The organism is Escherichia sp. E3659 (assembly GCF_005781135.1).
Lineage (GTDB): Bacteria > Pseudomonadota > Gammaproteobacteria > Enterobacterales > Enterobacteriaceae > Escherichia.
This window is the reverse complement of the sequence record NZ_VATQ01000025.1, coordinates 1-56,665: the sequence shown is the minus strand read 5'-3', so window position 1 is coordinate 56,665 and position 56,665 is coordinate 1. Positions and strand designations below refer to the sequence as shown.

The window sequence follows — 56,665 nt, the reverse complement described above, 5'->3', positions numbered from 1 at the left end:
TGATTGAAAACGTGTTCGAGCTTGAATCCCGTACTGTCCCGTCATCTATGACTCCGCGTGAGAACGTCATCTGGTTCGATCTCCACGAAGACGAGCAAAGTCTGAAGAATAAAGTGGCGGAACATCCGCACTCAAAATTCCTCGTCTGTACTGAAGATATCGACCACATCATCGGCTATGTGGATTCGAAAGATCTGCTTAACCGCGTGCTGGCCAATCAAAGCCTGGCGCTGAACAGTGGCGTCCAAATTCGCAACACACTGATCGTGCCAGACACGCTGACCCTTTCTGAGGCGCTGGAAAGTTTTAAAACTGCGGGCGAAGACTTTGCAGTAATCATGAATGAATACGCGCTGGTGGTGGGGATAATCACCCTCAACGACGTGATGACCACACTGATGGGCGATCTGGTTGGTCAGGGTCTGGAAGAGCAGATTGTGGCGCGTGATGAGAACTCATGGCTAATCGATGGCGGAACACCGATTGATGACGTGATGCGTGTACTGGATATTGACGAGTTCCCGCAGTCAGGCAATTACGAAACCATTGGCGGCTTTATGATGTTTATGCTGCGTAAGATCCCCAAACGCACTGATTCGGTGAAATTCGCCGGCTACAAATTTGAAGTGGTGGATATCGATAACTACCGCATCGACCAGCTGCTGGTAACGCGGATCGACAGCAAAGCCACCGTCCTTTCGCCAAAACTGACTGACGCTAAAGATAAAGACAAAGATAAAGAAGAAAACGTCGCATAACCTCAGAAACATCAACGGCTCCTGAATCAGGAGCCGTCTTATTACTGCATAGCACTTTGGTTAAGCCATCTCTGTTTGCAGACGCATAACCTGACGGTTTACTTCGGACATCACTGATAAATGCAGTTTATCCTTCACTTTTGGGATAAGAATTTTACCCTTATCAAATTCAAAAGCGCCAACATCCTTGATGTATAACCGTCCACGAAACAGGATCTTCACGTACTTCGCCACTTGCAGTGGGTTGTACCGTTGGAAAATTTTCATTGTTGTCTCCTGCTGAGTATTACGCCTTTGCGGTACCACAATCGGTCCAACTATTATGAGGCGCAAATTTTAATGCCTAATGACTATAGACTACTGCGGTAATGTTTCCAGCCTGTATGAGTTTTTTTACCGTAACGTTACAATTATTCAGAATTATCTTTTCGCCTAATCAGAATCTTTAGTATAAGCATTCATTTTTCATATGATTTGTGCGCTTGTCCGCAAACTGGCATCACACTTGCGGGATTTTCGATAAATAGCACATATGATTAAAAGTCAGACCCAAGTGGTCGGATCACCTGCATATCATAAGAAGGAAACACCATGACTCTACGCAAGATTCTGGCCCTCACCTGCCTGCTGCTGCCGATGATGGCCTCCGCACATCAGTTCGAAACCGGCCAGCGAGTACCGCCGATTGGCATTACCGATCGTGGCGAGTTGGTGCTTGATAAAGATCAGTTTAGCTACAAAACCTGGAACAGCGCGCAGTTAGCGGGAAAAGTGCGAGTGCTACAACATATTGCTGGTCGTACGTCAGCCAAAGAGAAAAACGCGACGCTGATAGAAGCGATTAAATCGGCGAAGTTGCCGCACGATCGCTACCAGACCACCACCATTGTCAACACAGATGACGCAATTCCGGGTTCCGGCATGTTTGTGCGCAGCAGTCTGGAAAGTAATAAAAAGCTTTATCCATGGTCGCAGTTTATTGTCGATAGCAACGGCGTCGCGCGCGGCGCCTGGCAGTTGGATGAAGAGAGTTCTGCCATTGCCGTGCTCGATAAAGACGGCCGTGTGCAATGGGCAAAGGACGGGGCGCTCAACCAGGAAGAGGTGCAGCAAGTGATGGACTTGCTGCATAAGTTGCTCAATAAATAGAAACTCTGAATCCTGGATTCAGGAACGATTCACGCGGGGTATAATCCAGCGGTTTACCCTGCCAATCGTGTACGTGCGCTCCGGCTGCGGCTGCAACAGCGTGGCCGGCGGCAGTGTCCCAAATATTGGTTGGTCCGAAACGTGGGTAGAGCTGCGCCTGCCCTTCCGCCACCAGACAGAATTTCAGCGAAGAGCCAATGGACGTCGTTTGATGTTCGCCAAGCTGTTGCAGATACTCTTTCAGCTCTGCATCCGCATGGGATCGGCTGATGACCACCAGCGGCGGCCGCGCATCGCGTACCTGAATCTGCTTGCGCACGCCGCACTCTTCTTTCCAGGCTTTGCCTTCTGCCGCACTGTACATTACGTTCATTACTGGCGCATACACCACACCTAAAATCGGTTTTCCGTGGTCGATGAGCGCAATATTAACGGTGAATTCGCCGTTACGTTTAATAAACTCTTTAGTGCCATCCAGCGGGTCCACCAGCCAGTAACGTTGCCAGTGCTGACGAACTTCCCAGCCGGGAGGATCTTCTTCAGACAGAACCGGAATATCCGGCGTCAGCGTACGTAAACCGTCCATGATTACGGTATGCGCGGCAATGTCCGCCGCTGTCACCGGTGAGTTATCCGCTTTGCTGACGACGTCCATCGGTTTCGTCCCATCGTAGACCTGCATAATGGCATCGCCCGCAATCCGTGCGAGTTGACATACTTGTTCTAACATTCTCCACCTCTTTTGTTTCAGTGGTGTTAACTCGTTGTTTTACTTATACCCTATCGTTAAAGAATCCGCCAACTGTGATGGCGTCATCGTTTCCTGATTTATTATTTATGGCATCCTTCAACGCTCTGTATGAAAGACGTTTCATCTACTCATTCATAAAAGGATGCCCAGATGGTTAAGTTTAGTGCAACGCTTCTTGCTACGCTGATTGCCGCCAGTGTGAATGCGGCAACAGTCGATCTCCGCATAATGGAAACCTCTGATTTGCATAGCAATATGATGGATTTCGATTATTACAAAGACTCCGCCACAGAAAAATTCGGACTGGTTCGTACTGCGAGTCTGATTAATGACGCGCGTAATGAAGTGAAAAACAGCGTGCTGGTCGATAACGGCGATTTGATTCAGGGGAGTCCGCTGGCAGATTACATGTCGGCGAAAGGATTAAAAGCAGGTGATGTTCATCCGGTTTATAAGGCGCTGAATACGCTGGATTATACGGTCGGCACACTCGGCAATCATGAATTTAACTACGGTCTGGATTACCTGAAAAATGCGCTGGCAGGGGCGAAATTCCCTTATATAAACGCCAACGTCATTGACGCTAAGACCAAACAGCCCATGTTTACGCCGTATTTAATTAAAGACACCGAAGTGGTCGATAAAGACGGGAAAAAACAGACGCTGAAGATTGGCTACATCGGCGTCGTGCCACCGCAGATTATGAGCTGGGATAAAGCCAATTTATCCGGCAAAGTCACCGTTAACGATATTACTGAAACAGTGCGCAAGTACGTACCAGAAATGCGCGAGAAAGGGGCCGATATTGTTGTCGTTCTGGCTCATTCTGGTTTGTCTGCCGATCCGTATAAAGTGATGGCGGAAAACTCGGTTTATTATCTCAGTGAAATTCCGGGCGTTGACGCCATTATGTTTGGCCATGCTCACGCCGTCTTCCCGAGTAAAGATTTTGCCGATATTAAAGGCACGGATATTGCCAAAGGTACGCTGAACGGCGTTCCGGCGGTAATGCCTGGCATGTGGGGCGATCATCTGGGCGTGGTTGATCTGCAACTCAATAATGACAGCGGGAAATGGCAGGTGACGCAGGCCAAAGCCGAAGCACGGCCTATTTACGATATCACCAATAAAAAATCTCTCGCCGCAGAAGACAGCCAACTGGTAGAAACGCTAAAGGCCGATCACGACGCCACACGCCAGTTTGTCAGCAAACCGATCGGTAAATCTGCCGACAATATGTATAGCTATCTGGCGCTGGTGCAGGATGATCCGACCGTGCAGGTGGTGAACAACGCGCAAAAAGCGTATGTCGAACATTACATCCAGGGCGATCCGGACCTGGCAAAACTGCCCGTGCTCTCTGCTGCCGCGCCGTTTAAAGTTGGTGGGCGTAAGAACGACCCTGCCAGCTATGTCGAAGTGGAAAAAGGCCAGTTGACCTTCCGTAATGCCGCCGATCTCTATCTCTATCCCAATACGCTTATCGTGGTGAAAGCCAGTGGTAAAGAGGTGAAAGAGTGGCTGGAGTGCTCCGCCGGGCAGTTTAACCAGATTGATCCTAACAGCACTCAACCACAGTCGTTGATCAACTGGGATGGTTTCCGCACCTATAACTTTGATGTGATTGATGGTGTGAATTATCAGATTGATGTTACCCAGCCCGCCCGCTATGACGGTGAATGTCAGGTGGTTAATGCCAATGCAGAGCGGATTAATAACCTGACTTTTAACGGTAAACCCATTGATCCGAATGCCATGTTCCTCGTTGCCACCAATAATTATCGCGCTTACGGCGGCAAATTTGCCGGAACAGGTGATAGCCATATTGCCTTTGCTTCACCGGATGAGAACCGCTCGGTACTGGCAGCGTGGATTGCTGAAGAGTCTAAACGTGCGGGAGAAATCCACCCGGCGGCAGATAACAACTGGCGTCTAGCGCCGATTGCTGGCGATAAGAAACTGGATATCCGTTTCGAAACTTCCCCGTCAGATAAAGCCGCAGCATTTATTAAAGAGAAAGGGCAGTATCCGATGAATAAAGTCGCGACCGATGATGTCGGCTTTGCGATTTATCAGGTGGATTTGAGTAAGTAAAACACTTCTTTTTCGGCCGACAAATCATCAATCGCATCCGGCATTTATTGGCGGATGCGATGCTGACGCATCTTATCCGCCCTACAAGCCATGAACCGTAGACCGGATAAGCGCATCCGGCTGTTATGCCGCACGTTCATCCCGCACCGCCAACACCTCGGGCAAATTCAACTCAATCCAGTCCGCCAGTGCAGCAACCTTTTCGCTCACCTGCTCGCCCAGCGGCGTGAGGCTATATTCCACATGCGGCGGCACCACCGGATACGCGATACGGTTAAGAAAACCATCCTGTTCTAACGCCTGTAACGACTGCGCAAGCATCTTTTCACTCACCCCGCCGATTTTGCGCCGCAGGTCGCTAAAGCGATGAGTACCTTCGCGTAGCGCCACCAGAATCAACACCCCCCAACGGCTGGTGACGTGTTTCAACACCTCGCGCGACGGGCACTGTTCAGCGAAGAGATTTCCCTCTTTCAGTTGTTGCGACAGGCTAACCTGACTCATTTCATACTTACCTTTTTGTATGTACTTACTAAAAGTAAGTTTAGGTGTTAGCGTATTTAAACACTAGACAAAACGATGGAGACTTCACATGATCGCTATTACTGGTGCCACTGGCCAACTTGGTCACTATGTTATTGAATCCTTGAAGAAAACGGTTCCTGCCAGCCAAATAGTGGCTATCGCTCGTAATCCGGCAAAAGCACAGGCACTGACAGCACAAGGCATTACCGTGCGTCAGGCTGACTACGGCGATGAAGCCGCACTGACATCTGCGCTACAGGGCGTGGAAAAACTACTGCTGATCTCTTCCAGCGAAGTGGGTCAACGTGCCCCGCAGCATCGGAATGTTATTAATGCCGCAAAGGCGGCTGGCGTGAAATTTATCGCTTATACCAGCCTGCTACACGCAGATACCTCCCCGCTCGGCCTCGCCGATGAGCATATCGAGACGGAGAAAATGCTGGCTGATTCTGGCATCGTTTACACCCTGCTGCGCAACGGCTGGTACACCGAAAACTATCTCGCCAGCGCCCCGGCAGCACTGGAGCACGGCGTATTTATCGGTGCCGCGGGCGATGGCAAAATTGCCTCAGCAACGCGGGCAGATTATGCAGCAGCTGCGGCACGCGTGATTAGCGAAGCCGGTCACGAAGGCAAGGTTTACGAACTGGCAGGCGATAGTGCCTGGACGCTCACTCAGTTAGCGACAGAACTCACCAAACAGAGCGGCAAACAGGTTACCTATCAAAACCTAAGCAAAGCCGATTTCGCCGCGGCACTGAAAAGCGTCGGACTGCCTGGCGGACTGGCGGATATGCTGGCGGATTCTGACGTTGGCGCATCGAAAGGCGGTCTGTTTGATGACAGCAAAACGCTTAGCAAATTGATTGGCCGCCCAACGACAACGTTAGCCGAGAGCGTAAGCAATCTTTTTAATGTTAATAACTAGTTAATTAAAGTGGCATCCTCCCGCATCCTCTCTGATAATGACGGGATGCCGGGAACGACCACGTCTGTTCCCTGAATATTTCTTCTGACAGACCAATGGATGCCAGTAATGATTAGCGGCGTGCTGTACGCCCTGTTAGCAGGGTTGATGTGGGGGCTTATTTTTGTCGGGCCGTTGATCGTACCGGAATACCCGGCGATGTTGCAGTCGATGGGGCGTTATCTGGCGTTAGGTTTAATTGCGCTACCCATTGCCTGGCTGGGACGCGTGCGTCTGCGTCAGTTGGCGCGTCGCGACTGGCTTACCGCCTTGATGCTCACCATGATGGGCAACCTTATCTATTACTTCTGTCTCGCCAGCGCCATTCAGCGTACCGGCGCACCTGTTTCCACGATGATTATCGGCACTCTGCCGGTGGTGATTCCCGTCTTCGCCAATCTGCTGTACAGCCAGCGCGACGGCAAACTCGCATGGGGGAAACTCGCCCCGGCGCTGGTTTGTATTGGCATCGGCCTGGCGTGTGTGAATATTGCTGAGTTAAACCACGGACTCCCCGATTTTGACTGGGCGCGTTATACCTCAGGCATCGTGCTGGCGTCAGTCTCTGTAGTCTGTTGGGCGTGGTATGCCCTGCGCAACGCCCGCTGGCTGCGGGAAAACCCCGACAAACATCCGATGATGTGGGCGACGGCGCAGGCGCTGGTCACGCTGCCGGTTTCTCTCATCGGCTATCTCGTCGCTTGTTACTGGCTGAATACCCAAACGCCGCAATTCTCCCTACCCTTTGGCCCCCGTCCGCTGGTGTTTATTAGCCTGATGATTGCGATCGCCGTGCTTTGCTCATGGGTTGGCGCACTTTGCTGGAACGTCGCCAGCCAGCGATTACCGACAGTGATTCTCGGGCCGCTGATTGTTTTCGAAACGCTGGCAGGTTTGCTGTACACCTTTTTACTCCGCCAGCAAATGCCGCCGCTGATGACGTTGAGCGGTATCGCGCTGTTAGTGGTTGGCGTGGTTATTGCGGTCAGAGCAAAACCGGAAAAACCTTTAACTGAATCTGTCTCAGAAAGTTGACATGCTGGCAGTGAGTTAAATAAGCCTCTGCTACGTAAGGGTTATAGCTTTTGCCTTAAAGATGCATTTAAAATGCATCTTATCTTATTAAGAATGAGGTATCAGCTATGGCTTATCGCGACCAACCTTTAGGTGAACTGGCGCTCTCTATTCCTCGCGCTTCGGCTCTGTTTCGTAAATATGATATGGATTACTGTTGTGGCGGTAAGCAAACGCTGGCGCGTGCGGCGGCACGTAAAGAGCTGGATGTTGACGTCATTGAGGCCGAGCTGGCAAAGCTTGCTGAACAACCAATTGAGAAAGACTGGCGTAGCGCCCCACTGGCGGAAATCATCGACCATATCATCGTGCGCTACCACGATCGTCACCGCGAGCAACTGCCGGAGCTGATCCTGCAAGCTACCAAAGTAGAGCGCGTTCACGCCGACAAACCGAGCGTGCCAAAAGGGCTGACAAAATACCTGACTATGCTGCATGAAGAGCTTTCCAGCCACATGATGAAAGAAGAGCAGATCCTCTTCCCGATGATCAAACAAGGCATGGGCAGCCAGGCAATGGGGCCAATCAGCGTGATGGAAAGCGAGCACGATGAAGCGGGTGAACTGCTGGAAGTAATCAAACACACTACCAATAACGTCACACCGCCGCCGGAAGCCTGCACCACCTGGAAAGCGATGTATAACGGCATTAATGAACTGATTGATGACCTGATGGATCACATCAGTCTGGAAAACAATGTGCTGTTCCCACGCGCGCTGGCGGGTGAGTAATTTGTTCGATCAACGATCCTGACATGAGCAGGATCGTTGATTGTTAAATGATTCAGTCACTCAGTGGAAGTAATTCATTATTGTAGCTGGTGTACTTACCTTCAACGGTAAGCAGACTGCCGTTTTTATCAAGATGCGCCGCATTGAGTTGTCGAGTCTCATTACGCCGCTTCGCATCACGAACCAACCACCCTCCTACGTAATAAATATAATGGTCATCATGAGCAAAGATATCTGATAATTGACCATTGGCGTATTTAAACCACGTCCATTGGCCTTTCAGTTCAAATTGCTCAACCGTATCTTCATCAATAAAATACGTATAGCGTTCGTCATGAGCCAAATAATTTAATGTTGTACCATCGGGGCTTTTATACCACTGCCATTGCCCATTAATATCAAAAATAGTCACATCATCGCTCGCGATGAAATAAACTTTACTCCCTACAATATTAACGCCTTCCTGTAATTCTTGTTTCGGGTCGGGTAAATGAATAACCGAAAGCGTTTTTTCGACCCCAGAAACATACTTCACCAGATAGAGTGAATCCTTATATTGCGCCACATTATCCGTCAGGTGGCGAAAATATTCCGGATCAACATCAGGAATGGTCGCAACCCGGCAGTCATTGGCTCGCCTGGAAGCATCTCGGGTCATCCAGGTTACTTTATCCCGCTGTAGGTCAAACGTACTCCGGCAATCCTTTCCGAACGAATAACGTTTTTCCCCATCTTTATCGCGATAAATCAGCAGGGAGCCGGCTCTCCAGCGCACAATCTGAAAGGTCTCCGGATCGGCGTTGATGGCATCTCCGTTGACAAAGACCTGCGATTTGGTCCGCCAGATGGTATCCCACGGTCCTGGATTACTTTTGCTTTCGCAGCTATTGGGGGAATAAATAATGGGACGACGTGTCCAGGATTTAACGCCAAGAATAGAATACCCTTGCGCACTGCCCAGCCAGCGCCCCTGAAAGTAAATATTGCGACGATCTTTCAATACATCTGCGGAATCACCTGCGTAAATTATCCCTCCCACCTGTTGCAGCGAATCCATATCGACCTGCTTTTCACCGTGATTATCATCCGTGCGTTCGCCATCAAAATAGAGGCTGTCTTTATCGGCAGCAAAACGCCCCCATGCGCGGAATGTTGCGGCATCGACTTTCGGTGTTCCCGGCGGGTTCTGGACTATTTTCCCAGCCCATAAAATATGGCGGCCATCAGTCAACCAGTCGAAACGCCAGCCGCCATTTGACCGATAGCCAGAAAAGGGAGCCACCCGCACAAAATCATTATTGATATCATCTGGAGAATCATATTCACCATCAGTGCCGTCAGCTACGCGGCGTAACTGTTTGAACTTCACCTGCGGCAAATGAATATCCGGAAAATCGATACCGTAACCGTCACTATCTTCAACGATATATTTTGTGCCCTGGCCCCACGGCTGGTAGTAAAAAGCGGCATAAGGCACGCCGGAGCAGGCTATTGAAGCGGTTGAAAATAAAGCCAGTGCGAGACAAACGGGTTTAATTGGCAACATAGCATCATCCTGAAGCTGTTAGCGTGTAAGAGGTTATTTAAATAAGGGTTTCAGACCGCTCAGAGGTTGCTTCACCGTTGACCATTCTGCTGAAATGGGGTTGTAACGCAGCCATTTAGTTTGCTCGTAGTGTTTTCCGTCAATTGTGGTTAATCCACCAAGTTGGTGACTGTAGAGTTGCCCGTCTGTGGTGATATACATGTAGCCAGTTACCATGCTTCCTCTCTCCAATAGTTCAGAAACATCCTCTGGCCTGGGCATTATCAGTTCACCTTCACCTAATGTATTGGTTTTAACCTTATAGAATTGAGCTTTGTAATTGCCTACCGACCAGGTTAATAAGGTAAATTTTTCCGGATCTACTCCCGCCAGTGTTTCATAAACACAATCACTCCCCGCTGGCGTTGCTTCTTGTTTAAGCCAGGACACAGTCTTCAAACCAATTTTAAATGACGCACAGCTGTGACCGATATCCTCCAGCTCATAGTCATGCTCACCGCTTTTATCGCGATAAACTAAGCGTTCGCCAGGCATCCAACGTTTAATCTGAAAGGTTTTGCGATCGGCGGGCAGCGGCTTGCCATTAACAATCACCTGCGAATTTGTCAGCACAACAAATTGCAGAGCTGAATCATGCCGCATGATTTGAAATCCATCGGCATGACCCAGCCAGCGCCCCTTATGCCAAAGACTATTTTTATCACGCAGTAAATTCCAGATGTCCGTCTCTTCCAGCGTTGACATATCCACCTGCTTATCACCGCTATTATCATCGGTACGCTGACCGTCAAAATAGACGCTGCGTTTATCGGCAGCGAAAGCACCGAATGCCTGGAAACTGGCGGCATCGACATTAGGTTCACCGGGCGGATTTTTCAGGACTTTGCCAGACCAAAGAACAGTGCGTCCATCGGTGAGCCAGGTATGCTGGCAATTATTCCGATCATCCAGTCGAACTTATCGGGATTAAAATCGGACAGTAAGCGGGTTTCTTGGTTATTGGCTAAATTGGCAATACGCCAGAGGCGGGAAAAATTAACATCCGGCAGTTCGGAGAGGATCTCATCTTTTTCTCCCTTCTGTTCGGCAACATAAACCGTGCCTTTCTCCTGCTGGCGGTAATAAAAATCTGCGCCCCAGGAAGATGAAATGGAGAGAGGTAATGCGGCGATTAATAACCAACTGTGCTTAGCCATAGTGAACTCTGCAATGAGTGGCAAAGATCCACGGTAAGCCCGCGCCTGAGAGCTGTCGATGACGGGAAGTATTTTTAGGAATGTATAAAGACAAAGGAGATTGCTGACAAAGTGAGCTGTGTTCATGCCGGATGCGGCGTAAACGCTTTATCTGGCCTACAAAAGCACGCAAATTCAATATGTTGCAGAGGTTCTGTAGGCCTGATAAGCGTAGCGCATCAGGCAATTTTGCAGCCTGAAAGACACCCGCAGGTGCCTTAGCGGCATTACTTCGCCATGCGTTTTTTACCAATAAACAACCAGCCCAGCCCCAGCGCGATAAACCACAGTGGAGTAACCAGCAGCGCCTGGCGGGTGTCATCTTCCAGCGTCAGCAGCACGATGACGAACACAAAGAACGCCATACATACCCAGCACATCAGCTTGCCGAGCGGCATCTTGTAGATTGACTTCTCATGCAGGTGCGGACGCTGTTTGCGATACACCAGGTATGAGCAAAGGATAATCGTCCAGACAAACATAAACAGAATCGCGGAAACAGTCGTGATCATCGTGAACGCGCCAATCACGCTTGGATTCACGTACAACATCACCACGCCGCCGAGCAGACAGATACAAGAGAAGGTCAGCCCTTTCGCGGGTACTGCGCGTTTAGAGAGTTTAGCGAACGCTTTCGGCGCAACACCTTCCTGAGCCAGACCAAACAGCATGCGACTGGTAGAGAAGACGCCACTGTTAGCGGAAGAAGCCGCAGACGTCAGCACCACAAAGTTGATCACGCTGGCAGCAGCAGGCAGACCCACCAACACGAACAGTTCAACAAACGGGCTTTTATCCGGGACTACCGAACTCCACGGCGTCACGGACATAATCACAATCAGCGCGAAGACGTAGAACATAATGATGCGGATCGGAATAGAGTTAATTGCGCGCGGCAGTGATTTCTCTGGATCTTTGGTTTCCGCAGCAGTAGTACCTACCAGCTCAATCCCCACGAAAGCGAAAACCGCTATCTGGAATCCGGCAAAGAAGCCACTTAAGCCTTTCGGGAACCAGCCGCCGTCATTCCACAAATGCGCAAATGACGCTTCCACACCAGTCGGTGACTGAAAGTGCATCGCCACCATGACCAGGCCGACGACAATCAGCGACACAATGGCGACGATTTTGATCATCGCAAACCAGAACTCCATCTCACCGAACATTTTCACGGTGGCGAGGTTCAGGGTCAGCAACAGCACTATCACCGCCAACGAGGCGACCCAGTCAGATAGCCCCGGAAACCAGAACTGCGCATACGCCGTGATGGCAACCACGTCCGCCATACCGGTAACCACCCAGCAGAACCAATAAGTCCAGCCAGTGAAATATCCTGCCCACGGCCCTAATAAATCGGAAGCGAAGTCACTAAAAGATTTGTATTCCAGATTCGAAAGCAGCAATTCCCCCATTGCCCGCATCACGAAAAAGAGCATAAAACCGATGATCATATAAACGAAAATGATCGACGGCCCGGCAAGACTGATTGTTTTACCGGATCCCATAAACAACCCCGTACCAATGGCGCCGCCAATGGCAATAAGCTGAATATGCCGGTTTGTGAGATTGCGCCGTAGCGACTGTTCAGCCGGAGCCTGATCATCGGCAACGACTTTTACCTGATCTACCATGTTTTTTTCTTCCTGTCTGTGTTGTTCAGGCTCTGCGGCCTTTAGTCAGTCTATGATACGACGAATCTGTATCGGGACTCATCGATATTAGGAAACAATACGTGGGATGAATACTAAGATTTAGATCTAATGTTAATTTTATGTTTAAAGTGAGTGTCATATCACGGTGATAACGCGAAACAGCTCACAAAAATACACGCTTACGGAGCGTTTGCAACACAAAATATCGCCGATTGGCAAACTGAAGGGGTTATTGCTAAATGCCTGCTCCCCTCTGGCTCGAGGGGAACAGAATACGCTGCTTAGAGGATTTCCAGCAGCTCGACTTCAAACACCAGGGTGCTGAACGGAGGGATGGATGCGCCAGCGCCGCGCTCGCCATAGGCCAGTTCCTGCGGGATAGTCAGTTCCCACTTAGAACCTACTGGCATCAGAGTCAGTGCTTCAATCCAGCCTGGGATCACGCCGTTCACCGGGAATTCAGCCGGTTCGCCACGAGCAACAGAGCTGTCAAATACAGTGCCGTCGATCAATTTACCAGTGTAATGAACGCGAACGCGGTCGGTACGGGCAGGAATTGCGCCTTCGCCCTGGTTGATCACGCGGAATTGCAGGCCGGATTCGGTGCTGTTCACGCCTTCTTTTTTAGCGTTTTCTTCAAGATATTTCACACCTTCAGCAGCCATCGACTGGAAACGCTGACGACGAACAGCATCGGCACGTTCATGGATTTCACGCAGCGCGCGGTGCACCACATCAACCGGAACAGCCGGATGTTTGCCTTCCAGCGCGTCGGCAATACCTGCAACCAGCGCTTCTGGCAGCAGCCCTTCCAGACCAGATTCACTCAGTTGTTGCCCTACCTGCAAACCAATGCCGTAGCTTGCTTGCGCTTCGATGGTGTCAAAAGTTGGGGTGGTCATCGTATTTCCTTCCTCAGGGTATAAAGTAACGGGCAGCATATCAGCCACACTTCCTTGGGTAAAACTTTGTCGCGAGAGTGATGACAAATCCCGGGGAAAAAGAAACAATAGCAATATCCCGTATGAATATAATAAAGGCGGGTTTACCACGGACATCATAGCGTTAGCTTATTCATAGGCTATGATTGAGGAACAAGACGCGGAGCAGGAGGAAACCATGCCCGGGCGCTTTGAACTAAAACCAACCCTGGAGAAGGTCTGGCACGCGCCGGACAACTTTCGCTTCATGGATCCGCTACCTCCGATGCATCGTCGGGGGATTATTATTGCCGCCATTATTTTGGTGGTCGGTTTTCTGCTTCCGTCTGAGGATGCGCCCGACGCCCCCGTCGTGACGCGTGAAGCGCAGCTGGATATTCAGTCGCAATCTCAGCCGCCGACAGAAGAACAACTTCGGGCGCAGCTAGTTACGCCGCAAAACGATCCGGATCAAGTTGCCCCGGTCGCTCCAGAACCAATACAGGAAGGTCAACCGGAAGAGCAGCCGCAAGCTACGCAAACGCAACCTTTCCAGCCAGATAGCGGCATTGACAATCAATGGCGCTCTTATCGTGTCGAAGCCGGCAAAACGATGGCACAACTGTTCCGCGACCACGGTCTGCCTCCTACCGATGTATACGCAATGGCACAGGTAGAAGGCGCAGGTAAACCATTAAGTAATTTGCAAAATGGGCAGATGGTGAAAATCCGCCAGAACGCCAGCGGCGTGGTGACGGGCTTAACCATTGATACGGGGAATAATCAACAAGTCTTGTTTACCCGCCAGCCGGATGGCAGTTTTATTCGCGCGCGGTAGATGACCGTTCAACCAGAAGCCAGCTAAGGATCGTATCTTTGATGACCTTACGTCTGGCTTCCAGTGCCTGCGGTGAAACCATACTGATGTGATAAACCAGACCAAGCGTATGCTGGTTGATCAAATAATATCCCCCAAGCGCAGCAATATTAATATTCACCTGCAACGGGTCGATATCTGGCTTAAATATATTGAGTTTCTTCCCTTCATCCAATAAAGATTCCATTAACTGCAAATGCGCATGGTTAATTTCTAAGAGACGTTGTGATTTTGCATAATGCACGCCTTTACTTTGGTTTTCACTATGTACAATTTTTAAAAACCAAGGGTTAGAAACATAATAGTCCCAAGTAAAATCAATGATTTTTTCAATCGCTTTTTGTGGTGGAAGACCTGAGAAATCAAGGGCCTTTTCTTTTTGTCGAATATCGTTCCAGGTATATTCCAGCACTTCGATAAATAAATTTTCTTTATTTCCAAAGTGGTGATAAACCGTCTGCTTACTACACCCCGCAGCCTTAACAATATTATCGACCCTGGCGCCTTCATAACCATATTCGGCAAATTCATTAACCGCGCATAACAGCAGCTTTTCCTTCAGGCTTTGTACGTTGCTGGTATCAAGATACATAACGCTTCCCCACGTCTTCTTCGTGATGGCTATCATAACCGTATTTGATCTCAGCGACAGCAAAAAGGCAAAACATTGTCTTTCATCGAGTTATCAAATGTCCTGTGATCATTATCGCAGATCAACCAACCAGATGGTTGATCTTTTTACTGACTAGTCGCAAGCTAACCATCACTTAAGGAAACAATATTCAAAAAAGAGGATTAACCTATGAAATCCACTCGTCCTGTTGCCGTGATTACCGGAGCCGCTCGTGGTATTGGAAAGGGCTGTGCGCTGGAGCTTGCTCGTGGCGGATTTAACCTGCTGATTAACGATCGCCCTGATGCCGACAGCGTAGAAAAACTGCATATCACACAACAAGAATGTTTGGCAGAAGGCGTGGAAGTCATTTGCTTCCCTGCCGATGTTGGCGATCTCTCCTTGCATGAAGAAATGCTCGACGCGGCGCAAAACCAGTGGGGGCGTCTGGACTGCCTGCTCAATAACGCGGGAATTTCAGTGAAAAAGCGCGGTGACCTCCTCGATCTCGAACCAGACAGCTTCGACCAAAACATTGCCATCAATACCCGCGCGCCGTTCTTCCTCGCTCAGGCATTCAGTAAACGTCTGCTCGCACAGCCGAAGCCGGAAGCGGAGCTGCCGCACCGCTCGATTATTTTTGTCAGTTCAATCAACGCCATCATGCTGGCGATGAATCGCGGCGAATACACCATTGCCAAAACCGCCGTTTCTGCCGCTGCTCGTCTGTTTGCTGCTCGCCTTTGCAATGAACAAATTGGCGTTTATGAAGTGCGCCCTGGCCTAATCAAAACCGATATGACCATTCCGGCAACCGCCTATTACGACGAATTGATTGCCAAAGGTCTGGTGCCGTGGGGACGTTGGGGTTATCCGGCTGATATCGCCTCCACTGTCCGCGCGATGGCGGAAGGCAAACTGATTTACACCTGTGGTCAGGCGGTCGCCATCGACGGCGGCTTAAGTATGCCGCGCTTCTGAGGCTGAATCATGAGAGATCTGTTACAACGCCCTGATTTATTCAGCATTAATACCGCGACGCTGGGTTATAAAACGCCGCTGCCCGCCATTATTGACGCTTGCGCCGCGCGCGGTATTGGCGCAATCGCCCCCTGGCGCAGAGAATTGCAGGGCGAAGATCTCCAGCAGATCGCCCGCCAACTCGCCGCCAGTAACATGAGTGTTTCCGGTTTGTGCCGCAGTACGTACTACACTGCGCCAACACTGGCGGAGCGCAAGCTGGCGGTTGACGATAACCGCCGGGCGCTGGACGACGCCGCCGTGCTTAACGCCGCCTGTTATATGCAGGTGGTTGGCGGTCTGCCAACAGGCACAAAAGATCTGTATGAGGCGCGGGAACAGGTGAAACAAGGGATTCGCCAGTTACTGCCACATTCGAAAGAGGTCGGCGTGCCGATTGCGCTGGAGCCACTGCACCCGATGACCGCAGCCGATCGTTCCTGTTTGTGCACGTTACGCCAGACGCTGGACTGGTGTGATGAACTCGATCCCGATGGCGAATTTGGCCTCGGCGTCGCGGTGGATGTTTACCACGTCTGGTGGGATCCGGATCTCGCCAGTCAGATCCTGCGTGCCGGAAAACGCATCCTCGCGTTTCATGTTTCCGACTGGTTAGTGCCGACCACTGATCTGGTCAATGACCGTGGAATGCCGGGAGATGGCGTCATCAATATTCCGTCAATTCGTCGGCTGGTTGAAAACGCCGGATTTAATGGCGCTATTGAACTGGAAATATTCTCGCCGTACTGGTGGCAGAAAGATATTAACAGCACGCTAGATATTAGCGTCGATCGCATCGCGCATTATTGTTAAGGAATGAACATGAGTGACCAACCCGTTCTGTTCAGCAGAGCGGCGGCTTCCTGCCGCCTGACATTGAACCGTGAAGATAAATGTCATGCTATTAACGAAGAGATGATTGAATCTCTCGACCATTATTTAAATGAAATTGAAAACGACACCACATTACGATTAGTCGAATTAACTGCTACCGGTGATAAATTCTTTTGTGCGGGCGGCGATATTAAATCGTGGTCAGCCTATTCGCCATTAGATATGGGCAGAAAATGGATTAAACGCGGTAATGACGTTTTTAACCGTCTGCGCAATTTACCCCAATTAACCGTTGCGAATCTCAACGGTCATACCATCGGCGGTGGGATTGAACTTGCTTTGTGCTGCGATATTCGTATTGCTCGCCCCAGCGCGAAATTCTCTAACCCGGAAGTGATGCTCGGTATGGTGCCTGGCTGGATGGGCATTGAACGCGTGCTTAATCAGGTCGGTCCGGTGGTCGGTCGCCAGATGCTGATGCTGGGTAAACGTCTGACGGCACATGAAGCCCAGGCGGCGAATTTAATTGATGAAGTGGTAGAAAAAGAACAGGTAGAAAGCTGGATGGCGAATCAGCTAGCGCAGCTGGAAAAATGTGGTCCGGTGGCGCTGGCGCATATTAAGCAGCTGATTCTGGCGCTGGAAAATAAACACGCCGATTACTCGCACCAGTTACTGGCAGGGTTAATGTCTGCTACTCAGGATTGCCAGCAGGCGACGCACGCGTTTGCCGAAAAAAGTAGCGTGAGCTTCCACAATCAATAAGGAAATTGTATGCGTAAGATAACAACCGCCGAGGCACTGGCGGCGCAAATTCAGGACGGCGCAACCATTGCCATTAGCGGTAACGGCGGCGGCATGGTGGAAGCTGACCATATTCTGGCAGCCATTGAAGCTCGTTTCCTGCAAACCGGACACCCGCGCGATCTGACATTAATCCACTCGCTGGGTATTGGCGATCGCGACAGCAAAGGAACCAATCGCTTCGCTCATGCCGAAATGCTCAAACGCATAATTGCCGGACACTTTACCTGGTCGCCCAAAATGCAGGAACTGGTGAAAAACAATGCCATTGAAGCCTACTGCTTTCCTGGTGGCGTGATTCAGGCGTTGCTACGGGAGATCGGTGCCGGACGTCCGGGACTTTTTACCCACGTAGGGTTGGGATCGTTTGTTGATCCGCGCAATGGCGGTGGTAAGTCGAACGCTTGCACCACCGACGATCTGGTAGAACTGATTGAAATTGATGGTGAAACCAAACTCCGCTATCGCCCTTTCAAAGTGGACTATGCCATTTTGCGCGGCACTTATGCCGACCCGCGTGGCAACGTCAGCCTTGAAGAAGAGGCGATTGATATGGATAGCTATTCGATGGCGCTGGCAGCACACAACAGCGGCGGCAAAGTGTTCGTACAGGTGCGCGACGTACTGGAAGCAGGCGCACTTGAACCACGTCGGGTCAAGCTGCCGGGGATTCTGGTAGATGGCATCGTTGAGTGCCGCGAACAGCCGCAAACCTATCTTGGCGGTTACGACCTGACGATCAGCGGGCAACATCGCCGTCTGAGTTCTAACGACGCTATTGAACTGGTTAGTCATCCGGTGCGTCGCCTGATTGCCCGTCGGGCAGCGCGCGAACTGGTGGCTGGCGCTTCAACCAACTTTGGCTTTGGTATTCCTGGCGGTATTCCAGGAGTAGCGCTGCGCGAAGGCGTTCCTTACCAAAGTTTATGGCTAAGCGTCGAGCAAGGCGTGCATAACGGTATGATGCTGGATGATGCGTTTTTCGGCTGCGCACGTAACGCCGACGCCATTATTCCATCACTCGATCAATTTGAGTTCTACAGTGGCGGAGGGATCGATATCACCTTCCTCGGCATGGGAGAGATGGATCAGCAGGGTAACGTCAACGTCTCGCATCTCAATGGCAATCTCATTGGCCCCGGCGGATTTCTCGAAATTGCGCAAAACGCCCGTAAAGTGGTGTTCTGCGGCACGTTCGACGCCAAAGGCAGCAAAATCGATGTAACGCCAGATGGCTTGCATATCGCCCAGTCAGGTCAAATCCCTAAACTGGTTACCCAGGTGGAAAAAATTACCTTTAGCGCCGCGTACGCACAGCAAAGCGGTCAGGAGGTGTTGTATATCACTGAACGCGCGGTATTCCAGTTAACGGCAGAAGGCGTTGAATTAATTGAGATCGCGCCGGGTGTGGAAATAGACCGCGACATTCTGCCATTCATGGCCTTCCGTCCAATTATCAATCAGCCGCGCCTGATGGAAAGTAGCCTGTTTACGCCGATGGAGGACGCATGAGCCAGCCTGATGAGGCCATCCTTGATGCGCTGACGCACGTCACCTTTCCGAAGGGGTTTGTGTCAGCAGAACCAACGTCAATTGTCACCGTTGAGGATGTTGATTACCCGCTCTGGCAAGTTGATGCCCTAGTGGTTGGTAGCGGCGCTGCCGGTCTACGAGCGGCAGTAGAACTAGAGCGTCGTCAGCAAAATGTACTGATCGCGACCGCCGGGTTATATATGGGAACGTCGGCATGCTCTGGTTCCGATAAACAGACACTGTTTACCGCCGCTACTGCGGGCAACGGTGATAACTTCGCCAAACTGGCGGAAGCACTGGCAAGCGGCGGCGCAATGGATCACGACACCGCTTATGTCGAGGCGGTCGGTTCCCTGCATACCCTCGGCGGTCTGCAATATCTTGGTCTGGAATTACCGGAAGATCGCTATGGGGCAATTCTCCGTTATCAAACTGACCATGACGAAGCCGGACGCGCTACCTCGTGTGGGCCGCGCACTTCTCGTCTGATGGTGAAAGTATTACTGGAGGAAGTGCAGCGCCTCGCCATCCCAATGTTGACCAGTGCAACGGTGATTAAGCTCCTGCATCAGTGCGGAGAGAATGGCGAAGATCGCGTTGCGGGGGCTATTCTCGCAACCGGTTCCCGTGCCCATAATCCCTGGGGGCTGGCCATTGTGACTACGCCCAATGTGGTACTGGCAACGGGCGGACCGGGCGAGCTTTATCGCGATAGTGTTTATCCACATAAATGCTTCGGCTCGCTGGGACTGGCCCTGGAAGAAGGTTTGACGCTAACCAATCTGACAGAAAGCCAGTTTGGTATTGGCACGCCGCGCAGCACCTTTCCGTGGAATTTGTCTGGCACCTATGTACAGGTGATCCCGTATATCTATTCTGTGGATGCTGAGGGCAACGAGTATAACTTCCTTGCAGATTACTATCGCACTACCCAGGAACTGGCTTCAAACATCTTCCGTAAGGGCTATCAGTGGCCGTTCCATGCCACGCGGGTGATGGATTTTGGCTCAAGCTTGCTGGATATGGCGGTGGCGCAGGAACAACAACGTGGTCGCCAGGTTTTTATGGATTTCAATCGCAATCCTGAAGCCGTACCTGGTGATTTGCCGTTCTCATTAGAGCGGCTGGATGCCGACGTTCATGCGTATCTGGAAAATAATGGCGCCCTGGCGCAATCGCCCATCGAACGTCTGCAACGGATGAATCCGCTCTCTATCTCGCTGTACAAGATGCACGGTTACGATCTCACCGCTCAGCCTCTGCAGTTCGCCATGAATAATCAGCATATGAATGGCGGTATAGAAGTGGATATCTGGGGGCAAACCTCCCTGCCCGGTTGCTTCGCGGTGGGAGAAGTTGCCGGAACTCACGGCGTTACCCGGCCTGGCGGCGCGGCACTGAATGCCGGACAGGTTTTTGCCGTGCGCCTGGCGCGTTTTATTGGTTGCTCCCAAAAGCGGTCTGTTGATGGAGATATTGCAAAGCTGGCAGCCTCGCCGTTGTCTACTGTCAGAGAGATCATCACTCAGGCGCTGGCTAACGAAAACGGAATGACGCTGACAACGGCGAAAGAAAAAATCCAGACACGAATGTCTGATTATGCTGGATTTATTTGTCATGCCGATAAAGTTCGCCACGCCACCCGTGACGCCCTGCTGTTGAGTGAATTTGTGCAGCAACACGGTTTGACCATCAAACATGTAGGCGAAATTGCCGAGCTGTTTATGTGGCGGCATATGGCACTGACCTCTGCCGCGGTATTGACACAGTTGACGCATTATATTGATGCAGGTGGCGGTAGCCGCGGGGCGCGGATGGTTATTGATCCACAAGGTGAATGTCTACCACAAACTCGTCGCGGCGCAATAGAAGAATGGCGTTTTCGCTCTGAACTCGCTGAAGACAAAAATCACAAATTAACGATTCAATATTCGCAAGGTTCTTTTATTACCGAAGTGAAATCTTTACGTGAACAACCGCGTATTAATGGTATTTACTTTGAAAAAAACTGGCCAGACTTTTTAAAGGGAGAAATTTACACACAATAATTTTCAATATTTCCTCTGTACCTGATTTTTATTACCTATTACACGGAATTACCAACAACCAGGGTTTATTAATATAATTAAAAGGTTTAAGCATGAATAAAATAAAGAATTACCGGTGGCATATGATTGCCCTCGTATGCTTTATCACTGTAATCAATTATCTGGACAGAACGGCGTTAGGTATTGCGGCTCCAACGATTATGGAGACAACCGGAATAACTAAAGAGCAATATTCATGGATTGTCAGTGCATTCCAGTTAGCCTATACATTGGGGCAACCGATAATGGGCTTCTTTATTGATACCGTTGGTCTAAAAATAAGTTTTGCGATATGTGCCGCAATTTGGGGCCTGGCAACAATGGGCCATGCACTAACCGGAACATGGTCAGGTCTGGCATTTATGCGCGCCCTGATGGGTTTCAGCGAAGCCTCGGCAATTCCGGCGGGTGTTAAAACCGCATCAACATGGTTTCCGGCAAAAGAGCGTGGCGTAGCGACAGGTGTTTTCAATATGGGCACCTCACTCGGCGCGATGCTTGCCCCACCGCTGATTGCCTGGTGCATTATGTTTCATAGCTGGCAATTTGCGTTTATTGTCTCAGGTAGCCTTGCTTTGCTCGCGGCTTTATTTTGGTTCTTTTGTTATAAAGATCCGAAAGATGCCAAACGCCTTTCTGATGAAGAGCGCCAGTATATTGAATCCGGGCAAGAGCAGCATCTTAAAACAGATAAGAAGGAAAAAACCTCAATCAAGCATATCCTCAGCCAACGTAATTTCTGGGGGATTGGCATCGCGCGTTTTCTCGCAGACCCGGCATGGGGAACCATTAACTTCTGGGTGCCGATTTTCTTCGTCGAAACGCTGCATTTTAGCCTGAAAGAAATTGCCATGTTCGTCTGGCTGCCTTTCCTGCTGGGCGATCTCGGCTGTTTAGCCAGTGGTTTCGTCGCGAAGTTCTTCCACGATCGCGGCGTGAGTTTAATTAACTCACGAAGAATTACCTTCACTATTGCAGCCGTCATTATGATGACGATTGGTCTGGTGAGTATTGTCGAAAATCCCTACATTGCCGTATTACTGATTAGTATTGGCGCGTTCTCGCATCAATGTCTTTCTACTGTTGCAGCAACTCTGGGTGGCGATCTGTTCAAAAAAGACGAAGTAGCTACCGCAGTGGGTATGGCAGGAGCCTGTGCGTGGAGCGGTCAGTTGATTTTCAACCTGTTTATCGGGGCATTCGTTCACATTATCGGCTTCGCGCCGTTCTTTATTGCCCTGGCTTTCTTTGACATTATTGGCGCCATTGCGCTGTGGACGCTTATCAAAGTTAAAGATGAAGAACCGCAAGTACAGTTAGCGACAAGCTAATTAATAGATATCAGAGCGTTATACTACCAGTTGTAACGCTTTCGCTATAAAGCAAAACGCCGACCAATGGTCGGCGTTTTTACGTCTCGTTGAATAACGAATTATTCAGCTACTACGTTTACGATCACTTTCGCGAATACTTCGCTGTGAACCTGGAAGCTCACTTCGTGTTCGCCAGTGGTACGCAGAACGCCGTTCGGCAGACGAACTTCGCTCTTAGCCACTTCAACGCCAGCTGCAGTTACAGCGTCAGCGATGTCGCGAGTACCGATGGAACCGAACAGTTTACCTTCGTCGCCAGCTTTAGACGCGATGGTAACAGTTTCCAGTGCATTGATTTTCTCAGCGCGAGCATTAGCTGCTGCCAGAACTTCAGCCAGTTTAGCTTCCAGTTCAGCGCGACGTGCTTCGAAGAATTCAATGTTTTTCTTGGTAGCTGGAACAGCTTTACCCTGCGGTACCAGGAAGTTACGAGCATAGCCCGCTTTAACGTTTACCTGATCACCCAGGCTACCCAGGTTTGCTACTTTATCAAGCAGAATAACTTGCATTACCTTATCCTCTCAAAGTCGTATTAATGGACCGTGACCGATTACTGATGGCGATCAGTGTACGGCAGCAGGGACAGGTAGCGAGCGCGTTTGATAGCGCGAGCCAGCTGACGCTGGTATTTTGCACGGGTACCGGTGATACGGCTTGGGACAATCTTACCGCTTTCGGTGATGTAGTTTTTCAGCGTAGCGATATCTTTATAGTCGATCTCTTGAACGCCTTCCGCGGTGAAACGGCAGAACTTGCGACGACGGAAATAACGTGCCATATGGCTAGTCTCCAGAATCTATCAATTCAATCTGCTCGGCATGCAAAACCATTTTGCTCAGTCCGTTCTTTGCCTTGTGGCATGAAATGAACCCCTGAACGGTTATGCGACTGCCGACCGTTATACTGTGAGTAATGGCCTGGTTTTCGTGTCCGCTAACAATAACGGGCATTTGGCACCACGCCTGCCGGTGAAAACCGGCTTCCTCCTGCACAGAACGATGCTCAAGCACGAACTGGCAGTGAGGAATTCCTGATGGACTGACCTTTCGAAGGGGAGTCCTGCACACGGTGCCGGACAACACCAGACGGTTGGTCATCAGAAATTACTCTTCAGAATCCCCAGCTTCAGCATCATCTGCGGTTTCGTTTGCGAAATCATCGCGACGCTCACGGCGCTCGTCTTTCGCTTTAACCATCGGAGATGCTTCGGTAACAGCGTGCTTGGTACGCATAACCATGCTGCGGATAACGGCATCGTTGAAGCGGAAGGTAGTTTCCAGCTCATCGATCACTTCCTGCGGAGCTTCAACGTTCATCAGAACGTAGTGTGCTTTGTGCAGTTTGTTGATCGGGTAAGCCAGCTGACGGCGGCCCCAGTCTTCCAGACGGTGGATCTTGCCTTCTGCACCAGTGATGGCAGCAGTGTAGCGCTCGATCATGCCCGGAACCTGTTCGCTCTGGTCAGGATGGACCATAAAAACGATTTCGTAATGACGCATCGAATTGCTCCTTACGGATTATTCAGCCTCCTGTCTGGGTCAGCCGAATCCCGGGGAGGCAAGGAACGTGTTAAAGGTCGGCTGAAAAATGACGCGTTATAGTACTTGTATGCCCCGCTAAACTCAAGGCCAGCCGACAAATAAATCACATCTTTCGCGCAAAAGAACTAACTCGCTGATTTGAAGTTCATCACATTCCGTCACAGTGTTTTTTCGAACAACTGCATCAGAAATGGTCACCATCAACTTCTTTATCATTGATTAAAATTAAATCAGAAGATCATCACAGAGGAGAGCACACAAAGTCAGCCGTCGAGGAGGTATCTATGTTCAGTCGTGTTTTAGCCCTTCTGGCTGTGCTTTTGCTAAGTGCAAATACATGGGCAGCCATTGAAATTAATAACCACCAGGCCAGAAATATGGACGACGTACAGAGCTTAGGTGTGATTTATATCAACCATAACTTCGCCACTGAAAGTGAAGCTCGCCAGGCACTGAATGAAGAGACAGATGCGCAAGGCGCAACGTACTACCACGTGATTCTGATGCGAGAACCGGGGAGTAACGGCAATATGCACGCCAGCGCGGATATTTATCGCTAGCACCAGGTATAACCAACGAAACATTGCCATAGTTTGCTTTGCCCCCTTCTCCGGGGGCATTTTTTTGAAAAACGGCTGCGGAATCAGACCAGTTATCTCCCGAAGAAGGAAATTTCCGCAGCGCGTGTTTTACTTCTGCCCGTAATAGGCGTTGGGACCGTGCTTACGCATGAAGTGTTTATTCATCAGGAAGCTGTCGATGTGATTGAGTTGTGGATTAATACTGCGCGCAATCCACGCCATTTTCGCCACTTCTTCCATCACTACCGCGTTATGCACCGCGTCGTGGGCATCTTTCCCCCAGGCGAACGGTCCGTGCTGATACACCACAATTCCCGGCGTATGCAGCGGCTCAGCGTCACCCAGCGTTTCGATAATCACTTTGCCAGTGTTCAGTTCGTACTCGCCCTGCACCTCTTCTTCGCTTAACCCGCGCGTACACGGGATATCACCAAAGAAGTAGTCAGCGTGCGTGGTGCCTAACGCCGGGATCGCCAGCCCCGCCTGCGCCCATGCGGTGGCATGAGTGGAGTGGGTATGGACAATGCCGCCCAACGACGGATAACGGCGGTAGAGTTCGAGATGCGTCGCGGTGTCGGAAGATGGGCGATACGCCCCTTCCACCACCTTACCGCTCATATCGACCACTACCATATCGTCTGCTTTCATGGTTTCGTAGGCGACGCCGCTGGGCTTGATCACCACCAGCCCGCGTTCGCGGTCAATGGCGCTGACGTTGCCCCAGGTAAAGGTCACCAGCCCGTAGCGCGGCAGATCCATATTGGCTTCAAACACCTGCTGTTTCAGCTTTTGCATTATGCCGCCTCCACCATGCCTGCTTTGGCCATGCGCGCTTTCACCCAATCGCGCGCTTTCGCCACTTCTGCCGCCGGGTCTTCCGCCGTTTCGCTCCACATCTCAATCAGGTACGGCCCGCAATAGCCACTCTGTTTGAGCGTTTCGAAGCAACGTTCGAAATCCACTACGCCTTCGCCAAAAGGCACGTTTTTGAAGACGCCTGGTTTGGTGTCTTTCACATGCACCGCGACGATATGCCCGATTCCGGCCTGCAATTCCATCTGCACATCGTTGTCCCACGCCGACAGGTTGCCGATATCCGGGTAGAGCTGGAACCACGGGTTGTTGAGATAGTGCGCGTAGCCCAGCGCCTTGCTGATGGAGTTCATCAATGGGTAATCCATGATCTCCATTGCCAGCGTCACCTGCGCGCGGCTCGCCATCTCAACACTCTCTTTCAGCCCGTCACGAAAACGACGACGCGTTTCGTTATTGGCTTCCTGATAGTAAACGTCATAGCCCGCCAGTTGGATCACGCGAATGCCGACGTCCTGGGCGAACTGGATAGCTTTACGCATAATCTCCAGCCCCTGCGCCCGCACTGCATCATCTTCGCTACCCAGAGGGAAACGACGATGGGCAGAAAGGCACATGGACGGTACACGTACGCCAGTTTCAACAATCGCGTTGACCAGCGCCAGACGCTGCTCGCGGCTCCAGTCGAGGCGCGACAGGCGATCGTCCGTTTCATCCACCGACATCTCGACAAAATCGAAGCCTAACGTTTTTGCCACTTGCAGCCGTTCCAGCCAGCACTCCCCGCCGGGGAGCGCTTTTTCATAGATGCCAAGCGGGATTTGTTTGGACAACATATCCGCTCCTTAGCCCCACAGCTGGGCGATGGAACGTTTGAACTGACGCGCAGCTTCAACCGGAGAAGCGGCATCACGGATGCTGCGACCCGCGATAAACACATGAATCGGAATACCTTTGAACAGCGGCAGATCTTCCAGCGCCAGGCCACCGGTGACGGTGACTTTGAAGCCCATATCGGAAAGACGTTTGATCGCGGTGATATCTGCTTCGCCCCATGCCACGCCTGCGGCCTGCGCGTCACGGCTGCGGTGATAAACCACCTGCCCAATGCCTGCGTCGCGCCACTGCTGCGCCTGTTCCCAGGTCCAGTAACCGGTCAGTTCGATCTGCACGTCGCCGTTAAACTCTTTTGCCACGTCCAGCGCGCCTTTGGCGGTGTTGATATCCGCACAGCAAATTACGGTCACCCAGTCAGCGTTGGCTTCGAAGCACATGCGAGAAAGGATTTTGCCTGCATCGGCAATTTTGGCGTCAGCCAGTACGATTTTGTGCGGGTAGAGTGCTTTCAGGTCACGAACCGCACGCACGCCTTCGCCCACGCACAGAATGGTGCCCACTTCGATAATGTCGACTTCTTCGGCAATCAGGCGAGTGGTTTCGTAGGCGCTATCCATAGTTTGGTTGTCCAGCGCGACTTGCAACATCGGTAATGACATCTTCAATTCCTTCTTAAGCTGCCGCGTTGGTGCGGTCAATGAGATCCAGTACTTCCTGCTCAGTACGGCAGGCACGTAAACGGTCGAAATTCTCTTCATCTTCAAACAGGTTGACGATCTGCATGATGCCCACTTCCTGGTGAGTGTTGGCATCAACCGCCGCCATGGTGATGAGGATATCCACCGGGTCGTTATCTTCGTGGTTGAACTCCAGCGGCTTTTTCAGCGTCACCAGCGCAAAACCGGTTTTCTTAACGCCCTCTTCCGGGCGACCATGCGGCATTGCCAGGCCTGGAGCGAGCACAAAGTATGGGCCGTGCTGTTCAACCGCATCCAGAATCGCCTGGTAGTAACGCGGCTCGACAACATCGGCCGCCACCAGCAGGTCAACGCCGATTTTCACTGCGTCCTGCCAGGTTTCAGCTTCAGCCTGCAAACGGATGGATTTATTTTCAGCCAGCGAATCACGTAATTTCATGGCGCGCCCTTACTTCACGTCCTGCGGGAAATGTTCTTTGATCACTTCCAGCAGTTTCGGGCCAAAGTCAGCCGGAGAGAGCATGTTGCGCACGCCAACCACGTATTTGTTGCCGGTCACGGTGATTTCGCCCGCAATGTGCGTAGAAGCGATGATGATATCCGCGCCGCTCAACTCGCTTTTGTATTCGCCAACCGCGCAGCTATTTACCGTGTGGTCAATATTTGATTGGGTTAAAAACTGGTCCACTTTCATTTTCATGATCATGGAACTGCCTTGTCCGTTGCCACACACAGCCAGAATACGTACGGTCATAATCAAAACTCCTTATTAAGCAGACTGTTCTGCCAGTTGTTTTTCTGCATCTTCTTCTGCGCGCAGCGCGCGGCCAGCGAAGAACATATAAGCCAGTGCAATGACGATGATGACGGTCATAAAGGCGATACCGATGGAGAAGAAACCCTGCATCATCGGCGGTGCCAGAATCGACCAGTCCGCCATACCCATCCAGGCACTCATACCGGTGAGTTTCACCGCCCAGACGCAACCAAAGATTTCGATCATCCCCATCACCAGACAAATCTTCAGCGCCGCACGCCAGCCGCCGAAGTGGTTAGCGAACACGCCGATGGTGGCGTTGGAGAAGAACATCGGGATAAAGCCAGGAATAATCAGGATCGAGGAACCGCAGGCGACCAGGATACCAACCGCAATCAGCTGACCGATGGTGCCCCACATAAAGCCCCAGACCACGGCGTTCGGCGCGAAGCTATAGATAGCCGCACAGTCAATCGCCAGAACCGCACCTGGGATCAGACGCTGGGAGATACCGTTAAATGCTTCAGAGAGTTCCGCCACAAACATGCGCACGCCCTGAGTGATGATGAAGATCGCCACCGCAAAGGAGAAACCGGTTTGCAGGATGTAGACCGTCCAGTGCACTTTGCCTGCCATCGCCTGCACGGTGTCGATACCGAAGGAGAGCAGAATGGCGCCAAAGAAGATGGTCATGACAATCGCCGTGGAGACGATGTTGTCGTGGAAAATGTTCAGCCAGCCAGGCAGTTTGAGGTCTTCAACGCTCTCCTCTTTTTTGCCCAGGAACGGCGCGACTTTATAAGCAATCCATGATGCAAACTGCTGCTGGTGACCGATGGAGAAACCGCAGCCATCCGTCACTTCCTGAGTCGGCTTGTACATCATGTTGGAGGTAATGCCCCAGTAGAGCGAAACCAGAATCGCCGTGCAGATAATGGTGGTCCACATGGAGTAGCCAAAGATGAACAGCGTGACGGCAATCAGCCCAGCCTGCTGGAACATGATGTGGCCGGTCAGCATGATGGTGCGAATACCGGTAATACGACGCAGCAGCACGTAACAAATGTTCAGCGCCAGTGCCAGCAGCACTGCGTACCCTACCCAGCTATAGGCATCGCCCATGCGCTCGATAGTGGCCATCATCGAAGCGTAAGTATCTGAAATCGCACCGTTGATACCGTAGACTTCCGACATTTTCGCCACCACCGGTTTGAAGGTGCTGGTCAGGATGCCGGACCCTGCCTGCAACAACATGAAACCAATTATGGTTTTAATCGTACCTTTAATAATAACGCTGACACTTTTGCGCAGTAGGATGTAACCCAGACAGGTCACAATACCCAGCAACAACGGGGCATTGGTCATGACCTGGTTAAAAAACACGGTAAAGATGTTGTAGAGGATCTCCATAACGATCTCCTGAAGAAGAGGTAACCGGGTATTCCGCACACCCGGAATGTTGTGCATTCACTCTAATTTTCAAAAGTAATCACAACAAGATTATTTATGATTAAATGTGACGCGGCACGCAAATAATTCCACATGGATAGAGTGGGATTCATGCAACGAAACAATTATTCATTTAAATTCATTTAGTTAAATTAATTACACATTCCGTTAAATCTTTCCACACTCAAAATCCGCAACAACTCCCCCGGCAAAAAGTCAAAAAATGGTCATTGTCTTCCTGAAAAAATAGTGTCAGGATTAATCAAAACCAATCACATATTGATTCAAATTGAACATCATGAAGGTAAATGGCGATGAGTAAAGTGAAAAGTATCACCCGTGAATCCTGGATCCTGAGCACTTTCCCGGAGTGGGGTAGCTGGCTGAATGAAGAAATTGAACAAGAGCAGGTCGCTCCTGGTACATTCGCGATGTGGTGGCTCGGTTGTACTGGGATCTGGCTGAAATCGGAAGGTGGCACCAACGTTTGCGTTGATTTCTGGTGCGGTACTGGCAAACAAAGTCACGGTAACCCACTGATGAAACAGGGTCACCAGATGCAGCGCATGGCTGGTGTGAAAAAACTGCAGCCGAACCTGCGTACTACCCCGTTTGTTCTTGATCCGTTTGCGATTCGCCAGATCGACGCGGTACTGGCAACTCACGATCACAACGATCATATCGACGTCAACGTCGCTGCTGCCGTGATGCAGAACTGTGCTGATGACGTACCGTTTATCGGACCGAAAACCTGCGTGGATTTATGGATTGGCTGGGGAGTACCGAAAGAGCGTTGCATCGTGGTCAAACCAGGCGATGTGGTAAAAGTGAAAGACATTGAAATTCATGCCCTTGACGCGTTCGACCGTACTGCACTGATCACCCTACCAGCGGATCAAAAAGCGGCTGGCGTGCTGCCAGACGGCATGGACGATCGCGCAGTAAACTATCTGTTCAAAACACCGGGCGGTTCTCTGTATCACAGCGGCGATTCCCACTACTCTAACTACTATGCAAAACATGGCAACGAGCATCAGATCGACGTGGCGTTAGGATCGTATGGTGAGAACCCACGCGGTATTACCGACAAAATGACCAGCGCCGATATGCTGCGTATGGGCGAAGCGTTGAATGCGAAAGTAGTTATCCCGTTCCACCATGATATCTGGTCAAACTTCCAGGCCGATCCGCAGGAAATCCGCGTACTGTGGGAGATGAAAAAAGATCGTCTGAAGTATGGCTTTAAGCCGTTTATCTGGCAGGTCGGTGGCAAGTTTACCTGGCCGTTGGATAAAGATAACTTCGAGTATCACTATCCGCGTGGTTTTGACGATTGCTTCACCATTGAACCGGATCTGCCGTTCAAATCGTTCCTGTAATCTGTCGTTTATACCGGGTAGCGTGGATCTGTTCGCGCTATCCGGCGTAGTATTTCCTGGCTATTTCAAATATCATCTAAAAAAATCAAATTTTATCGGAATAGCTCATGACTGAAGCACAAAGACATCAAATCCTCCTGGAAATGCTCGCACAATTGGGCTTTGTGACCGTGGAGAAAGTCGTTGAGCGTCTGGGAATTTCGCCTGCCACTGCGCGACGCGATATCAATAAACTCGACGAAAGCGGCAAACTGAAGAAAGTGCGCAACGGCGCCGAAGCGATTACCCAGCAGCGCCCGCGATGGACGCCGATGAATCTGCATCAGGCGCAGAATCACGATGAAAAAGTACGTATCGCTAAAGCGGCCTCGCAGTTGGTTAATCCGGGCGAAAGTGTAGTCATCAACTGCGGCTCTACCGCGTTTCTGCTCGGCCGGGAAATGTGTGGCAAACCGGTGCAAATCATCACTAATTATCTCCCGCTGGCAAACTATCTGATCGATCAGGAACATGACAGCGTGATCATCATGGGCGGGCAGTACAACAAAAGTCAGTCCATCACCTTAAGCCCACAGGGCAGCGAAAACAGTCTCTATGCCGGGCACTGGATGTTTACCAGCGGCAAAGGGCTGACCGCAGAAGGGTTATATAAAACCGATATGCTGACAGCAATGGCAGAACAGAAGATGTTGAGTGTGGTAGGGAAACTAGTGGTATTGGTCGATAGCAGTAAGATTGGTGAACGCGCGGGAATGCTTTTTAGCCGCGCCGATCAAATCGATATGCTGATCACCGGCAAAAATGCTAACCCAGAGATCCTGCAACAGCTGGAAGCGCAAGGGGTCAGCATTCTGCGTGTTTAAAGATGCTGGTGGAAAAACGTCACTGCAGCATCTAACGCCTCGGGTGTAATACGGTGGCGCACGCCAGGCTGCCATGAACAGGTTAACTGTTTATCTCGTCCCGTTTCTCTTAATGCCTGCTGCAAACGTAGTGATTCCTCGGCAGGCACAACATCATCGTCAAGGCCATGCCACAACAGCAGTGGCCTGCTTCCCAGTTCGTCCAGGTGGTTTGTCGCTTCCCACTCTGCCAGTGGAGCAATAATGTTATTAAATTCGTTTTGCTGTGCTGGCGTTTCAGGCTTCAACGGTGGAAACAGTGAACGGGCAAGCGATGTAAAATAGCCAGACCCCATCATGCTAGCGGTACATTTCACCGTGGGGTGGCGAGCGGTAATCCCCAGCGCGGTCATTGCGCCCATTGACGCACCACCAACCGCCAGGCGTTCATCAAGCAGCCAGTTTTCTTCGGCTATTGCCGCACGTAAAGTAGTGAATTCCTGCATACTTTGTAGCAAGATTTGCCAGAATTGATTTAAACGCCGCGCTGCGTCGCCACTAAAACGGCTACCGTGATTGGGCGCATCCGGCATGATCACCCGGAAACCAGCCTGCGCCAGCGCGACGGCAAAATAGCTATAAACCAGGCTGGATGAAGTAAATCCGTGATAAAAAATCACACACGGTAACGGGATTTCTTTTTGCCCTACGGGATAAGCGTGAAGAACGGGAATATCAGCCAGCACGCGTGATTCTAATTCAATCATCTTTTTCTCCTTTGAGTCTGGTATGACATGAAGAAATCCTTAGCACAAGTTTCTGCTGACCGTATTAGTTCATAATGTTGAGATGTGGATTACGCTTTCACAACGTTTTCATTCGAAAATCGCGTACCAGGTAACAATTCGGGAACATTCCCCTCAAGTTAAATAAATAAGGCACTACACTATGGTTAGCAGGAAACGTAATAGCGTTATTTATCGGTTTGCCAGTTTATTATTGGTGTTGATGCTAAGCGCCTGTAGCGCACTGCAAGGTACGCCACAGCCAGCACCGCCAGTAACGGACCATCCGCAAGAGATTCGCCGCGACCAGACACAAGGGTTACAGCGAATAGGTAGCGTAAGCACGATGGTACGGGGCTCTCCGGATGACGCATTAGCAGAAATCAGAGCGAAAGCTGTCGCTGCAAAAGCTGATTATTACGTTGTCGTAATGGTGGATGAAACCATCGTGACAGGACAGTGGTATTCACAAGCCATTTTATACTCTAAATAATTCGAGTTGCAGGAAGGCGACAAGCGAGTGAATCCCCAGGAGCTTACATAAGTAAGTGACTGGGGTGAGTGAACGCAGACGCAGCACATGCAACTTGAAGTATGACGAGTATATACCGTAAATAAATCAGACAACTTATACAGCCAGCTTTACATTGCTTTGCGTCCCTATGCGTTTACCTGTGCACAATAAATTACCGGCGGGAAGCTCGGGCGTTTATTACCGCGATGGAATGCCCTGCCACATGTGGGGAAACGAAAAATGGAGCTGACGATGAAACAATTACTTGCCTCACCCTCGCTGCAATTAGTAACTTGCCCTGCGAGCGCCACGGCACAGTCTGCAGAATTCGCCAGTGCTGACTGCGTGACGGGCCTGAATGAAATAGGTCAGATCTCGGTTAGCAATATTTCAGGGGATCCGCAGGACGTGGAACGTATCGTGGCGTTAAAGGCCGATGAACAAGGTGCGTCATGGTACCGCATTATTACCATGTACGAAGACCAACAGCCTGATAACTGGCGTGTACAGGCGATACTGTATGCGTGAGTGTCATCTGCAGCGAATGAACAATGCCGGATACGGCGCGAGCGCCTTGTCCGGCCTACAATTTTCACATATTTCATTTAGTTAATCGAAACCAGCGTCGCATCCGTCGTATACGCTTACAAACACACTCCCCCCGTCGCCCGCAGCAATAAATCATTCTGGATCTGCTCTGACAACCGCACGCCACCGCGCGTATTTAACATCACCTGACACCACGCCTGCGCCATTGGCGGAGAAGCATATTTCAACATTTGCGCACCGCAGCCCAGCAGGAATAGCTGATGAGTAATCTCTCGCCCCAATTCTTCAGCTGGCTTACGCAACTGCTGCTGTAAACGACGAACCGCGCGATCAAAATAACGATCTTGCCCTTTCACTTCCATAAACGCTTCCGACAGCAAATCGTAGACGCCCGCTTGCTTATTAAGAACGCGCAGCACATCGAGGCACATAATATTGCCAGAGCCTTCCCAGATGCTGTTCACTGGCATCTCCCGATAAAGTCGCGGTAGTTCGCTCTCTTCGCAATAGCCAATACCGCCCAGCACCTCCATCGCTTCAGCCACAAACGGAATGCCACGTTTGCAGATCACAAATTTCGCCGCAGGCGTAAATAAGCGCGCCCACAGGGCTTCTTTGGCATCGGCACGCCGATCCCACGCTCGCGCAAGACGAAACAGCAACGCCGTTTGCCCTTCAAGCTGAAGCGCCATGCGACTTAAGACATGGCGCATAAGGGGCTGTTCGATTAACGGATTACCAAATACATGGCGTTGATGAGCGTGATAAATCGCCAGCGAGAACGCACGACGCATCATGGAGTGGCTACCCAGAGCACAATCAAAACGCGTCATCCCGCCCATTTTCAGAATCAGGCGAATCCCTTCCCCTTCCTGACCCAACAACCAGCCAATGGCATCCTGAAACTCCACTTCGCAACTGGCATTGGAACGATTACCCAGCTTATCTTTCAGGCGCTCCAGGCGAATCGCGTTGCGTTGCCCGTCAGGCAAAAATCGCGGCACAAAAAAGCAGGACAAACCGCCCGTGGTCTGCGCCAGCACCAGATGCGCGTCGCTTTGTGGCACCGAGAAAAACCATTTATGCCCCACCAGCCGATAAGACCCATCGTCCAGACGTTCGGCGCGAGTGGTGTTGCTCATCACATCGGAACCGCCCTGCTTTTCCGTCATTCCCATGCCAATCAACAAGCCGCGTTTTTGCCCGCCGGGCAATAAGTGGGAGTCGTAGCGATCGCTCAACAGCGGCGTGGTCCAGTCCTGAAACGGCGCCGGTAGCATCTGTAACAGCAATGGCGTAGCGGCGAAGGTCATCGTTATCGGGCATAACGACCCGGCCTCAACCTGCGCGTGCAACATAAAACGCGCCGCCCGCGCCACAAATGCGCCAGAACGAGCATCTTCTTCCCAGGCCAGGTTATGTACCCGATTGGTACATAACGCCTGCATCAGCAGGTGCCATGCGGGATGGAAACGGACATCGTCCAGACGTCGCCCCTGGGCATCGTAGCGCAACAGTTCAGGTGGGTTTACATTCGCCAGCCGCCCCAGTTCAAGGGATTCTGCCGTTCCGAGTTGTTGACCAATACTGGCGAGAAAATCGCTATCCCAACCAGCGCCTTCGCGCGTTACCGCTTCGCAGAGCGCGCCATCAGACAGGTATAAATTGCTGTTATTTAAGGGTATAGGTTGATTAAAAACAGTGTGAGTTTGCCAGTGCACTGTGTCTCCCTCCATCAATGGCAGTCACCATTAGTATGGTCACTGCCACGGATTCCTGACAGAAAGAGATTGCTAAAACATTCTTAACCCGCAATGTAGTGCGGAACAAAACGCGAAGTGTCTTTAGTGATCAGCGTGTTATCTTCGCGGATACCCATACCGCACGCTTCATCATCGACAATCCAGCTACCAATCAGCGTGTAACTATCGCCAAATCGCGGTAGCGGTTGAAACGCCTGATAGATCATCGGTTCATCGGCGTAATCACCATCAGCGTGGTCAACGACGTTATTCTGGCCGTCGAAAATGGTGACGTTACCGCCCTCGCGTGAGTAGATCGGTTTACGCACATAGCTTCCGCCAGCGGCGATCTGCGGTTTTTCGCCCTCAAACCAGGACGCCAGAAGATTAGGATGACCAGGAAAGAAGCGCCAAAGCAGCGGCATTAGCCCTTTGTTACTCAAGATACTTTTCCATAACGGCTCCACCCACTGCTCACGACGCTTGCGCAGCAGCGGACCGTTATCGTCACGCATCATCCACTCCAGCGGGTACAACTTAAATGCACGCTGGATGACATTATCATCAAGATCGGTCAGTACACCGCCGACGCCCAAACCGAGATCTTCAATGTAGATAAACCGCGACTCCTGCCCTGCCTGCTGGGCGCAGTCCTGCAAGTACAGCACGGTACTCCTGTCTTCGTCGGTGTCCTGACAGCAGCAAAAATAAAACGGCTCCCGGCTATAAAGCTCGCTAAAGCGTGAAATCAGGCGCTCCTGAATGGCATTGTACTGATCGGCATCGCGCGGAATAACGCCGCTGCGCCGGGCATCTTCCAGCCACAACCACTGGAAATAAGCCGACTCGTACAATGAAGTTGGCGTATCGGCGTTGTACTCCAGCAACTTAACCGGCGCATTACCACACCAGGCAAAATCCATACGGCCATACAGCGAAGGATCGCGTGCGCGCCAGCTTTCGGCGATCACATCCCAGTACAACGGCGGGATCGCCAGTTGCGTCAGGATCTCTTCATCTTTAACCGCACGATCCACCACCTCAAGGCACATCTGATGCAGTTCCGCAGTCGGTTTTTCGATCTGCTCTTCAATCTGGCGCAGGGTAAAGCGGTAAGCCCGACTCTCATCCCAATAGATTTCATTGTCGATGATATGAAAGTCAAATCCGTTATCGGCGGCAATCCGGTCCAGATCCCGCCGCACAGGAACGTTGTGTCTCAGCATGATTAGCCTCCCCAATGCCCACGGGCGCTGGAAGAACGACCATAGCCGCCGCGAGAAACGGTAGACGCTTTTTTGGTGGTAAAGCCGCCCGTGGAATAAGACTCTTTTTTGCCAGAACCGGAGCGCCAGGAGTAATCACCGGAAGTGTTGCGCCAGACGGGGCGGGAAGCAAATGAGGATCCACCGCTGTTATAAACAAACTGCTCATCGCGATCTTTACGAATAACCCGGCTTAACAAAAATCCAGATATTACCGGGATCCAACTCTGTTCAACATTGTCGTAGTAGCAATTTTCGTACTTAGACTGACAATTCTGCTGAGTCATATTCTTCGGAACATCGGCATAAAATGCCGCTTTGGCGTTATTCCAGCCACGCGCGCAAATGTCTGCATTATTACCGTCATCAATACAATCCTGCACAGTCGAGTAAAACGTTCCATCACCGTCGTTATCAACATCGCCACTATCGCCACAACTTTTCAATACGAAAAAAGCGGCTCCCCCCATTAGCGCCAACGTTAAGTATTTATGTGCGTAGCGATTTCGCTGCGGCGCGAAGGGATTATTCGGTCGATTAATACGGCTGATGGCTCCGTGAGCTGGTTTACTGCTATTTCTTGATTTGCGTTTTCTGGCCATGATCGTCCATTACCATGTCATACAAGCTGCGTTAAAAATACCGCCAGCCAGCGCGGCGGTTCCCATAAACATTCCTGCGGCGGTATTGTGATTAATAATTTTTTCGCTTAATGCGGGCATATAAAGTCTGACACCAGCAAAAACGAGTAACTGAATCACCAGTGCAATCCCGCCCCAGGCGAAATAATCCGGAATGCTCACCGCATTGATTGCCGCACTGGATAACGGGATCACGTAACCCAACAATGTACCGCTGAACGCCAGTGACGCCGCGGTATTATTGTTTTTAATTAACTGCCATTCGTTGTGCGGTGTAATTTTAGAATAGATAAAAAGAAAAATAATTACCATCGCCACGCCAATAAAAAAATAGGCGCTAAAAGCAAGAAGTGAATCCAGTATATGCATCGTAAACGTCCCTGTAATTAACCAATAATATTAAGTGATGTCAGCGGGATATCGACGCCCAGCGCGCGAGAAAATAACCACTCCGGCTCGCCGAGATCGTTAAAAGATTCCTCACCATTTAACAGCAAATATTCGTAAGTATCTTCGGTCACTTGCCGTTGGTAGCCCATGGTAAAATTATGGACCTCCCATTTGGCATGGTTTTGATTTTCTACTTTTTCCAGCATGTAGACGGGTTCGATATTTCCCGGTTCTTCGCTGTTAAAAAATCGCTGCCAGCGTTTTTCCTGCCAGTTTAAGGTTATTGCCCCCATCGCTTTGGCGTTGATCGCCTCGCGCCAGTGACTCTCTTTACTGATACCGTAGCTCTCTTCATAGACAAAGAGCTTGATATCATCAATGTCATCAATATCTACGCCGCCGGTGGTATTGATTTGCAGAAATTCATCGCCCGAAGTGTAGTAGCGGAAAATCTGGCTACCGCCGCCCAGATCGATGTGGCTGACAGCGGCTACCGTGTATTCTTCACCCGGCAGCGCAATTAGCAATTCATCTTCCAGCAAACGAAACGCTAACGAGTCGAGCGTAAAGCCACTATTGAGATGAAGTCCCAGCGGACCGCGAACGATAACAGGCTTATCATCCTGACCAAACAGGCGCTGGAAAAAACCAGACATATTTTATCCTTAAATTAGCAGCCAGCCTTTTAGTGAGGCTGGCAAAAAATTACTCGCCCTGTTGGCGTTGCAGCCTTGCCAGCACATCCTGGGCATTGCTTTTGTTAACACCACCAATCCCCACTTCTGCCAGTTTTTCGTCGAGATCGCGACCGTCTGCCACTTTTTCCAGCTGCGCGGCGGCATCCAGCCGGGCCTGGCGCTCAGCCTGACGCGTTTGCAGGCGTTTTAATGACTCTGCAGCTGTCGAAACGCTGGAAGAGGCGCCAACGGTCGAGGTCGTTACGGCCTGCTGCGCACGCTGCATGGCTTCAGTAGCTTTAACGACTTCCATTTGTTGCTCAAACTGGGAAATACGCTGTGCCGTTGCCGTAACGGCTTTTTCCACACCATCGCGAGAGACTTCCAGATTCGACAACACCTGTTCTTCAGCGGTAATAAGATTCTCAAGGCGCGCAATTTCTTCGGCGACTTCGTTAATTAATGATGGGTTAACGTTCTTGCTTAATGCTTCCAGCGCACGGGCTTCCAGACTGGTTTTACGCTCGCGTAAATCTTTCAGCTTATCGTTACTTAATTTCACCCGCGCCAGCAGATCGACGCGAGATTTTCCGGCTTTATCCAGTTCAGCTTTGGCGTCGCGAATATGTTGTTCCAGCATGCGCACGCCCTGAGTTTCTTCAATGGATTCTTCCGCCTGGGAGATAAACGATTTCCCCAGCGTAAATAAACTTTTTAAAATTCCCATAAATACCCGTCCTTGTAATTAGTGTGAATATTCTTCTGTAATTTCAGCCAGATCCAATGCGTTATCTACCAGCGAGGTTATTTCAAGCAGGATATCTTCAAGAGAAGATTTAAGCGATAATGCCCCGAAAACAATGTAATACTCTTCCTGTTGCACGCTGGAGATCCCCACCGATGATAGCGGCATAATTTTCTGATTTCTTAAAAGGAATGTATTAAATTCATTTGGATTATTGATATAGCTTACCGGACAAATAAATGTTTCGATAATCATCTGGCGAGAAGTAAAAAGAACATTGATTTGCAAATCGCCGTAATCATTCATTTTAATAATTAATGCATTTTCACTATTTGTTACATCAATATTTTGTTTAGGTACAGCTTGTAACGCTATCGCCAGCGCCAACGGATTCCATATCATATATTATTCCATATATATTAAATTTAATTATTAATAAGGTGAATATTTATAGAGCGTAATTATCTTACCAGCTATAGATAAAAAAAAACCATCCAAATCTGGATGGTTTTTCTTAAATCAGAGGGATTAGCTACGCTGGCGAACCGCTTCAAATAAGCAAATTCCGGTCGCAACCGAAACGTTCAGCGAAGAAACACTTCCTGCCATTGGGATGCTGATCAACTCGTCGCAATGTTCACGAGTCAGGCGACGCATACCTTCACCTTCCGCGCCCATCACCAGCGCCAGTCGTCCGGTCATTTTGCTCTGATAGAGCGTATGATCCGCCTCACCTGCCGTACCGACAATCCAGATGTTCTCTTCCTGCAACATACGCATGGTGCGCGCAAGGTTAGTCACCCGAATCAGCGGAACGCTTTCTGCCGCGCCGCAGGCTACTTTTTTCGCCGTGGCGTTGAGCTGTGCGGAGCGATCTTTCGGCACAATCACCGCATGAACGCCAGCGGCGTCCGCGCTACGCAGGCACGCGCCGAGGTTGTGCGGATCGGTTACACCGTCGAGGATCAGCAGGAACGGTTGATCGAGCGAAGCGATCAGATCCGGCAGATCGTTTTCCTGATACTGCCGTCCTGGTTTCACACGGGCGATAATGCCCTGATGCACGGCACCGTCGCTTTTCTCGTCGAGATATTGGCGGTTTGCCAACTGGATAACCACGCCCTGGGACTCAAGGGCGTGGATCAGCGGTAACAGACGTTTATCTTCACGGCCTTTTAAAATAAAGACTTCCTGAAAACGTTCAGGGGCGCGCTCCAGCAGGGCCTGCACTGCGTGGATGCCGTAAATCATTTCGCTCATTAATGTACTCGTTGTTTACGTTTTGCCTGATGCACTACGTTTATCCGGCCTACATGATCTCTGCAATATATTGAATTTGCGTGATTATGTAGGCCGGATAAGGCGTTCACGCCGCATCCGGCATGAACAAAGCGCATTTTGTCAGCAATCTAACCCTCTTCTGTTTGAAGAGGGTAATGATCACTCTGCCACTTTTTTCTTCGCCGCACGCTTCGCTTTGGTCGCTGCGGCTATTTTCTGCGTTTTCGCCGATGGCTTTTTCGCTTTTCTCGCGTCTTTCTTCGCCGCTTTCGGCTTCGGTTTTTTCTCGCCGCGGAAGGCACTGTCTGGCTCAAAGTTTACCTTTTTACCGACCTGACGACGCTTGCCGCCTTTTTTGCCTGCATCGCCTTTTTTCGCTTTCTCGCGCGCCGTTTTACCGACGTTGCGCGGAGCGCGTTCGCTGGAGATCAGGCTAAAGTCGATTTTACGCTCGTCCATATTAACCGCTTCGACGCGAACTTCCACGCGATCGCCCAGGCGATAAGTCTGGCCGCTGGATTCACCCATCAGGCGTTGCCCTACCTGGTCAAAGCGATAGTAGTCATTGTCCAGCGAAGAGACGTGGACCAGACCATCAATGAACAGGTCGTCGAGACGAACAAAGAAGCCAAAGCCGGTGACGCTGGCAATAACGCCTTTAAAAACGTTGCCCACCTGGTCGAGCATGAAGTCACACTTCAGCCAGTCAGCCACATCGCGCGTTGCTTCGTCGGCACGACGTTCCGCCATCGAACAGTGCTGACCCAGTTGCAGCATCTCTTCCATCGAATAATGGTAGCCGCCGGTTTCAGTGGTGTTGCCCTGATGCCCCTGCTCTTTCGCCAGCAGATACTTAATGGCGCGGTGCAGCGTCAGGTCAGGATAACGACGAATCGGCGAAGTGAAGTGCGCATAGGACTGCAATGCCAGACCAAAGTGACCACGGTTTTCCGGATCGTAAATCGCCTGTTTCATCGAGCGTAGCAGCATGGTTTGCAGCATTTCTGCATCAGGACGATCGGCAACCGACTCCAGCAGTTCCGCGTAGTCACGCGGTTCCGGCTTGTTACCGCCCGGCAGTTCCAGCCCCAGCTCCGCCAGCACTGAACGGAAAGAGGTAATCGCTTCGGTGCTCGGCTTGTCGTGAATACGGAACAGTGCCGGTTCTTTGGCTTTCTCAACGAAACGCGCCGCCGAGATATTCGCCAGAATCATACACTCTTCAATTAACTTGTGTGCGTCGTTACGTTGGGTCTGTTCGATACGCTCAATACGGCGTTCAGCGTTGAAAATGAACTTCGCTTCTTCGCTCTCAAATGAGATCCCACCGCGTTCTTCACGGGCTTTATCCAGCACTTTATAGAGGTTATGCAACTCTTCGAGATGCTTAACCAGCGGGGCGTACTGCTCGCGAAGATCCTGATCGCCCTGCAGAATATGCCAGACTTTGGTGTAGGTCAGACGCGCGTGAGAGCTCATCACCGCTTCATAGAATTTGTAGCCAGTCAGGCGGCCTTTCGACGAAATGGTCATCTCGCACACCATACACAGGCGGTCTACCTGCGGATTGAGCGAGCACAGGCCGTTAGAGAGCACTTCCGGCAGCATCGGGATAACCTGCGAAGGGAAGTACACCGACGTACCACGGTTACGCGCTTCGCTGTCCAGCGGTGTTGGCGGACGCACATAGTAGCTGACGTCGGCAATCGCGACCCATAAACGCCAACCGCCGCCACGTTTTTTCTCGCAGTAAACTGCATCGTCAAAGTCACGGGCGTCTTCGCCATCAATGGTGACCAGCGGTAAATCGCGCAGATCGACACGACCCGCTTTTGCTTCTTCCGGCACTTCTTCTTTCAGCCCGGCAACCTGTTGCTCAACAGCCTGCGGCCAGATGTACGGAATTTCATGAGTACGCAGAGCGATATCAACCGCCATGCCGGTGCCCATATTGTCGCCAAGGACTTCGACGATTTTACCCACCGCTTTGGTACGACGAGTCGGGCGTTGGGTCAGTTCAACAACCACCACAAAGCCCATCCGCGCGCCCATGATCTGATCGGGCGGGATTAAGATATCGAAGCTCAGACGGCTGTCGTCAGGAACCACAAAGCCGACGCCCGCTTCGGTAAAGTAGCGACCAACAATCTGGCTGGTTTTTGGCACCAGTACGCGAACAATACGCGCTTCACGACGACCTTTACGGTCAGCGCCCAGCGGCTGCGCCAGCACCTGATCGCCATGAATGCAGGTTTTCATCTGCTCACTGGAGAGATACAAATCATCTTTACGTCCTTCAACCCGCAGAAAGCCGTAGCCATCACGGTGGCCAATAACGGTACCTTTCACCAGGTCGAGGCGTTCCGGCAGCGCATAGCACTGACGGCGAGTGAAGACCAGTTGACCATCGCGCTCCATCGCACGCAGGCGGCGACGCAGGCCTTCAAGCTGCTCTTCGCCTTCAATGTGCAGCTCTACCGCCAGCTCATCACGGCTGGCCGGTTTTTCACGTTTGGTTAAATGTTCGAGGATAAATTCCCGACTAGGGATGGGATTCGCGTATTTTTCAGCTTCGCGTTCCTGGAAAGGATCTTGTGACATCTCGGTTCCTCCGTTGTCATCTCTGATGAAGATTTTCGTCACTCCACCAGCAATAATTTATAAAGCGGTTGATTCTCTTCAACCAAATCGGCAAGCGTGTAGTTATCCAGTTCCGTAAGAAAACTTTGCACGGCCTTAGAAAGTGCCTGTTTCAACCGACAGGCAGGTGTAATGTGGCAAAACTCACTACTGCAATTCACCAGCGATAAAGGTTCCAGCTCGCGCACCACATCACCAATACGTATCGCACTCGCCGGTTTACCCAGGCGAATGCCGCCATTTTTTCCACGAACAGCAGTCACGTAGCCGGCACGACTAAGTTGATTGATTATTTTGACCATATGATTACGGGAGACGCCGTAGACGTCAGTCACTTCAGAAATACTGGTCATCCGCCCTTCTGGCAATGATGCCATGTAGATCAGCGCACGTAATCCGTAATCAGTGAAACTCGTTAACTGCACATCAACCTCAAAAAAGGGAAATCGGGAAAAAATACATTTATATTGATGATAAACCAGCCACAAGCTGTGTCGCTAATTTATTTCAGTTTGGGGAAGGAAAAAAGCGAGGATTTAACACTGTGTCGGATAGCGTAATGGCTTACCCGACACAGCAATGTATCACACTGTTAGCCCAGCAGGCAAAATATCTGCCGGGCGTCCCAGAATTACGCGTCGAACGGGTCGCGCAGAATCATGGTTTCAGTACGATCCGGGCCAGTAGAGATGATATCGATCGGTACACCGGTCAGCTCTTCAATGCGCTTGATGTAGTTCAGCGCCGCCTGCGGCAGGCCGCTACGATCTTTCACGCCGAAGGTGGATTCAGACCAGCCCGGCATGGTTTCGTAAATCGGCTCTACACCTTTCCAGTCGTCAGCTGCCAGCGGAGTGGTATTCACTTCGCGACCATCCGGCATACGGTAAGCCACGCAGAGTTTCACCTCTTTCAGGCCATCCAGAACGTCCAGTTTGGTCAGGCAGAAGCCAGACAGGGAGTTCAGCTGTACCGCACGACGAACGGCAACAGTATCCAGCCAGCCGGTACGACGACGACGACCCGTAGTTGCGCCGAATTCGTTACCCTGCTTGCAGAGGAACTCGCCAGTTTCATCAAACAGTTCGGTCGGGAACGGACCTGCACCTACACGAGTGGAGTAAGCTTTGAGGATACCCAGAACGTAATCAACATAACGCGGGCCCAGGCCGGAACCGGTCGCCACGCCACCAGCAGTGGTGTTGGAAGAAGTTACGTACGGATAAGTACCGTGGTCGATATCCAGCAGCGTACCCTGCGCACCTTCGAACATGACGAAATCGCCACGCTGACGCGCCTGATCGAGCAGGTCAGAAACGTCAACCACCATAGAAGTCAGGATGTCGGCAACAGCCATCGTATCATCCAGAACTTTCTGGTAATCAACCGCTTCAACTTTGTAGTAGTTAACCAACTGGAAGTTGTGATATTCCATCACTTCTTTCAGTTTTTCAGCGAAGGTTTCTTTGTCGAAAAGGTCGCCAACACGCAGACCGCGACGTGCCACTTTATCTTCATAAGCAGGCCCGATACCACGACCGGTGGTGCCGATCGCTTTCGCGCCACGCGCTTTCTCACGCGCGTTATCCAGCGCAACGTGATAATCAAGGATCAGCGGACATGCTTCAGACAGCAGCAGACGCTCACGAACGGGGATGCCACGGTCTTCCAGTTCTTTCATCTCTTTCATCAGCGCAGCCGGAGACAGCACAACACCGTTACCGATGATGCTGGTTACATTCTCGCGGAGAATACCTGATGGAATAAGATGAAGAACGGTTTTTTCACCGTTGATTACGAGAGTATGGCCTGCGTTGTGACCGCCCTGGTAGCGTACAACATATTTAGCCCGTTCAGTCAGAAGATCGACGATCTTACCTTTACCTTCGTCACCCCATTGGGTGCCCAGTACGACGACGTTGTTACCCATTTTTCAAAATCACCGTTTGCTTAAAAATGGATTCTACCATCGCTTTTTCAGAGTTACAGCACTTTTTGCATCCAAAAATGACCTTAGTCAGCCTATTTTTTGCTCAGCCAATCGTTTTCCTCAACATGTAGTAGACCACAACGCCCGCAACCACAAGTCCACCGCCAAAACGACGTAAAATATTATCGGGTAAATTAGTCATTGCGGAGATCATCTTCTTCCATGCCTTCGGGTAAAGCATCGGCCCTAAACCTTCCAACACTAAAACCAGGGCAAGCGCCAGCCAGATAGTCGAATTCATTCATTATCCTTATAGAAAAAGAAAACCACCGACATCCCTGAGGATGCGGTGGCTTTATTGACCTGTACCGCGGTCGTTATATTAACGCGTCGCGGAGCTCGGCGTCTTCATATAGCGGAAGAAATCGCTGTCCGGGCTCATGACCATCACGTCCTGATTGCCAGAGAAGCTGTTCTCATAAGCACGCAGGCTACGAATGAACGCGTAGAAGTCTGGATCCTTGCTGAATGCGTCTGCAAACAGCTTGGCAGCTTCGGCATCACCTTCACCGCGCATGATACGGCCCTGACGTTCGGCTTCTGCCAGCGTTCTGGTGACTTCATAGTCAGCAGTCGCACGCAGTTTTTCCGCTTCTTCCTGACCTTGTGAACGATGACGACGCGCTACCGCTTCACGCTCGGCGCGCATACGGTTGTAGATCGCTTCAGACACTTCGGTCGGCAGGTTGATCTGCTTGATACGCACATCGACAACTTCAATACCCAGCGCCGCCATACTGTTCGGGTTGATGACCGGAACTTTGCCCTTCGTCTCAGCAGTTACGCGCTCTGCCGCTTCGGCAATGGCGTTATCTGCTGCCGGGGTAGTAACTTCATCTTCTGTACCCGCAGAACCAGAGTTCAGCGCGTCACGCACTTCCAGGGTCAGACGACCACGGGAATCGGTGACGATGTCTTTCACGTCCAGGCGACCAATTTCAGAACGCAGACGGTCAGAGAACTTACGTTTCAACAGCACTTCCGCTTGCGAAATGTCGCCACCGCCCGTTGCCAGGTAGTAACGGCTGAAATCGCTGATGCGCCATTTGATGTAAGAGTCGACGATCAGGTCTTTCTTCTCTTTGGTCACAAAGCGGTCGGCCTGGTTGTCCATGGTCTGAATACGTGCGTCGAGCATTTTCACCGTTTCAATGAACGGTATCTTGAAATGCAGACCCGGCTCATAAACCAGAGGTTTGTTGTCATCGTCACGCAGTACCTTACCAAAACGCAGCGTAATACCGCGCTCACCTTCTTTGACGACAAAGACAGACATGTAAAGCACTACCAGCACGATGATGATAATCGCGATAACTGACTTACGCATCGTTATTCCCCCTGACGCTGGTAGTCGTTACGCTGCGCGTTGGCGCGGCGTTGGTCCATAATATCGCCCTGACTGGTGGACGACGTGTTGCTTGCTCCACTGGTTGTGGAGGAAGAGGCTGGCGGCAGACGCAGCAGATTGCTGGCACCGTTATCGCTCTTCGCCGCAGGGGCGTTACCACCTTTCAGCATCTGGTCTAACGGCAGAACCATCAGGTTGCCACCTTTATCGTTAACCAGCACTTTGCGGGTGTTACCCAACACTTTTTCCATCGTCTCGATATACAGACGCTCGCGAGTAATTTCCGGCGCGGCTTTATATTCCGGCAGAAGTTTAGCAAAGCGCGCCACTTCACCCTGAGCTTCCAGGATGGTCTGGGCCTTGTACGCACGCGCCTCTTCGAGGATACGTTGCGCCTGACCGTTCGCACGCGGCTGAACTTCGTTGGTATACGCTTCTGCTTCACGAATGTATTGCTGTTCGTTTTCACGCGCGGCAATCGCATCATCAAACGCCGCTTTTACTTCTTCCGGCGGACGAGCAGCCTGGAAGTTGACGTCCAGCAGCGTGATACCCATGTCATACGGGCGGATAGTCTCTTCCAGTTCGCGCTGAGTATCGCTACGAATCACGGTACGACCTTCCGTCAGAATGCGGTCCATAGTGTATTTACCGATAACCCCACGCAGGGCGCTGTCGGTAGCCTGACGCAGGCTGTCATCCGGGCTGGTCACGCTATACAGGTATTTTTCCGGATTAGTGACGCGGTACTGCACGTTCATCTCAACGCGCACCACGTTCTCGTCCGACGTCAGCATCACACCAGAAGCGGCCAGTTCACGCACGGCTTCCACGTTCACCGGTTTGACTTCGTCGATAAACGTCGGTTTCCAGTTCAGACCCGGCTCAACCAGATGGCTGAATTTGCCAAAGCGTGTTACCACGCCGCGTTCGGCTTCTTTAATGGTGTAGAAACCACTGGCCGCCCAGATAATGACAATCGCTGCCGCTGCGATGGTAACGACACGACCGCCAAGCTGCGGGCGCGGGCCTTGCGATGAACTGCCACCGCCAGATCCGGTGCCTTTACCGCCGCCCAGACCACCGAGCTTTTTGCTCAGTTTGCGGAAGATATCATCTAAATCAGGTGGCCCTTGATCGCGACCGCCTTTGTTTCCATTTCCCTCAGAGTTGCCGCCAGGTTTGCTGCTTCCCCACGGGTCGCGGTCTTGTCCGTTATTACCGGGCTGATTCCACGCCATGTTTGTGCTCCATATTTGTTATGCGGTGATCCCTGTTGTCTTTCGACGCCAGAGGATATGACTCCACGCTTCAGACGCTACGCCGTTAGATCAGGTAATCGATCAACGTCGGTTCTTGTTTACAGAGGCGACGCCAGTCAACGATCGGCATACGAACTTGCAGACTTACGCTGCCGTCTTCCTCCATCCACTCTTTTTCTATTGCCTGAAGCTGATAAAAACGACTTCTCAGACGCCCTTCCTGCGGTGGCAGACGCAATGTATGCTGCGCCACCTCGCCGGAAAGCCGCTCCGTCAAAGCCTGAAAAAGCTGTGGTATCCCCGCTCCGGTCTGTGCGGAAAGCCAGACACGGATCGGTTTGTTCTCTTCGTCCCGATCAATACGCGGTTCGAAATCTTCCAGCATATCGATCTTGTTCATCACCAGCAGAGTTGGGATCTCGTGAGCATCGATCTCTTCAAGAACCGTATTCACCGCTTCGATGTTTTCTTGTACACGCACATCCGCCGCATCAATCACATGCAGCAGCAATGTGGCTTGCCGCGTCTCTTGCAACGTGGCTTTAAACGCCGCCACCAGATCGTGCGGCAGATGGCGAATAAACCCTACGGTATCTGCCAGCACGGTTTCACCGACATCCGCGACGTCAATACGCCGCAACGTCGGGTCGAGGGTGGCAAACAACTGGTCTGCCGCGTAGACCCGCGCTTCGGTGATGCGATTGAAAAGGGTAGATTTACCGGCGTTGGTATATCCCACCAGCGAAACAGTAGGGACGTCGGCTTTGATACGTGATTGCCGCCCCTGCTCACGCTGCTTTTCAACTCTTTCCAGGCGCGACTGTATCTGTACAATGCGATTACGCAACAAACGACGGTCGGTTTCGAGCTGGGTTTCACCCGGACCACGCAAACCGATCCCGCCTTTCTGTCTTTCAAGGTGGGTCCAGCCACGCACCAGGCGCGTAGCCAGATGGCGCAGCTGCGCCAGCTCAACCTGCAACTTACCCTCATGGGTACGCGCACGTTGGGCGAAAATATCTAAAATAAGGCCGGTGCGGTCGATAACACGACACTCGCACAAACGCTCCAGGTTACGCTCCTGCGCCGGGCTCAGGGCATGGTCAAAAAGAACGACCGAAGCACCCGTCGCTTTTACGGCTTCCGCAATTTCAACTGCTTTACCTTCACCTACAAAATACTTTGGGTGCGGCGCTTTACGGCTACCGGTAATCACCTGCAATGCTTCGACACCGGCGGAAGAAACCAGAGATTCAAACTCCTGGAGGTCTTCCATATCTTTGTCTTGCGTAAAATAGATGTGTACCAGTACCGCCTGCTCACCAGCATCATAACGGTCAAACAAGCGTATAACCCTCTAAATAGATCAGCGGGGAACGCAGGATCGCTGGCTCCCCGTGTAAAAAAAACAGCCCGAAACCTTATTCGGTTTCTTCGCTGTCCTGTTGCGCGGAAGTATTCTGCGCGCTGCTACCATGATGGTAGTTACTGCTGGTACCGCCACCGGCGTTGTTACTGTGATGAGAAACCGGGCGAGACGGGACAACAGTAGAAATCGCGTGCTTATAAACCATCTGGCTGACCGTGTTTTTCAACAGGATCACGAACTGATCAAAAGACTCGATTTGTCCTTGCAGCTTAATACCATTCACCAAATAAATAGAAACTGGAACACGTTCCCGACGCAGTGCGTTCAGGAACGGATCTTGTAAAGATTGCCCCTTAGCCATTCTCTCTTTTCCTTATATGCTTATTTGTACTTTGAACCTTTCGATTCTGAAAAAATTGCGCACGATACGTCTCAATTGTACACATTCAGCCTGCGATAGCACCAACAACCTGTAATACTTCGTCACGCGCCTGTTCTGGTTTTTCACTGTCAAGCCAGTGAACCCCTTCCCAACCACGCAGCCAGGTTATCTGCCGCTTCGCCAACTGTCTCGTGGCGCAAACACCTCGATAAACCATTTCATCGTATGAGATTTCGCCTTCAAGGTAAGACCACATCTGGCGATAACCCACGCAACGAATGGAAGGCAAATCCGTATGCAAATCTCCTCGGGCAAAAAGCGCCCGGACTTCTGCTTCAAAACCTGAAGCCAACATCTGATGAAAACGCTGCTCAATTCGTTGATGGAGCAGTTCACGGCTCGCCGGGGCGATGGCGAACTGATGCACCTGATACGGTAGAGCGTCTCCTGACGTTTGCGTCAGTTCCGTTAAAGTTTTACCCGAAATGAAAAAAACTTCCAGTGCTCGGGAAAGCCTTTGTGGATCATTTGGATGAATCCTTGCTGCCGCAACCGGATCGATCTCCTGAAGTTGACGATGCAATGACTCCCAACCTTGCTCTGCCGCCTGTTGCTCAATTCTGGCCCGTACTTCCGGGTCCGCCGACGGTAGCGGCGACAACCCTTCCAGCAATGCCTTGAAATACAACATCGTACCGCCCACTAACAGTGGGATCCGCCCCGCCGCCGTGATATCGGCCATCTCCGCCAGCGCATCGCGGCGAAAATCAGCGGCCGAATAAGCCTGCGACGGATCGCGAATATCCAGCAATCGGTGCGGCGCAGCGAGTAATTCTTCAGCGTTCGGCTTCGCCGTCCCGATATCCATCCCTTTGTAAATAAGGGCAGAATCAACGCTTATCAACTCTACTGGTAAAATTTTACGCAGCTCAATAGCTAACGCCGTTTTACCGGAGGCCGTCGGCCCCATTAAAAAAATCGCCTTAGGCAGGCTCGCCTTACTGATATCACTCATCTTTCAGGGCTTTTATCGCCGGATGTAAATCAACAGATTGTAACAGACCACCCGGCGGCGTTTTCACAAGCTGCGGACATAACCGTTCTACATCCGTCAGCAGGGTAATGGCCTGTGCCATTGACCACTGCGCATGTTCGCTCATCAGATTTCGTGCAATCCACTGCGCAATATTGCCAGGTTCGAATACGGACTGCTTCGCCAGGTAGCCTATCAGTTCAGGAATCAAGATTTGTAAATTTTGTTGGCGTAAGGGTAAAGGCACGGCCCTGATGGTCACATGCTGCGCATCGGACTGAAATTCAATACCCAATTCCGCCAGTGCTGACTGCGCTTTTTCTAAGGCCGATCTTTCTTCACCAGAGACTTTTAGCCGCAGCGGAATAAGCAGCGGCTGAGCGCAGACCGGCGCATCTCCCGGCGTTAACTGCGCCTGACGTAACCAGCGTTCCGCCACCGGCAGGGCTAAAAGTGAAATATTGCCGTCACGTTCCAGTAGCGCACAGTCCGAATGGACGATAGTCAGCACCCGACCAAAGCTTTGACCATTCGCAGCCAGCGTAAGTTCCTGCGATTCTTGCACTTTTGGTTTGTGCATCGCTGCAGGCGTTTGCAACAGCTGGCGATACACTTCGCCTTGCTGTTTCTGGTAGCCCGGTTGCGCGTTCGGCCACGGGGCAGCCTGACGGCTACCGCTACTTGTTGCAGGCGCAGGAGATGAAGACGGAGAGTAACGCGGAGCCACTGGCTCACGAACTGCCGGTTCAGCAAAGTGATTACGCCCTGCTGCCACGCGGTTTTCGGGTATATGGCGCGGTGCTGACTGGGCGTTATCTTCCAACGGCAAAGGCGTCTCCAGCTGCTGTTGCAGCACGCTCAGCACGCCCTGATAGATAAAGTCATGCACCAGACGCGACTGATGAAAGCGCACTTCGTGCTTTGCCGGATGGACGTTGACGTCCACCTGATGCGGGTCGATCTCCAGATATAGCACAAACGCCGGTTGCTGATCGGCGCCCAGTTTGTCTTCGCAGGCCTGGCGGATCGCGTGATTAATCAGGCGATCGCGCATCATGCGCCCATTTACGTAGCAATACTGAATTTCCGCCAGTGCGGGCGTGATGTGATTCGGATCAGCCACCCAGCCACGCAGCGTGAGATCGCCGTGTTGCCATTCGATCGCCAGCGCATGTTCGAGAAAAGCGGTGCCGCAAATCGCGCCTAAGCGCCGCTCTTTTTGCCCGCCTTCCGGCACTGCGCGGTACTGACGTACGATTTTTCCGTTATGCGACAAGTTGATAGTGACGTCGAAACGCGCCAGCGCAATGCGGCGGATGATTTCATCGATATGGTTAAATTCGGTTTTCTCGGTGCGCAAGAATTTGCGCCGCGCCGGGGTGTTGTAGAACAGGTCCAGCACTTCCAGCGTCGTACCCACCGGATGCGCCGCCGGTTTAACCGTCACGTCCATATCGCGGCCTTCGGCATAAGCCTGCCAGGCCTCCTGCTGCTCCGCAGTACGCGAAGTGAGCGTCAGACGGGAAACCGAACTGATACTCGCCAGCGCCTCACCGCGAAAGCCCAGGCTGATAATAGCTTCGAGATCGTCCAGAGAGGCGATTTTACTGGTGGCATGACGCGCGAGTGCCAGCGCCAGCTCATCTTTTTTGATACCGCAGCCGTTATCACGAATGCGGATAAGTTTCGCCCCACCGCGTTCGATATCAATATCGATACGCGTCGCCCCCGCATCGAGGCTGTTTTCCACCAGTTCTTTGACTACCGACGCAGGTCGCTCGACCACCTCACCTGCGGCAATCTGGTTCGCCAGTTGTGGCGGTAAGACCTGAATTGGCATCAATAATCCTTAGTTTGGCAGCGTGCGATCTGGCGTCGTCACCGTACTGGCAGTTTGTGCCGTTGCACCCTGCGGCGCAGACTGCATTGGATGCGCAAGGAAGTAATTGCGCAGGCCGTTGTAAATGGCTTCTGCCAGTTGTTGTTGGTAATCGTCGCTCGCCAGCAAACGTTCTTCGCTGTTATTGCTGATAAAACCAGTTTCGACCAGTACTGACGGGATATCCGGCGAACGCAGAACGCCGAGACTGGCGTGTTCTGGTCGGCGTTTATGAATTTCGCCAATGCGTTGCAACTGACTGATCATATTGGTCGCCACATCATACCCTACCCGCTGGGAATGACCGAATTGTAAATCCAGCACCGCCTGGCTTAGGTACGGGTCGGCCTGACTGTTCGCCAGCACATCACCCGCCCCGCCCAGCAGCTCCGACTGCTTCTCATGCTGTTCCAGCCAGCTTGCCATTTCGCTGTTGGCGCGACGGTTTGAGAGCACCCATACAGAGGCACCGGTGGCACTACGGTTTGGTGCGGCATCGGCATGAATCGACACAAGGAAATTGGCGTTTTGCTTACGTGCCACATCACTGCGCCCCATCACCGAGATAAAGTAATCCCCGTCACGGGTTAAAACGCCCTTAAACATCGGATCGTTATTGAGCAAGGTACGTAATTTACGCGCAATGGCGATGGTGACATTTTTCTCCCGTGTACCACCAGGGCCGATAGCGCCAGGGTCCTGACCGCCGTGTCCAGCATCAATAGCGATGACAATTTTATCGCCAGTGTTAGCCGTCGCGCGCGCTGCCGGACGCGTTACCGTATTGCTGCTGATAACACCCGTGGTACGGTTGCTTTCTGTTTTAAACGGATTGCGCGCCGGTTCGCTAACGCGCGGTGCGACAACCGCAGGCGTTTCAACGCGTTTCGCAACCACTGGCGGTGGAGGAGGCGGTGGCGGCACATCGGCGTTAATCGTAAAGACGACGGTGTAATTGCTGCCATTCTGCCGCTTCACCGCTTCGGTTTTACCGTTTTCGGTAAGATCGACCACCAGCCGCAACGTTTGTGCATCTTTAGGCGTTCCAGAGCGAATTGCCTTCACCAGATTATTACCGCTGAACAACAACGGCAGCCCCTGAATCACGCCCGTTTGTTTGATATCGAGCGCCACGGTGCGTTTGCTTTGATGGCTAAACGCATAGTCAGGCTCGCCAATAAAACTCAACGTTATCCGCGCCTGTTGGTTGCCGTTAGAAACCTGAATATCAGAGAGCGTCGCGGCGCCAGCCTGCGCGCACAGCAGCACCAACGTCGCAACCAACCAATTTCTGATGCGATACATCATCCCGCCACCTTTCAAAGGTTAACCGGCTAAACGCGCCAGCAACAATTCACCCGCAGAGGAAACCGCACTCACGCGCGCCTCACGGCCTTGTGCCTGATAATCAATGTGTATTTCGACATCCGGGTCAGGAAGAACACCTGTACCTTGTTGTGGCCACTCCACCAGGCAGATGGCATCGTTGGCAAAATAATCGCGGATCCCCATAAACTCCAGTTCCTCGGGATCGGCAAGGCGGTACAAATCAAAGTGATAAACCATTATGTTGTCGAGCGTATAGGGTTCGACCAGCGTATAAGTGGGGCTTTTGACATTACCCTGATGACCCAGAGCCTGTAAAAAGCCCCGGCTAAAGGTGGTTTTACCTGCGCCTAAATCGCCATACAGATAGATTACGGTTGCGCCATCGCAGGCTTTCGCTACCCGCTCGCCCAGGTCTAATGTTGCCTGCTCATCAGGGAGCGGAATTACTCGATTCATCATGGTTTTTATCAGTCACTTCCGGGTTAACAATACGCTGTAGCGTGGAAAAGAGATCGGTTGCCAGCATCCCGCGCGTACCAAAACGCGCCGCCAGTACGTCAGCTGCCGCGCCGTGTGCGACACAGCCTGCACAGGCTGCATCATACGGCGACAGTTTTTGCCCAAGCAATGCGCCAATAATACCAGAGAGCACATCGCCCATGCCGCCGCTCGCCATGCCTGCATTTCCGACATCAATAATGCCTAAAGCGTCAGGATGGGCGGCGACCACGGTTCCGGCACCTTTCAGCACCGCTACGCCGCCATAACGTTGTACCAGACGTTGGGCGCAATGTAAGCGGTCACTTTCAATTTCTGCTACGGAACAGCCCAACAACCGCGCGGCCTCGCCAGGATGCGGCGTGATCACGCGATTGTGACGCTTATCGGGATTGATTGCCAGCAGGTTCAATGCATCGGCATCCCACAACATCGGTTTGCGAAAATTCTCAACTTTTTGCAGGGCTTTTTTCCCCCACTCTTGCTGGCCCAGACCGGGACCAATCACCACCACATCGGCCCATTCCAGGCTTTCGGTAAGAGAGTCCATAGTCAGTTCATGCACCATCAATTCCGGTCGTGCAGTCAGCAGCGGCGCAATGTTTTCACTGCGGGTCAGCACTCTGACCAAACCAGCGCCAGCACGCAGCGCCGCTTCCCCCGTCATACGAATCGCCCCCGCCGTGCCGTGATCGCCACCAATAATCACCAGCCGCCCGTGATCGCCTTTATGCGAAGTCGGCCGACGCGGTTTCAGCCAGTAAGAAAGTTGTTCAGCAGAAAACCGCTGAATTTTCGTCTCCTGACCTGCCAGCCAGCTATCCAGCCCCAGCGAGTCAAAATGCAGTTGCCCGGTAACATCCCGCGCTTTCCCGGTGAGCAAACCAGGTTTCAGCGCAATAAAGGTGATGGTGTGATCGGCGTTGATCACCGCACCTGGCGTGGCGCCGGTTTCCGCCAACAGGCCGGAAGGGATATCAACCGCCACAATTGGCGCAGGATGGGAATTAGCGTGGTCGATTAACAGGCTAATGGATTCGCGCGGCGCTTGCTGCATTCCGGTGCCGAGCAGTGCATCAACAATCAGATCTACCGATTCGGGCCAGACAATATTCGAAGCATGGATCTCGCCTCCCGCGTTTAACCATGCTTCGCGTGCCAGCGCGGCCTCTTCCGGTAACGGTTTGTTACTTTCCTGAGCCAGCAACGTGACCTCAATGCCGACCGCTTTGGCCAGCCGCGCGACCACGTAGCCATCGCCGCCGTTATTACCATGACCGCACAGCACCAGCCAGTGGTGGGCGTCAGGATAAGCCGAACGACACACCTGGAATGCGGCTTCGCCAGCGCGAAGCATCAGCTCATAGAGAGTGAGCCCCAGCGCATCTGCCGCCTCACGTTCTCCGCGGCGGATATCGTCGGCGTGCCAGACGGTGTGTGGTATACTTACGGGGTTTTTCTTCATTGTATGGTCCGTCATGTCAGAGCCCCTCGATCTCAATCAGTTAGCGCAAAAAATTAAACAGTGGGGGCTGGAACTGGGCTTCCAGCAGGTGGGTATTACCGATACCGATCTCAGCGAGTCCGAGCCCAAACTGCAAGCATGGCTGGACAAACAATACCACGGCGAAATGGACTGGATGGCGCGTCACGGTATGCTGCGCGCCCGCCCCCACGAGTTATTGCCCGGTACGCTGCGCGTGATCAGCGTGCGGATGAATTATCTTCCTGCCAACGCCGCATTTGCCAGCACGCTGAAAAATCCCAAACTCGGCTATGTTAGCCGTTATGCGCTGGGCCGTGACTATCACAAGCTTCTGCGCAACAGACTCAAAAAGCTGGGCGAGATGATTCAGCAACATTGTGTTTCGCTGAATTTTAGACCGTTTGTCGATTCTGCGCCTATTCTCGAGCGCCCGTTAGCTGAAAAAGCTGGACTTGGCTGGACAGGTAAGCACTCACTTATCCTCAATCGCGAGGCCGGTTCGTTCTTCTTTTTAGGTGAATTGCTGGTCGATATTCCTCTGCCCGTGGATCAACCGGTCGAGGAAGGATGCGGTAAATGCGTGGCCTGTATGACGATTTGCCCGACCGGCGCCATCGTCGAGCCATATACCGTCGATGCTCGCCGTTGTATTTCTTATCTGACGATTGAGCTGGAAGGGGCTATCCCGGAAGAGTTGCGACCGTTAATGGGAAACCGTATTTACGGCTGTGATGACTGTCAGCTTATTTGTCCGTGGAATCGCTATTCACAACTGACAACTGAAGACGATTTCAGCCCGCGCAAATCACTACACGCACCGGAACTCATTGAGCTTTTTGCATGGAGCGAAGAGAAATTCTTAAAAGTCACGGAAGGATCGGCGATTCGCCGTATAGGCCACCTGCGTTGGCTGCGTAATATCGCCGTAGCATTAGGCAATGCGCCCTGGGATGAAGCGATTCTGACGGCGCTGGAAAGTCGTAAAGGTGAGCACCCACTTCTTGATGAGCATATAGCGTGGGCGATTGCGCAGCAAATCGAGAGACGAAATGCGTGCGTGGTCGAAGTGCAATTGCCGAAAAAACAGCGTCTGGTTCGTGTAATTGAAAAGGGACTACCACGTGACGCCTGATTCATCCACAGCTTGTGAATAAAAATAAAAACGCATTGCAATTCAAGACGAATATCATCGTCAAGTGATCGATACGACAAAATACAATCTTAATTTTCAACTTATATATCAACAGGTTAAAAAATTACTATTCACCGTGCGAAGTTTTTCTGAAATTAAGATTACAACCCGGACCTGTGGATAACTCTGTTTACAAGAGTTTGTCAGAGGCAACAAAAACCAGCAATAACGCATCGCGTCGCTGTGGATATTTTATTGGGAGAAGAATTTGGAGCGGGAAACGAGACT

At 51.5% G+C, this 56,665-nt stretch carries 59 protein-coding genes and 1 pseudogene (1 of these 60 cut by a window edge); 19 read left to right on the top strand and 41 right to left on the bottom strand.

Translation table 11 applies throughout. The features are described 5' to 3' along the window. Positions 1–758: the 3' portion of a hemolysin family protein gene (locus FEK47_RS17070; protein ID WP_130206047.1), read on the top strand. The gene continues 598 nt to the left of window position 1, outside the view; only the last 758 of its 1,356 coding nucleotides appear in the window; its start codon lies off the left edge, out of view; it ends in the stop codon at positions 756–758. 60 nt (positions 759–818) lie between these two features. On the opposite strand, the gene FEK47_RS17065 is transcribed toward FEK47_RS17070, so the two are convergent. Further along, entirely contained in the window at positions 819–1,025 is a 207-nt protein-coding gene (locus FEK47_RS17065; protein ID WP_000689228.1) for a DUF1107 domain-containing protein, read from the bottom strand. 324 nt (positions 1,026–1,349) lie between these two features. On the opposite strand from FEK47_RS17065, the gene FEK47_RS17060 reads away from it, so the two are divergent. Beyond that, positions 1,350–1,907, top strand: coding sequence for a YtfJ family protein (locus FEK47_RS17060; RefSeq protein WP_138183296.1), 558 nt, complete (start codon positions 1,350–1,352; stop codon positions 1,905–1,907). Here FEK47_RS17060 and cysQ read toward each other — a convergent pair. After that, positions 1,897–2,637: a 3'(2'),5'-bisphosphate nucleotidase CysQ gene (cysQ, locus tag FEK47_RS17055; protein WP_130206045.1), complete on the bottom strand. Its 741-nt coding sequence runs from the start codon at positions 2,635–2,637 to the stop codon at positions 1,897–1,899. The genes FEK47_RS17060 and cysQ overlap by 11 nt on opposite strands. A gap of 171 nt (positions 2,638–2,808) precedes the next feature. Here cysQ and cpdB point away from each other — a divergent pair, with 171 nt between their 5' ends. Then, positions 2,809–4,752, top strand: coding sequence for a 2',3'-cyclic-nucleotide 2'-phosphodiesterase (gene cpdB, locus FEK47_RS17050; protein ID WP_135486746.1), 1,944 nt, complete (start codon positions 2,809–2,811; stop codon positions 4,750–4,752). A gap of 123 nt (positions 4,753–4,875) precedes the next feature. Here the strand turns inward: cpdB and FEK47_RS17045 are convergent, their stop codons facing one another. Next, a complete protein-coding gene (locus FEK47_RS17045) occupies positions 4,876–5,256 on the bottom strand; it encodes a helix-turn-helix domain-containing protein (protein ID WP_000084622.1) in 381 nt (126 codons plus the stop codon). A gap of 88 nt (positions 5,257–5,344) precedes the next feature. On the opposite strand from FEK47_RS17045, the gene qorB reads away from it, so the two are divergent. The 3 genes from qorB to ytfE all read left to right on the top strand — a co-directional run bounded on the left by qorB (position 5,345) and on the right by ytfE (position 8,049). Next, positions 5,345–6,205: an NAD(P)H:quinone oxidoreductase gene (qorB, locus tag FEK47_RS17040; protein WP_135486747.1), complete on the top strand. Its 861-nt coding sequence runs from the start codon at positions 5,345–5,347 to the stop codon at positions 6,203–6,205. A gap of 108 nt (positions 6,206–6,313) precedes the next feature. Then, positions 6,314–7,279 carry a DMT family transporter gene (locus FEK47_RS17035; RefSeq protein WP_135486776.1) on the top strand — a complete coding sequence of 322 codons (966 nt, stop codon included), beginning with the start codon at positions 6,314–6,316 and terminating at the stop codon, positions 7,277–7,279. 107 nt (positions 7,280–7,386) lie between these two features. Beyond that, positions 7,387–8,049, top strand: a complete 663-nt coding sequence (ytfE, locus tag FEK47_RS17030; protein WP_000331449.1) for an iron-sulfur cluster repair protein YtfE — start codon at positions 7,387–7,389, stop codon at positions 8,047–8,049. A gap of 52 nt (positions 8,050–8,101) precedes the next feature. Here ytfE and FEK47_RS17025 read toward each other — a convergent pair whose 3' ends face one another. The 4 genes and pseudogenes from FEK47_RS17025 to fklB all read right to left on the bottom strand — a co-directional run bounded on the left by FEK47_RS17025 (position 8,102) and on the right by fklB (position 13,384). Next, positions 8,102–9,595, bottom strand: coding sequence for a hypothetical protein (locus FEK47_RS17025; RefSeq protein ID WP_138183295.1), 1,494 nt, complete (start codon positions 9,593–9,595; stop codon positions 8,102–8,104). Positions 9,596–9,628: 33 nt separating this feature from the next. After that, positions 9,629–10,791: pseudogene (locus FEK47_RS25760) on the bottom strand (hypothetical protein). 266 nt (positions 10,792–11,057) lie between these two features. Further along, entirely contained in the window at positions 11,058–12,461 is a 1,404-nt protein-coding gene (gene cycA, locus FEK47_RS17015) for a D-serine/D-alanine/glycine transporter (protein ID WP_130216689.1), read from the bottom strand. A 302-nt stretch (positions 12,462–12,763) separates the two neighbouring features. Then, positions 12,764–13,384 (bottom strand): FKBP-type peptidyl-prolyl cis-trans isomerase, encoded by a 621-nt coding sequence (gene fklB / locus FEK47_RS17010; RefSeq protein ID WP_064525832.1) that lies wholly within the window; start codon positions 13,382–13,384, stop codon positions 12,764–12,766. A gap of 217 nt (positions 13,385–13,601) precedes the next feature. On the opposite strand from fklB, the gene ytfB reads away from it, so the two are divergent. Beyond that, entirely contained in the window at positions 13,602–14,240 is a 639-nt protein-coding gene (gene ytfB, locus FEK47_RS17005; RefSeq protein ID WP_130221758.1) for a cell division protein YtfB, read from the top strand. Here ytfB and FEK47_RS17000 read toward each other — a convergent pair. Next, positions 14,224–14,871: a TetR/AcrR family transcriptional regulator gene (locus FEK47_RS17000; RefSeq protein WP_130216693.1), complete on the bottom strand. Its 648-nt coding sequence runs from the start codon at positions 14,869–14,871 to the stop codon at positions 14,224–14,226. The genes ytfB and FEK47_RS17000 overlap by 17 nt on opposite strands. 210 nt (positions 14,872–15,081) lie before the next feature. Here FEK47_RS17000 and FEK47_RS16995 point away from each other — a divergent pair, with 210 nt between their 5' ends. The 6 genes from FEK47_RS16995 to FEK47_RS16970 all read left to right on the top strand — a co-directional run bounded on the left by FEK47_RS16995 (position 15,082) and on the right by FEK47_RS16970 (position 22,501). Beyond that, positions 15,082–15,873, top strand: a complete 792-nt coding sequence (locus tag FEK47_RS16995; protein ID WP_000843401.1) for a 3-ketoacyl-ACP reductase — start codon at positions 15,082–15,084, stop codon at positions 15,871–15,873. 9 nt (positions 15,874–15,882) lie between these two features. Continuing rightward, a complete protein-coding gene (locus FEK47_RS16990) occupies positions 15,883–16,725 on the top strand; it encodes a sugar phosphate isomerase/epimerase family protein (protein WP_135486748.1) in 843 nt (280 codons plus the stop codon). 9 nt (positions 16,726–16,734) lie between these two features. Next, positions 16,735–17,511, top strand: coding sequence for an enoyl-CoA hydratase/isomerase family protein (locus FEK47_RS16985; protein ID WP_135405710.1), 777 nt, complete (start codon positions 16,735–16,737; stop codon positions 17,509–17,511). A gap of 9 nt (positions 17,512–17,520) precedes the next feature. Continuing rightward, positions 17,521–19,062 carry a CoA-transferase gene (locus FEK47_RS16980; RefSeq protein ID WP_135486749.1) on the top strand — a complete coding sequence of 514 codons (1,542 nt, stop codon included), beginning with the start codon at positions 17,521–17,523 and terminating at the stop codon, positions 19,060–19,062. Continuing rightward, the gene (locus FEK47_RS16975) at positions 19,059–21,131 is read left to right on the top strand and encodes an FAD-binding protein (RefSeq protein ID WP_135486750.1); all 2,073 of its coding nucleotides are present in this window, start codon (positions 19,059–19,061) and stop codon (positions 21,129–21,131) included. Before FEK47_RS16980 ends, FEK47_RS16975 begins: the two co-directional genes overlap by 4 nt. 92 nt (positions 21,132–21,223) lie before the next feature. After that, entirely contained in the window at positions 21,224–22,501 is a 1,278-nt protein-coding gene (locus FEK47_RS16970) for an MFS transporter (RefSeq protein ID WP_138183294.1), read from the top strand. Between the two features lie 101 nt (positions 22,502–22,602). Here the strand turns inward: FEK47_RS16970 and rplI are convergent, their stop codons facing one another. Genes rplI through rpsF form a run of 4 tightly spaced genes read right to left on the bottom strand, consistent with a single transcriptional unit; the run spans position 22,603 to position 24,042 of the window. Then, entirely contained in the window at positions 22,603–23,052 is a 450-nt protein-coding gene (gene rplI, locus FEK47_RS16965) for a 50S ribosomal protein L9 (protein ID WP_001196062.1), read from the bottom strand. 41 nt (positions 23,053–23,093) lie between these two features. Beyond that, the gene (gene rpsR, locus FEK47_RS16960) at positions 23,094–23,321 is read right to left on the bottom strand and encodes a 30S ribosomal protein S18 (RefSeq protein WP_000135199.1); all 228 of its coding nucleotides are present in this window, start codon (positions 23,319–23,321) and stop codon (positions 23,094–23,096) included. A 4-nt stretch (positions 23,322–23,325) separates the two neighbouring features. Beyond that, on the bottom strand, positions 23,326–23,640 hold the full coding sequence (gene priB, locus FEK47_RS16955) for a primosomal replication protein N (RefSeq protein WP_001296681.1): 315 nt from the start codon (positions 23,638–23,640) through the stop codon (positions 23,326–23,328). 6 nt (positions 23,641–23,646) lie between these two features. Next, complete coding sequence (gene rpsF / locus FEK47_RS16950; protein WP_001216676.1) at positions 23,647–24,042, bottom strand: 30S ribosomal protein S6; 396 nt, start codon at positions 24,040–24,042, stop codon at positions 23,647–23,649. A 326-nt stretch (positions 24,043–24,368) separates the two neighbouring features. Between rpsF and yjfY the strand changes: the two genes are divergently transcribed. Continuing rightward, the gene (yjfY, locus tag FEK47_RS16945; RefSeq protein ID WP_000492914.1) at positions 24,369–24,644 is read left to right on the top strand and encodes a DUF1471 family protein YjfY; all 276 of its coding nucleotides are present in this window, start codon (positions 24,369–24,371) and stop codon (positions 24,642–24,644) included. 129 nt (positions 24,645–24,773) lie between these two features. Here yjfY and ulaF read toward each other — a convergent pair whose 3' ends face one another. Genes ulaF through ulaA form a run of 6 tightly spaced genes read right to left on the bottom strand, consistent with a single transcriptional unit; the run spans position 24,774 to position 29,180 of the window. Beyond that, the gene (gene ulaF / locus FEK47_RS16940; protein WP_001170798.1) at positions 24,774–25,460 is read right to left on the bottom strand and encodes an L-ribulose-5-phosphate 4-epimerase UlaF; all 687 of its coding nucleotides are present in this window, start codon (positions 25,458–25,460) and stop codon (positions 24,774–24,776) included. Continuing rightward, positions 25,460–26,314 (bottom strand): L-ribulose-5-phosphate 3-epimerase UlaE, encoded by an 855-nt coding sequence (ulaE, locus tag FEK47_RS16935; RefSeq protein ID WP_138183293.1) that lies wholly within the window; start codon positions 26,312–26,314, stop codon positions 25,460–25,462. Before ulaE ends, ulaF begins: the two co-directional genes overlap by 1 nt. A 9-nt stretch (positions 26,315–26,323) precedes the next feature. Further along, positions 26,324–26,974 carry a 3-keto-L-gulonate-6-phosphate decarboxylase UlaD gene (ulaD, locus tag FEK47_RS16930; protein ID WP_108476137.1) on the bottom strand — a complete coding sequence of 217 codons (651 nt, stop codon included), beginning with the start codon at positions 26,972–26,974 and terminating at the stop codon, positions 26,324–26,326. 13 nt (positions 26,975–26,987) lie between these two features. Beyond that, entirely contained in the window at positions 26,988–27,452 is a 465-nt protein-coding gene (ulaC, locus tag FEK47_RS16925; protein WP_000776505.1) for a PTS ascorbate transporter subunit IIA, read from the bottom strand. Between the two features lie 9 nt (positions 27,453–27,461). Beyond that, positions 27,462–27,767, bottom strand: coding sequence for a PTS ascorbate transporter subunit IIB (gene ulaB, locus FEK47_RS16920; RefSeq protein WP_000218362.1), 306 nt, complete (start codon positions 27,765–27,767; stop codon positions 27,462–27,464). A gap of 15 nt (positions 27,768–27,782) precedes the next feature. Then, positions 27,783–29,180, bottom strand: coding sequence for a PTS ascorbate transporter subunit IIC (gene ulaA / locus FEK47_RS16915; RefSeq protein ID WP_135486751.1), 1,398 nt, complete (start codon positions 29,178–29,180; stop codon positions 27,783–27,785). Between the two features lie 353 nt (positions 29,181–29,533). Here ulaA and ulaG point away from each other — a divergent pair, with 353 nt between their 5' ends. Both ulaG and ulaR read left to right on the top strand, forming a co-directional pair. Beyond that, the gene (gene ulaG, locus FEK47_RS16910; protein WP_001295191.1) at positions 29,534–30,598 is read left to right on the top strand and encodes an L-ascorbate 6-phosphate lactonase; all 1,065 of its coding nucleotides are present in this window, start codon (positions 29,534–29,536) and stop codon (positions 30,596–30,598) included. A gap of 107 nt (positions 30,599–30,705) precedes the next feature. After that, a complete protein-coding gene (ulaR, locus tag FEK47_RS16905; protein WP_000133631.1) occupies positions 30,706–31,461 on the top strand; it encodes an HTH-type transcriptional regulator UlaR in 756 nt (251 codons plus the stop codon). Here ulaR and yjfP read toward each other — a convergent pair. Continuing rightward, positions 31,458–32,207: an esterase gene (yjfP, locus tag FEK47_RS16900; protein ID WP_112019575.1), complete on the bottom strand. Its 750-nt coding sequence runs from the start codon at positions 32,205–32,207 to the stop codon at positions 31,458–31,460. The genes ulaR and yjfP overlap by 4 nt on opposite strands. Before the next feature lie 181 nt (positions 32,208–32,388). Between yjfP and bsmA the strand changes: the two genes are divergently transcribed. Both bsmA and yjfN read left to right on the top strand, forming a co-directional pair. Beyond that, positions 32,389–32,718 (top strand): biofilm peroxide resistance protein BsmA, encoded by a 330-nt coding sequence (gene bsmA, locus FEK47_RS16895; protein WP_064525807.1) that lies wholly within the window; start codon positions 32,389–32,391, stop codon positions 32,716–32,718. A gap of 273 nt (positions 32,719–32,991) precedes the next feature. Next, the gene (gene yjfN / locus FEK47_RS16890; protein WP_001517630.1) at positions 32,992–33,267 is read left to right on the top strand and encodes a DUF1471 family protease activator YjfN; all 276 of its coding nucleotides are present in this window, start codon (positions 32,992–32,994) and stop codon (positions 33,265–33,267) included. Positions 33,268–33,383: 116 nt separating this feature from the next. Here yjfN and FEK47_RS16885 read toward each other — a convergent pair whose 3' ends face one another. From FEK47_RS16885 to nnr, 21 genes are all read right to left on the bottom strand, one after another. Next, positions 33,384–35,009, bottom strand: a complete 1,626-nt coding sequence (locus FEK47_RS16885; RefSeq protein WP_138183292.1) for an isovaleryl-CoA dehydrogenase — start codon at positions 35,007–35,009, stop codon at positions 33,384–33,386. Between the two features lie 83 nt (positions 35,010–35,092). Then, positions 35,093–36,256 carry a glutathionylspermidine synthase family protein gene (locus FEK47_RS16880; protein WP_135486752.1) on the bottom strand — a complete coding sequence of 388 codons (1,164 nt, stop codon included), beginning with the start codon at positions 36,254–36,256 and terminating at the stop codon, positions 35,093–35,095. Between the two features lie 2 nt (positions 36,257–36,258). After that, positions 36,259–36,897, bottom strand: coding sequence for a DUF1190 domain-containing protein (locus tag FEK47_RS16875; protein ID WP_135486753.1), 639 nt, complete (start codon positions 36,895–36,897; stop codon positions 36,259–36,261). 9 nt (positions 36,898–36,906) lie between these two features. Continuing rightward, positions 36,907–37,305 carry a DUF350 domain-containing protein gene (locus tag FEK47_RS16870; protein ID WP_000547760.1) on the bottom strand — a complete coding sequence of 133 codons (399 nt, stop codon included), beginning with the start codon at positions 37,303–37,305 and terminating at the stop codon, positions 36,907–36,909. Positions 37,306–37,322: 17 nt separating this feature from the next. After that, positions 37,323–37,982 carry a YjfK family protein gene (locus FEK47_RS16865; RefSeq protein WP_135486754.1) on the bottom strand — a complete coding sequence of 220 codons (660 nt, stop codon included), beginning with the start codon at positions 37,980–37,982 and terminating at the stop codon, positions 37,323–37,325. Positions 37,983–38,031: 49 nt separating this feature from the next. After that, entirely contained in the window at positions 38,032–38,730 is a 699-nt protein-coding gene (locus tag FEK47_RS16860; RefSeq protein ID WP_130259517.1) for a PspA/IM30 family protein, read from the bottom strand. Positions 38,731–38,748: 18 nt separating this feature from the next. After that, positions 38,749–39,150 carry a DUF2170 family protein gene (locus tag FEK47_RS16855; protein WP_135486755.1) on the bottom strand — a complete coding sequence of 134 codons (402 nt, stop codon included), beginning with the start codon at positions 39,148–39,150 and terminating at the stop codon, positions 38,749–38,751. A gap of 126 nt (positions 39,151–39,276) precedes the next feature. After that, positions 39,277–40,008 (bottom strand): 23S rRNA (guanosine(2251)-2'-O)-methyltransferase RlmB, encoded by a 732-nt coding sequence (gene rlmB, locus FEK47_RS16850; RefSeq protein WP_001293282.1) that lies wholly within the window; start codon positions 40,006–40,008, stop codon positions 39,277–39,279. A gap of 180 nt (positions 40,009–40,188) precedes the next feature. After that, positions 40,189–42,630 (bottom strand): ribonuclease R, encoded by a 2,442-nt coding sequence (gene rnr, locus FEK47_RS16845; protein ID WP_130216725.1) that lies wholly within the window; start codon positions 42,628–42,630, stop codon positions 40,189–40,191. 38 nt (positions 42,631–42,668) lie between these two features. Continuing rightward, on the bottom strand, positions 42,669–43,094 hold the full coding sequence (gene nsrR, locus FEK47_RS16840; protein ID WP_001177639.1) for a nitric oxide-sensing transcriptional repressor NsrR: 426 nt from the start codon (positions 43,092–43,094) through the stop codon (positions 42,669–42,671). A gap of 206 nt (positions 43,095–43,300) precedes the next feature. Next, on the bottom strand, positions 43,301–44,599 hold the full coding sequence (purA, locus tag FEK47_RS16835) for an adenylosuccinate synthase (RefSeq protein WP_135486756.1): 1,299 nt from the start codon (positions 44,597–44,599) through the stop codon (positions 43,301–43,303). A 103-nt stretch (positions 44,600–44,702) separates the two neighbouring features. Then, positions 44,703–44,900: a DUF2065 domain-containing protein gene (locus FEK47_RS16830; RefSeq protein WP_001089295.1), complete on the bottom strand. Its 198-nt coding sequence runs from the start codon at positions 44,898–44,900 to the stop codon at positions 44,703–44,705. An 81-nt stretch (positions 44,901–44,981) separates the two neighbouring features. Further along, positions 44,982–45,986 carry a protease modulator HflC gene (gene hflC, locus FEK47_RS16825; RefSeq protein WP_001232411.1) on the bottom strand — a complete coding sequence of 335 codons (1,005 nt, stop codon included), beginning with the start codon at positions 45,984–45,986 and terminating at the stop codon, positions 44,982–44,984. A 2-nt stretch (positions 45,987–45,988) separates the two neighbouring features. Continuing rightward, entirely contained in the window at positions 45,989–47,248 is a 1,260-nt protein-coding gene (gene hflK, locus FEK47_RS16820; RefSeq protein ID WP_000312488.1) for an FtsH protease activity modulator HflK, read from the bottom strand. An 85-nt stretch (positions 47,249–47,333) separates the two neighbouring features. Beyond that, the gene (gene hflX / locus FEK47_RS16815) at positions 47,334–48,614 is read right to left on the bottom strand and encodes a ribosome rescue GTPase HflX (RefSeq protein WP_105290100.1); all 1,281 of its coding nucleotides are present in this window, start codon (positions 48,612–48,614) and stop codon (positions 47,334–47,336) included. Positions 48,615–48,690: 76 nt separating this feature from the next. Then, the gene (gene hfq / locus FEK47_RS16810) at positions 48,691–48,999 is read right to left on the bottom strand and encodes an RNA chaperone Hfq (protein ID WP_001051883.1); all 309 of its coding nucleotides are present in this window, start codon (positions 48,997–48,999) and stop codon (positions 48,691–48,693) included. A gap of 85 nt (positions 49,000–49,084) precedes the next feature. Next, the gene (gene miaA, locus FEK47_RS16805) at positions 49,085–50,035 is read right to left on the bottom strand and encodes a tRNA (adenosine(37)-N6)-dimethylallyltransferase MiaA (protein WP_001280339.1); all 951 of its coding nucleotides are present in this window, start codon (positions 50,033–50,035) and stop codon (positions 49,085–49,087) included. Then, on the bottom strand, positions 50,028–51,893 hold the full coding sequence (mutL, locus tag FEK47_RS16800) for a DNA mismatch repair endonuclease MutL (protein ID WP_135486757.1): 1,866 nt from the start codon (positions 51,891–51,893) through the stop codon (positions 50,028–50,030). The genes miaA and mutL overlap by 8 nt, the downstream gene beginning before the upstream one ends. 9 nt (positions 51,894–51,902) lie before the next feature. After that, complete coding sequence (gene amiB / locus FEK47_RS16795) at positions 51,903–53,240, bottom strand: N-acetylmuramoyl-L-alanine amidase AmiB (RefSeq protein ID WP_135486758.1); 1,338 nt, start codon at positions 53,238–53,240, stop codon at positions 51,903–51,905. An 18-nt stretch (positions 53,241–53,258) separates the two neighbouring features. Next, a complete protein-coding gene (gene tsaE, locus FEK47_RS16790; RefSeq protein ID WP_069913368.1) occupies positions 53,259–53,720 on the bottom strand; it encodes a tRNA (adenosine(37)-N6)-threonylcarbamoyltransferase complex ATPase subunit type 1 TsaE in 462 nt (153 codons plus the stop codon). Further along, complete coding sequence (nnr, locus tag FEK47_RS16785; protein ID WP_135486759.1) at positions 53,692–55,239, bottom strand: bifunctional ADP-dependent NAD(P)H-hydrate dehydratase/NAD(P)H-hydrate epimerase; 1,548 nt, start codon at positions 55,237–55,239, stop codon at positions 53,692–53,694. Before nnr ends, tsaE begins: the two co-directional genes overlap by 29 nt. On the opposite strand from nnr, the gene queG reads away from it, so the two are divergent. Next, the gene (queG, locus tag FEK47_RS16780; protein WP_138183291.1) at positions 55,238–56,377 is read left to right on the top strand and encodes a tRNA epoxyqueuosine(34) reductase QueG; all 1,140 of its coding nucleotides are present in this window, start codon (positions 55,238–55,240) and stop codon (positions 56,375–56,377) included. The two genes, nnr and queG, sit on opposite strands and share 2 nt — an antisense overlap. Here the strand turns inward: queG and FEK47_RS16775 are convergent. After that, positions 56,360–56,413: a hypothetical protein gene (locus FEK47_RS16775; RefSeq protein WP_100699686.1), complete on the bottom strand. Its 54-nt coding sequence runs from the start codon at positions 56,411–56,413 to the stop codon at positions 56,360–56,362. The genes queG and FEK47_RS16775 overlap by 18 nt on opposite strands. Positions 56,414–56,665 lie beyond the last annotated feature (252 nt).

Excerpts from the sequence above, each read along its gene's own strand:
- FEK47_RS17065 (WP_000689228.1), bottom strand. The coding sequence starts at position 1,025 with ATGAAAATTTTCCAACGGTACAACCCACTGCAAGTGGCGAAGTACGTG.
- FEK47_RS17060 (WP_138183296.1), top strand. The coding sequence starts at position 1,350 with ATGACTCTACGCAAGATTCTGGCCCTCACCTGCCTGCTGCTGCCGATG.
- cysQ (WP_130206045.1), bottom strand. The coding sequence starts at position 2,637 with ATGTTAGAACAAGTATGTCAACTCGCACGGATTGCGGGCGATGCCATT.
- cpdB (WP_135486746.1), top strand. The coding sequence starts at position 2,809 with ATGGTTAAGTTTAGTGCAACGCTTCTTGCTACGCTGATTGCCGCCAGT.
- FEK47_RS17045 (WP_000084622.1), bottom strand. The coding sequence starts at position 5,256 with ATGAGTCAGGTTAGCCTGTCGCAACAACTGAAAGAGGGAAATCTCTTC.
- qorB (WP_135486747.1), top strand. The coding sequence starts at position 5,345 with ATGATCGCTATTACTGGTGCCACTGGCCAACTTGGTCACTATGTTATT.
- FEK47_RS17035 (WP_135486776.1), top strand. The coding sequence starts at position 6,314 with ATGATTAGCGGCGTGCTGTACGCCCTGTTAGCAGGGTTGATGTGGGGG.
- ytfE (WP_000331449.1), top strand. The coding sequence starts at position 7,387 with ATGGCTTATCGCGACCAACCTTTAGGTGAACTGGCGCTCTCTATTCCT.
- FEK47_RS17025 (WP_138183295.1), bottom strand. The coding sequence starts at position 9,595 with ATGTTGCCAATTAAACCCGTTTGTCTCGCACTGGCTTTATTTTCAACC.
- cycA (WP_130216689.1), bottom strand. The coding sequence starts at position 12,461 with ATGGTAGATCAGGTAAAAGTCGTTGCCGATGATCAGGCTCCGGCTGAA.
- fklB (WP_064525832.1), bottom strand. The coding sequence starts at position 13,384 with ATGACCACCCCAACTTTTGACACCATCGAAGCGCAAGCAAGCTACGGC.
- ytfB (WP_130221758.1), top strand. The coding sequence starts at position 13,602 with ATGCCCGGGCGCTTTGAACTAAAACCAACCCTGGAGAAGGTCTGGCAC.
- FEK47_RS17000 (WP_130216693.1), bottom strand. The coding sequence starts at position 14,871 with ATGTATCTTGATACCAGCAACGTACAAAGCCTGAAGGAAAAGCTGCTG.
- FEK47_RS16995 (WP_000843401.1), top strand. The coding sequence starts at position 15,082 with ATGAAATCCACTCGTCCTGTTGCCGTGATTACCGGAGCCGCTCGTGGT.
- FEK47_RS16990 (WP_135486748.1), top strand. The coding sequence starts at position 15,883 with ATGAGAGATCTGTTACAACGCCCTGATTTATTCAGCATTAATACCGCG.
- FEK47_RS16985 (WP_135405710.1), top strand. The coding sequence starts at position 16,735 with ATGAGTGACCAACCCGTTCTGTTCAGCAGAGCGGCGGCTTCCTGCCGC.
- FEK47_RS16980 (WP_135486749.1), top strand. The coding sequence starts at position 17,521 with ATGCGTAAGATAACAACCGCCGAGGCACTGGCGGCGCAAATTCAGGAC.
- FEK47_RS16975 (WP_135486750.1), top strand. The coding sequence starts at position 19,059 with ATGAGCCAGCCTGATGAGGCCATCCTTGATGCGCTGACGCACGTCACC.
- FEK47_RS16970 (WP_138183294.1), top strand. The coding sequence starts at position 21,224 with ATGAATAAAATAAAGAATTACCGGTGGCATATGATTGCCCTCGTATGC.
- rplI (WP_001196062.1), bottom strand. The coding sequence starts at position 23,052 with ATGCAAGTTATTCTGCTTGATAAAGTAGCAAACCTGGGTAGCCTGGGT.
- rpsR (WP_000135199.1), bottom strand. The coding sequence starts at position 23,321 with ATGGCACGTTATTTCCGTCGTCGCAAGTTCTGCCGTTTCACCGCGGAA.
- priB (WP_001296681.1), bottom strand. The coding sequence starts at position 23,640 with ATGACCAACCGTCTGGTGTTGTCCGGCACCGTGTGCAGGACTCCCCTT.
- rpsF (WP_001216676.1), bottom strand. The coding sequence starts at position 24,042 with ATGCGTCATTACGAAATCGTTTTTATGGTCCATCCTGACCAGAGCGAA.
- yjfY (WP_000492914.1), top strand. The coding sequence starts at position 24,369 with ATGTTCAGTCGTGTTTTAGCCCTTCTGGCTGTGCTTTTGCTAAGTGCA.
- ulaF (WP_001170798.1), bottom strand. The coding sequence starts at position 25,460 with ATGCAAAAGCTGAAACAGCAGGTGTTTGAAGCCAATATGGATCTGCCG.
- ulaE (WP_138183293.1), bottom strand. The coding sequence starts at position 26,314 with ATGTTGTCCAAACAAATCCCGCTTGGCATCTATGAAAAAGCGCTCCCC.
- ulaD (WP_108476137.1), bottom strand. The coding sequence starts at position 26,974 with ATGTCATTACCGATGTTGCAAGTCGCGCTGGACAACCAAACTATGGAT.
- ulaC (WP_000776505.1), bottom strand. The coding sequence starts at position 27,452 with ATGAAATTACGTGATTCGCTGGCTGAAAATAAATCCATCCGTTTGCAG.
- ulaB (WP_000218362.1), bottom strand. The coding sequence starts at position 27,767 with ATGACCGTACGTATTCTGGCTGTGTGTGGCAACGGACAAGGCAGTTCC.
- ulaA (WP_135486751.1), bottom strand. The coding sequence starts at position 29,180 with ATGGAGATCCTCTACAACATCTTTACCGTGTTTTTTAACCAGGTCATG.
- ulaG (WP_001295191.1), top strand. The coding sequence starts at position 29,534 with ATGAGTAAAGTGAAAAGTATCACCCGTGAATCCTGGATCCTGAGCACT.
- ulaR (WP_000133631.1), top strand. The coding sequence starts at position 30,706 with ATGACTGAAGCACAAAGACATCAAATCCTCCTGGAAATGCTCGCACAA.
- yjfP (WP_112019575.1), bottom strand. The coding sequence starts at position 32,207 with ATGATTGAATTAGAATCACGCGTGCTGGCTGATATTCCCGTTCTTCAC.
- bsmA (WP_064525807.1), top strand. The coding sequence starts at position 32,389 with ATGGTTAGCAGGAAACGTAATAGCGTTATTTATCGGTTTGCCAGTTTA.
- yjfN (WP_001517630.1), top strand. The coding sequence starts at position 32,992 with ATGAAACAATTACTTGCCTCACCCTCGCTGCAATTAGTAACTTGCCCT.
- FEK47_RS16880 (WP_135486752.1), bottom strand. The coding sequence starts at position 36,256 with ATGCTGAGACACAACGTTCCTGTGCGGCGGGATCTGGACCGGATTGCC.
- FEK47_RS16875 (WP_135486753.1), bottom strand. The coding sequence starts at position 36,897 with ATGGCCAGAAAACGCAAATCAAGAAATAGCAGTAAACCAGCTCACGGA.
- FEK47_RS16870 (WP_000547760.1), bottom strand. The coding sequence starts at position 37,305 with ATGCATATACTGGATTCACTTCTTGCTTTTAGCGCCTATTTTTTTATT.
- FEK47_RS16865 (WP_135486754.1), bottom strand. The coding sequence starts at position 37,982 with ATGTCTGGTTTTTTCCAGCGCCTGTTTGGTCAGGATGATAAGCCTGTT.
- FEK47_RS16860 (WP_130259517.1), bottom strand. The coding sequence starts at position 38,730 with ATGGGAATTTTAAAAAGTTTATTTACGCTGGGGAAATCGTTTATCTCC.
- FEK47_RS16855 (WP_135486755.1), bottom strand. The coding sequence starts at position 39,150 with ATGATATGGAATCCGTTGGCGCTGGCGATAGCGTTACAAGCTGTACCT.
- rlmB (WP_001293282.1), bottom strand. The coding sequence starts at position 40,008 with ATGAGCGAAATGATTTACGGCATCCACGCAGTGCAGGCCCTGCTGGAG.
- rnr (WP_130216725.1), bottom strand. The coding sequence starts at position 42,630 with ATGTCACAAGATCCTTTCCAGGAACGCGAAGCTGAAAAATACGCGAAT.
- purA (WP_135486756.1), bottom strand. The coding sequence starts at position 44,599 with ATGGGTAACAACGTCGTCGTACTGGGCACCCAATGGGGTGACGAAGGT.
- FEK47_RS16830 (WP_001089295.1), bottom strand. The coding sequence starts at position 44,900 with ATGAATTCGACTATCTGGCTGGCGCTTGCCCTGGTTTTAGTGTTGGAA.
- hflC (WP_001232411.1), bottom strand. The coding sequence starts at position 45,986 with ATGCGTAAGTCAGTTATCGCGATTATCATCATCGTGCTGGTAGTGCTT.
- hflK (WP_000312488.1), bottom strand. The coding sequence starts at position 47,248 with ATGGCGTGGAATCAGCCCGGTAATAACGGACAAGACCGCGACCCGTGG.
- hfq (WP_001051883.1), bottom strand. The coding sequence starts at position 48,999 with ATGGCTAAGGGGCAATCTTTACAAGATCCGTTCCTGAACGCACTGCGT.
- miaA (WP_001280339.1), bottom strand. The coding sequence starts at position 50,035 with ATGAGTGATATCAGTAAGGCGAGCCTGCCTAAGGCGATTTTTTTAATG.
- mutL (WP_135486757.1), bottom strand. The coding sequence starts at position 51,893 with ATGCCAATTCAGGTCTTACCGCCACAACTGGCGAACCAGATTGCCGCA.
- amiB (WP_135486758.1), bottom strand. The coding sequence starts at position 53,240 with ATGATGTATCGCATCAGAAATTGGTTGGTTGCGACGTTGGTGCTGCTG.
- tsaE (WP_069913368.1), bottom strand. The coding sequence starts at position 53,720 with ATGATGAATCGAGTAATTCCGCTCCCTGATGAGCAGGCAACATTAGAC.
- queG (WP_138183291.1), top strand. The coding sequence starts at position 55,238 with ATGTCAGAGCCCCTCGATCTCAATCAGTTAGCGCAAAAAATTAAACAG.
- nnr (WP_135486759.1), bottom strand. The coding sequence starts at position 55,239 with ATGACGGACCATACAATGAAGAAAAACCCCGTAAGTATACCACACACC.